This window comes from Candidatus Eremiobacterota bacterium, assembly GCA_031082125.1.
Lineage (GTDB): Bacteria > Vulcanimicrobiota > CADAWZ01 > CADAWZ01 > Ess09-12 > Ess09-12.
Genome location: JAVHLM010000004.1, coordinates 190965 through 248635, shown reverse-complemented (window position 1 = coordinate 248635; position 57671 = coordinate 190965). Strand labels below are relative to the sequence as shown.

Here is a 57671-nt window from a genome sequence, read left to right as displayed (position 1 = left end):
TACTCCCGCTTATAATCGAGAACTGACCTTCCGCAACGGGGAGGGTCAGTGACTGATCGGTCATTGATGCGACCGTGAGGGAGCCCTGGAAGCACTGTACCACTGTTCCCTTTGCGGGGTCCGTGCTGACGGCGAACACTCCTGTCGAGGCGCTTACCACGCCATCCTTGGTCATTATCTTGAGCTCCTTGAAGTTCTTCGAGTTGACCCACATCCTGCCATCAAGAGAGAACTCACCTATGAAATCATTCCCTGAGCCTTCGAGCCTGTTGACGGAGAGCACGGAAAAATCTGCCAGGCGGATGTTGCAGCCATCGCTTATGCTTACCACATTCTGCTTGGAAAGCATAGTGTTAAGCTGCATTCCTGATGCGATAACCATGTTGTCGGGAAGACTCTCCCAGCTCTTGGCTCCGGTCTTTTTCACTTTCACGTCACCCGCTTTATAGGAGAGCCTGCATTCATTGGAAGTGCCTCCTTCATGGGAGCCCGAGGACTTCTTGGAGAACTCCAGGTAGAGTCCCACTATGAGCGCCAGTCCAACCACTATGCCGAGAATGGTGATAATGAATTTCTTGGGATCTTTTTTCAGCTCAGGGGGGAGCTCTTCACTCATCATTTCATCCTCTTCCTGGGAAGGCGGTGTCATCTTTGAACGTGATGAGGAGGGAGCCGCTTCAAACTCTCTCACATAGTCACTTTCTTTTCTTGAGTCAGACTGGAAAGGTGCCCTGGAACGGCCGCCTACCGTCGAGAATGCCTGGGATTCATCTTCAGGTTCCTCCTGGGGATTGATATCCATCCGCCACCCGCTCCTGGAGCCCCCAGCCTTGCCGGGATCTTCTCCTCCCGGGCTGTCATCCTTTCTGTTCTTCTCTTCGTCCATAATGATATACCTCGCTCTCCAAGATTATAGAAAAGCTTCCCTTCGGTTGAATTGAATCCCTCCTTTGATTTTACCAGAGTCGCCATCCATGCGCAATAGGCATTCATGACCTTCCATGGGAATAATGTCGAAAAAAGAAAGAGATTATTCCCTCTTTCCCTGAAGGATGTTTTTCTCTTGTAATGAATTCAAAATTACATTATGGAAGCGCAGCAGACAAGAGAAGCGTCGAAGTGCAGCAGGAGAGTTCCCTGGTGGCCCTTCTTGCTCACCGCTGCAGCGATAGCCGCTGTTCTTGCTGGCCACGCATTCATACAGATCAGGAAGCAGCCCTTTTATCTTTATCAATCATTCACCTGGTCTCCAAGCGCCCTCTTCCTCTCCTACATAAGGATCCCCATGAACTCGATAGTGTCCGACGGTGATAAAAACCCTGTTTCCCATGAAATCTGGGTCGTAGAGCTGGTATCCCTGCAGGTCAAGAGAATCGCCCTTCTCAGCGGGGAAAGGGACTCGGTGAAGATCCTGGGATGGAGCAACGATGAAAACTTCATTTACACCGTGAGAGATCATGAAGGCAGGCCTGAGCTCTACCGGTTCCCTGCGGCAGACACCAGGGGCGCCATGAAATATAACCTTGAGCTTCCCTGCCTCAAGAAACTCTTTTATGACAGGGGATCGTTCTTCACCTTTCAGGATAACAGCGAGAGAGGCTGCAAGGTAATCGGCTCCATCCATGAGGATGATATGGCCTACCACGAAATAAAGATCTTCAGGACGAAGGCCAGCGAATCCCTGGATCTGGTCAATGCGAGGGTCTCGGCGAGCGGCGACTACTTTGCGCTTGGGATCTATTACTCCTGCGGCGAGCCTCCGGTGGGTAGCACCGTCCTGTGGCTTTACAATACCAGAAAGGGTGTGTTGAAAAAGACAGGCATAGAGTCTTATGGCAGGGATATGAGCATCGGGTGGGCTCCGCGCCAGGATCTCATTGCCTTGCGGGTCGTTGAGCCTACCGATGTTGACGAGTTTTCCTATCAGCTCTGCTTTTATTCCCTGGGCAAGGAGGAAAGGCTTGATAAGCTCAGCAACTCTGAGATCCGCAAGAGCTTCACGGTCTTCTGGAACTCACAGAACAGGCTTTTTCTTGTGATGAACGACTCAATCTACCTTATGCTGCTCAATAACGAAGGGCCCGTGGCAAAATCGCTTCTCAACTGGAGATCGTCAGGGCTGTCGCCCTTTGAGTTCGCCCTCTCGCCCGACGGGAGCAGGGTAGTCTTCAACTCCCGGAAGGCAAACGCCGAGATCAAGGATGATGTCTTTCTGATGAATATTGACGGCACCAACGTGAAAAGGGTCATAGAGCCGGAAGGGAGACGGGCTGTCGAGAGGAACCCCCTCTACCGGTTCGGCAGCCTCTGCGCAAGGGTGGTAAGCGATCTTTTCACACTGGTGACCCATGCCATAAAGAAAGGATAGACACCATGAGTATTCTTGAACAGCTTGACAAGGAATACAGGAAATTAATGCACTGGATGGTGAAGAACCCTGTCGAGGCCCTGGAGGCAAGGCGGGATTTCCAGGAGAGAGTGATAAAGAAAAGGTGTATCCATGGCGAGGAGCCCTTCAATCTCACTCTCATGCCCCTCTTCCTGAAAGAGAAATCCCATGGGCTTCTCAGGGATACCACCGAGCAGGCCGACAGGCTCATTGACAAGGTGGTGAAGCTTTATTTCAAAGATCCCTATGTCCATGACTATTTCCCTTACTGGAATATCCCCAAGGAATGGATTGACGCCGATCCTCTTTACCCGAAGCCCACTGTCATCAACCGCCACGATATCCTCTACGACGGGAAAAAGCTGAAATTCATCGAGTTCAATACCGACAATCCCGGCGGGATAGGCTGGACCGACCTCTACGAGGAGCTCTTCCGGGAGCACCCGCTTTATATGAAGCTGATAAAGGAATATGAAGTCAACAAGGAGAGAGCAATAGTCAAGGGCCTGATGGACGCAATTCTTGAGTGCTACCATGCCATGAACTTTTCAGAGCCTCCCCGTGTTGCCCTGGTGAATTTCAGGGGTCTGGCGGGAAATTATCCCGAATCAGAGATCGTGAGAGACTTTTTCACCGAGCACGGTATTGAGGCTACTATTACCGATGCGAGGGACTTCGAATTGAAGGAGGGAAGGCTCTTTGCCGGGAGTATAAAATACCCCATAATTATGAGGGCCCTGCGGGCCGAGTTTTACATGCGCTACCCCAGGGATCTCCGCGACTTCATCAAGGGCGTCACCGGCGGGGCCGCCTGCGTCATCAACTCCTTCAGGGCTCTCATAGGCTCCCACAAGACCATCCATTCATTTCTGTCAAACCCCCTGAATTCTCATTACTTCAGCGATAATGAGGTGAAGTTCATAAAAAAATATATCCCCTGGACGAGGAGACTCGATGAGACCGTGACCCTCTCCGTCGAAGGCGACGAGGTCATCCTGAGGTCCTATATGCTCGCCAACAGGGAGAAGCTTGTCATCAAGCCTTCCAGCGGGGCAGGCGGGTATAACGTGATGGTGGGCAAGAGCACCCCGGAGCTCAAGTGGAAGGAGACTGTCGAGGAGTACCAGGGCGACCCTTCATGGATTGTTCAGGAGTACATGGCCATACCCGAGATCAAAGTCCCTGTCATCAAGAAGAACAAGATAGTCATTGAAAGCAAGTTCTTCAACCTGAGCCCCTACTGCATCGGGGGAAAATACGTGGGAGTGCTGGGGAGGGTTTCCGCCAAGGATGTGATAAATATTTCGGCCGGCGGGGGAATCATCCCGGTGTTCCCGCTGAGAGGTAACGGGGAGTAGCCGAAAAGCCCCCTGTCAAATACAAGGATGGCGGCTACCTTGTTCTGCTGGTCATAATGAAAGGTTATTCCCTTCTCCACGTAAAGGGCCAGCTCGACGGACCTGGGATAGAAATCCTTTGTTCTGGCAGGCACTGTTTTCGCAGGCGCTCCCATGGCTTTCTCCACCTGGTCCCGCGGTGTGCCCACCTTGAAGCCGTCCTCAGTCTGATAGAGCTTCCCCTCAAAAGACGGCTTATCGGCCCCGATGAACTGAACAGCCCTGGTGAATGAGTTATACTGCACAATGATCCCGCGCTGCTCAAATTTTACCAGGACACCGTTCTGGACCTCCTTCTGCCGGTCAGGCACGCCGAGCACGGCCTGAACCTCGTCGTAGGACTGCCCTATCCGGAAGCTCCCAAAGGAAGTGCCGGGGACAAGAAGCCAGATTTTTTCGGCAGGGTACGCCCGGCCGGCAATGAGCAGGATGGCGATACCAGCGAGAATGAAGCTGCGAAACCTATTCAAAGTCATCGACTCCTCTGTCAAAAAATTGGGTGAGGAAGGTGCCAAAGCTTCTCGGAGTCTCCTGGGGCTCTTCAGGGGGAACCTTCTCCTCCGATTTCTCCGGGCCTTGCTCAGGCGGCTTCTCTTCAGGCTCCTTGGCCTTTTCTTCAGGTTCCTGAGGCTTTTCCTCGGGCTCAGGAGCTTTTTCCTCAGGCCCGGCCTCCCGGACTTTGCCCCTGCCCCTGGCTTTTCCGGTTTTCACCGTGGATGCTGCTGCCTCCCTGGGGACTTCTTCAGGTTTCTCCTCAATTTGTTCCTCTGGAGCTGGAGGAGGCTGTTCCTCCCGGGCGGGCTCCTGAGGCTCTTCCCTGGTAATCTCCTGTGCCGCGGGCTTTTCCTGCTCCAGATATTCCTGCGGCGCTTCAATCTCAGGAGTCACCTCTTCACCAGGCTTTTCCACGGGAGCCTTGCTGCTTGTTTCAGGCTCTCTGAAGCTTGAAAGCTTTACCTCTTTCTCATGCCGTGAGGCAATATGCTCCCTGGTTTTTTCCACCATTTCCTCTGCATGCTCAAGAGGCTCTATCCTGAGGCTCCTGATCCTTATATCGAGCGGGGAGTCTGATTCTGCTGTTTTTTTCTCGTTCTCATCGATGACCCTCTGCAGTATCGCCGTTGTCTCTTCACCCAGCACCTCCATGGAGGAATCCTGTTTCACCTTGTTAATCTCGCCCACAAAGAGGGCAATCGTATTTTCTGTATTGGCCCGGACTTCCTTGGAAGCGGCCTCGAAGCCTTTCCTTGATTCCTCGGCGACAATATCCCTCATCCGCTCGATCTCAGCCGATGCCCTCCTCAAAGCATTCTGGAATATGTTCTCCGAGATTGTGGAGAGGCGGCCGAAGATCTCTTCCAGATCTTTTGATGCCGCAGCGCGTGTGGAATCAAGTATATTCTGGGACTCAAGCTTAGCCTTATCAATGATGAGCGACTTCTCTTCCTCAACTTTCTGGAGTAACTTTTCTCTCTCCTTTTTAATTGTCGCTTTCACCTCGTTGACAATCTCCATGGACTCCGCTTCGGCAAGCCTGTGTATTCTCCCGCGCTCCTCCTCGGCCTTCTCGTATATCTTTTCCATAATAAGCCGCGCTTCTTCTTCAGCTGTCCGGATGATCTCTTCCTTCTTCTCCTCTGCCTCGAGGCAGAGGGCCTTTAATATATCATCGCCGTCATTCCGGGCTTTTTCGAGGATCTCTTCGCGCTCAGCCTTGGTTTTTTTCCTTATTTCCCTCTCGTATTCTTCGAGCTCAGCCTTCTTCTGCTTTGCCAGATCGTGAGCCTCTTCCTCGTATTTCAGTTTTTCTTCTTTCGCGGAAGCCATCATTGCCTCAAGGTTCTTCTTGGCATTTTTCTCTGCCTGCGCGATGATCGCTTCGGCCTGATTCTCCGCCTTGGAGATGAGGTCACGGGAGTGGAGCTCGGCTCTTCTGCGCTCGTTCTCAGCCCGGAGCTCGGCTTCCTTGACTATCCTGGCCTTGTCGCTCTCCGCTTCGTCGAGTGCCTTGAAGCGGAGCTGCTCAGCCTCGTCCTCGGCTATGCCTATTATGTTCTTATAGGCCACCTCCGCGTCGTTGCGTGCCTCTTCAACAATTTTGTCGGCCTCGAGAGAGGCGTTTTTAGTGGCCTCCTCCAGGATGAGCTCGGCTTCCCTCCTTTTCTGCGCGCACTCCTTTTCCAGCTCCTCGCGGACCTGTGTGGTAATCCTTTCCTTTTCTTTTGCCTCTGAAGCCCTGCTTTCAGCGATTATCCTCTCGGCTTCTTTATTGGCGTTGTCCCTGATCTCCTTGAGAATACGCTCCTGCTCCTTCTTCGCTTCAAAGAGCGCCTCGCTTCGTGCTTTCTTCAGAATAGTCTTCGCCTGTTCCTCTGCACCTGCAACAATCGATGATGACTTCGACTCAAGCTCCCTGACCGCATCCCTGGCCTTCTTCGCTTCGGCCTGCATGGCCTCGGCCTTGAGTAACAGGGCTTTCGCATCCTCCTCCGCCTTTTCAATGAGGGACTTTGCGTCGGAAGCCGCCTTCTCATGACGCTCCCTGTAATAGCTGTCAGCCTCATCCCTTTTCCTGCCTGACTCTTCTTCGGCACTGGAAAGAAGCTCCCTGGCCTGTTCCTCAATCTGGGAGGCGCTTTCCCTGACCAGGGCCATGGTAGCCGCTTCCTGCTCTTTTTCCCTGGCCTGCTCCATGATGGCCGAGGCGTCGGCCTTGAGGCTCTTTACCTCGTTCTCCGCTTTTTCCCTTATTCTTGCCGCTTCGGCCTTTGCTTTCTCAAGCTCTTCTTCAGCCTTTTTCTTTATCGACAGGATAATGCTCTCGGCCTTTGCCTTGGCCTCCTTGTATTCCTTTTCCTTGTCCTCCTGGGCTTTGCGGCGGATCTCCTGGGCTTCCTCGCTGAGCTTCCCGGCTTCTTCCCTGGCTTTTTCAAGTAAGCTCCCGGCTTCCTCTTCCGCACGGGTCCGCTCCTCAAGAGCCTGCTTTTTCAGTGCTTCGGCCTCTTCCCGCGCTTTCTTGAGAATATCGTGTGCCTCTTCAGAGGCTTCCGCCTTTTCCTGTGCTGCGGCAGATTCCTTTTGCGCGTCGGCAAGAGCCTTCTTGACAAGCTCTTCGCCCTGGTTCTTTGCGCCGTCTTCTATCTCTTCGGCTTTCTGGCGGGCCTTCCTGATTATCTCCTCAGCCTCGTGCTTGACCCGCTCAGCTTCATCAAAGATCTTCTGGACTTCCTCCTTGGCGCTTGCCTTTTCCTTTTCCGCGCTCTGCTTGAGTAATTTCAGCTCCTCCTTGGTCTTGTCCAGAAACTCCTGGGCTTTTTCCTTCGCTTTCTCAAGTATCGCCTGTGCTTTCTGCTTTGCTTTTTCAAGGTGCTTGTCTGATTCGGCGCCCTCTGCCTGGGCGCTTTCAGCGGCTTCTCTTTCCATTTCGGCAGCCTTCGCTTCAGCGGCAGCCTTCGCCTCAGCGGCAGCCTTCGCTTCAGCGGCAGCCTTCGCTTCTTCTGCAGCCTTCGCTTCTTCTGCAGCCTTCGCTCCCGAATCGGATTCTTCGATGAATTTCCTTGCCTTCTTTACCGCTTCTCCCTCTGAGGTCATCGTGAGAATCTTTTTGAACAGATCGAGGGCCTTATCTTTCTGGTTCCTTTCGGCAAGCAACTCTGCCTTTTCAAGATAAGCAGGGATGAAAAGAGGATTATCCTTGAGGACGGTATCGGCGCTCTTTTCCGCCTTATCCGCTTCACCGGCAGCTCTCCTGGCCTTGAGCAGCATGTAATGAATAAGGTAATGCTCGTTTATCTCGAGTGCTTTTTCAAAATCCGCTATGGCATCCTTATAGCTTCCCTTTGAGTGCTCAGCCTGCTGGTACAGTGCTTTTCCCCGGTAGTAGTAAGCCCAGGAAAAGCCTGAGTTTGCAGAGATCGCTTCAGTGAGTTCCTTGATTGCCTCTTTGTATTTCCCTTCCAGAAAAGCCTTCATGCCGTCAAGGTAATACTTGTACCATGCATCACGATTCTTAAGCTTCACATATATCTGTTTTACCAGCTTGTCGGTGACGGGTGAATCGGGAAAATTCCCGATGAAATCCTTGTAGCATTGAAGTGACTCTTCCTTGCTGCCGAGAGTCTGGTAGGATTTGCCAAGGGTAAGGAATATCTTCCGGGCCTTCTCCTCGTCATCCTCAAGCCTGAAGTCAATATCCAGGGCATGCTTGAGGTTGTTGATTGTTTCCTGCCAGTTCTGCTCCTTGAAATAATGAAAGCCAAGCTGAATATAGGGCTCGGTGTAACAGGGGTCGGCCTCAATGGCCTTTTTCATGAGGTCGAGATATTCTGATTTCTTGGAGGAACTTTCAATGGAAGAGGCTTGCTTGAGAAGTTCTTTTGCAGTTTCTCTCTGGCTCATCAGGTATTTTGGACCTTCTCTCTTGTTAGGATTGTCTTGATCTCTTTCTATACCTTCTTATTGTCCGGAAATGCCATAAAGACCTGGCAAGGACAGCGCAGATCATGTCGGCCTGCCATTCCCTGCCATCGGTCCTTTTTTCCACCACAGCATACCTGACAGCATCATCATAAACCTTTACTGAACACAAGGAACATTAGTTTAAAATGTGCATCAGTATAAATTTTCGACTTTCCGGGAGGAAAAACCTCTCGCGTTGAAACTCTCCGAATGCAGGGTTCCCTCAATATTAATAATTCCAGGCCTGGGTGATTTTCCACCCGTCGTTGAACCTTTTCAGCTGAAAGGTCCTTTTTACCCCTTCCCTGCCCCTCAGTGTGCCCTTCACTTTCAGCTTGGCCGAGTCACCTTGATCAATGACCTGGACGACAGCATAATTCTTATAACTGTCGTAATACTTGAGCTGCTTGAGCTCCTGCATGAGGCGAGACTGTGATGATCGTGCCGATTGCGGAAGTGAATATACCAGCTTCAGAAGCGACGTGTCTTCATCACGGAGTGCAATCTGATAAGACTGAAAAGCGTCGGAGGGGGTGTTGTTGTTGGCTCCTGCGAGGACAATACCGGCAGAGAGCACAAAGAACAGCGCAGTCATAAAGAAAACATGGTTCACTTTCAAGGTAATCTCCCCTTTCTTTCAGTGTGAATCTTATTCTATGCTCTGGAGCATAGCAGACGGCATCATTTTAAACCTGAACTGATTGCAGAGACTATGCTGGTAAAACTCCAGAACATGCCAGATAACGTCATCATCTCGAGAATATAATGTGCGTGACTATACGATTCTCTTTCTGATGGACTGATCCCTCCGGTGGGGCCTGCCGAAAAAATAGGGCAGGTGCCAGGAGTTTCTATGATTTATGAAGAAGGTTCATGGCAATAACTATAAAGATTTACAGGTAGCGAGCATGCAGATCTGTTCTCAATGTGGAGCCCAGTGCGATGAAAAGAGCACGAAATGCGGGAAGTGCGGGTTCCCGCTTGACAGCGGCCAGGGCCCCGTGACAGATGCGGAGGGGGGCGCAAATAACGATACTGATGACGAGTCTGCAGCAATTCCGCAGTATTCGGTGCCTCTCTCCATACTTGTATCCGATGCCCATACCCTGATTTACAGCTGGCTCGAGGCACAGCAACAGGACACCTATGAGCGTGAGAACTTCCATATTCTCAGGATGAACAAGAAATATTACGGGTGCTGGCTCTTCTGGTACATTGTATCAGAGAACGGTGACAAATGCACGGGCCTCTCAATGGAAAAGAGCGACCTGGAGGCTCCCCAGGAGACCCAGAAAAGAACAAAAATCATCCTCGTTCCGGGAAGTAATGAAATTCCCCAGGAAGTGGTAAAGCTTTCTGTCCATTATGATTTCATGGAGCTCTGCGAACTCGACGAGAAGGTGGTGGACTCGTCTGAGTTCGTAGTCCCGACCCTTGATGAGAGCGAGGCCCAGAAGAAAGCTCTTGAGAAGCTGAAGGCTGAGGAGCCCGCTCTTTTTGATTATCAGGGGAGGCTCCAGGAATCGGCAAAGCTCTCTCACAGCGTCTCGGTGTTTCTTCCCGTGTGGGAAGGCGCCTATGACTATCGGGGCGGCAGGGAATACACCTTCTTCATCAACGGGCAGAAAGGCCAGATAGAAGGCGAGGAGTTCACCAAGGACAGGAACAGTTACCTGGCAAAGGTGGCTCCCTATTCCTGGCACCTTGCCGCCCTTGTCACACTCCTTCTAATCGCTTTTCTCTTCATCACAAGGAACTACACCTTAAGGGATGACCATGGGCCTTCCCCCGGCATTTCCGTCACAGCGCCAGCCTCGCCTGCGGCAACAGTGTCAGTTTCTCCCGCCGCACAGACTCCCGGCACACTTTCGCCCTCCCCGGGGAGCTCTCTCCCTGTCATGGGCCTCTCACCGTCGCCGGGTGGTTCTCCCCCTGGCGATGAGGATTCCCGGAATGCTCTGAATGCTGTCCTGGAGAACATCAAAGCCATTGACAGCAAGGATTTCGCGAAGGTCCTGGCCCTCCGCTCCGACAGGATAAGGAAGGAAAAAGATGCCGCCTTTTACGAAAACCGTTATCTGGACAATATGTCCCTGAAAGTTGTTGAATACAAGGTGGAATCCTGCACTCCCGAAGAGGCTAGAATCACTGTGGTCACAGAAGCGGAAGACAGGTACGGGAGCAAAACCAGAAGAATAACCTCGGATATCAAGTTTATCCTTATCAGGGAAAGCGGTGATTGGCGCATTGATGATTCAACGGAGAGAACCGTGAAGATAATCGAGGAATAAAAGTCGAGCAGGCAGGGCGCTCAGGGCTTCACCACTTTTACCGTCACGTTCCGCACTCCCCACTGCATGCACTGCGAATAGGTAGGCATCCAGATATCTATCGAGCGGCCCACAATGGCTCCCCCCGTGTCCAGAGCCGTCCCCCAGCCGAATCCGGGGATATAAATCTTGGACCCGTATGGTATGATGCGGGGATCGACGGCAATAACTCCCATTCTCGTGTAGACTCCCCTTGAGGTGAAGCCCCTGAGGCAGTAGGAACGGGCTTCAACATTGAGGGAAAATGACTTTTTCTCAGCGCCGGGAGGGGCCTGGTATCCTTTTTTCTCTCTCTTTTTTCTGTACTCAAGCAGATTCTTTTTCATAGGGGCAACGTTTTCAGCGCTGCCGACCTGGACGGCTTCCTTGATTACTTCTCCTTCGACTGTCACTACTGCCTCATCGTCAGGCTGCTGTGCAAAGGTGACGGATACTCTGGCAGGAATTACAAGAAATAACGCCGAGAGGAGTATGCAGGCTAACAGAACACTGCTCTTTTTCATAGGGCTTCTCCTCCTTAGATTATTGCTCTTCAAGCGGGAGAAAGCTCGTAACAGCGAGGGAACTCTATATTTACTGAATGTTCCCTTAAGAGCTTTCACCCATGTTCTCCCCTTCCCCTCGATCTCCTTTTTCCTTGAAAAACATTCCATGAAAGCCATGGAGGAGAAGGCTCTTTCTCCCTGAATTTATCAAGTGTTGCGCCGGTTTCTGGATCAGGAGCAATGAGAGGATTTGTGATACCGTGACAAAAACCACGCCCCGCATCTGCCACATTGGAACAGACTTTCTTGATAACAGCGCCAGAGTCGCCGAAATGGCAGGAAAGATCTCCCGGTGGGCTGCCGATGGCAGGGAAGTCACCCTTGTGGTCTTTCCGGGCGCAGGAGACAGCTCCACCTCGAAAGCCCTTCCTGAACTGAAGGGCCGCCTGCTGGACAGGAGGGACTCCGATCTCCTTGATTTCTGCCACGGGATAAGGGATGCCGTTATCATGGCCCACATGCTGAGGGCCCGGGGGATCAGCGCCCGCGTGCTGTCAGGCCTGTCGCAGGAACCATTCACCGCTCGAAAGGCCAAAAGAGAAGTGCTTATTGTGGCCGGGTCATTCAGGATGAATGCTGAAGGGGAATTGACGCCCCTTCTCTCGACACCCCCCTGGGAAATCAATCACAAAGCCGCAGGCGGGAATGCTCCTCTTCCCGGGTTTTCGGGGAATGAGCGCTCCTTTGCGGAGAAAAACAGGGCGGTGAGTGGTGCGATTGTGGTGGTAAATGTTGTGGAATGCCATGTGGAATTAGATGGTGGCGAAGACCTCGATGAAAAACGTCTTGTGATGCTCTCAGAGCTGGCGGCAAGGGGAATAAGCCTTGATATGATCAATATATGCTATGAGGAGCTCTACTTCATCCTCCTTGAAAAATACCTTGACAAAGCGGAATGCATTCTGAAGAGCCAGGGAGTCTCCTTTTCGCTTCATAAGGGCTTCGCCAAAGTATCTGTGACAGGGATAGGTATGAAAGGCACGCCGGGGGTCATGGCAGAAATATACCGGGCCCTTGAGGAAGGACAGGTCAATGTGCTGAGAAACACGGACTCTCACATCACGATCTCTTGCCTGATAAGGGAGGAAGACCTGCCTACGGCCATAGAGGCCCTTATGGCAAGATTTCACCTGACCCATGAGGATATTGTCTATGAAAACAAGCTCCAATGACATGCTTCGGAAGGGAGCAGATCTGCAGGCATGCGAGTCGCTCACCGGGAGCCTGGACTTTGATCCCTCAAGTATTGAGCCCGCTGATATAAGGCGCTTCAGGGAGCTCATCATGGGTTATTACCGCAGCTTCGGGCGGAGCCTCCCATGGCGGACCGAAATAAATCCCTACAGGGTAACCGTTTCCGAAGTCATGCTCCAGCAGACGCAGGTTGAGCGGGTCAGGCAGAAATATGAGCCCTTTATTGCACGGTACCCCGGGTTTGCCTCACTGGCGGCGGCTCCTCTTTCTGATGTCCTTGAGGCATGGCAGGGGCTTGGTTACAACAGAAGAGCGCTGGCACTTAAAAAGATTGCCGCTCTAGTGATTAATACTTATGATGGCAGGCTTCCATCTGATCCTGAGATTCTCAGAACATTGCCAGGCATAGGCGATGCTACCGCCCGATCCATATGTGTCTTTGCATTCAATCTGCCCCTGGCCTTCATTGAGACCAATATCAGGGCCCTGTTCATCCATTTCTTCTATCGCCGGTGCACTTCTGTCCATGACAGGGACATCCTTCCCCTTGTGGAGAAGACCCTGGAAAGAGAGAATCCCCGGGAATGGTATCATGCCCTCATGGATTACGGCGTATTCCTCAAGAAGCAGCTGGCCAACCCGGGGAAGAAAAGCGCCCACCACCGCAGGCAGAGCCCTTTCCAGGGATCGCACCGGCAGGTGCGGGGGCTGCTGCTGCGGACCCTTCTTGCCTCTTATCCCCTTTCCAGGGAGGACCTTGCAGGGCACCTGGAAGTCCCCATTGAAGCCGTTGCAAGAGCCGCCGGCGAGCTTCTCGAGGAAGGGTTCATTGGCGAAGAGTGTGGACTGCTCAGCATACGCTGAAGCGAAAAGGGATTTATAAGGCTGTCATTGCATCGGGCCTGTCTCGTCGGCAGAAGGGCCATATATTGATGGCACAGGGATATTCTGCAGGCGGAGGTATACCGAGAGCTGTCCCCGGTGATGGAGAATATTCCCCGCAGCGGGGGTTACTCCTCTCCTGCTGCCTTCGTTTCTGGCCCGGGATCTGCGGGGAGGGGGGTGCGGGGATACTTCTAGTAGGTGCCGCCAAAGACTGCCATGCCCCGTTTCGCTTCTGCAGAGAGCGGATCAAGCGCCGCAGCCTTGGCAAAGCATTCCATGGCCTCATTGAATTTCCCAAGTGAGCCAAGGGAGTTGCCTTTGTTGGTCCAGGCTTCTGCAAAGAGGGGATTTATATCCACTGCCATGATAAAGCAGTTAAGAGCCTCGGCATGCCTTCTGAAGGCCATGAGAGCCACTCCTTTTCCGTTCCATGCCTTTTCAAGCCTCTGGTTTGACACAAGGGCCCTGTTAAAACAGTCAATCGCTTCAGAGTACCTGCTGAGCCTGTTCATGATCAGGCCCCTGTGGTTGAGTGCATCGGCATACCGGGGTGAAAGCTCGATGCTTCTCTCCAGGTATTTAAGGGCGGCATCATACTTCGAGAGGTTTTCCGCCGTGAGCGCGATGTTGAGCCAGAGCTCAGAGTCATCGTCATTGTCCTCAAGGGCTTTCTGAAAGCATTCAAGGGCGTCATCAAACCGGCCGAGGTGCCTGAGCGAGATGCCCTTCCTTTTCCAGGCGTCGGCGTTCTGCGGCGACCTGCGGATTATCTCATCAAAGGCGCATATCGCGTCACTGTGAGCTCCCAGCAGAGTCAGGGCCTCTCCCTTTTTCTTCCAGAGCTCAAGGTTATCGGGCTGCTCAGAGAGAACCCTGGAATAAAACTCCAGCGCATCAGCGTACCTGCCCAGTGCTGTTGAGGCATTCCCTGCCAGCTCATAAATATATTTCATCTCAGGGTTTATCTTCTGAGACTTGAGAAGGCTTTTTACCGCGTCAGTGTAGCGTCCGTCGAGCATGAGGGCAACGCCACGCCAGAACCAGAGCGCAGGTTTCGTTCTGTCTGCTTCAAGAGCTTTGTTATAACTTCTCATGGCGCTTCCATACTCGCCCCTGGTGAGGGTGATGAAGGCTTTTATGGCGTCGTTTCCATTATTGCCGCCGATGACGCCGGGAGGAGGCTCATATTCATGTCCCGCCATTTCAAGGTATATGGAGGCCAGATCGCTCCTGACATCAGCAAAGCTCTGGTACCGATCTTCTGGCAGTCTTGACAGACACCGCGACACGGCCTCTCCAATCCGCCGGGGAATTTTGTCAATCCCGGCGAAGAGGTCAGGGCTGCTCTCTTTTTTGCGGATTATCTCATAAAGACCCTTCATCTGCTCATTCCATTCCTTGGTAAGCGAGCGGTGAGGCACAGCTGTCATCTCATAGAGAATCATACCGAAGGAGAATATATCGCACAGTGTATGGGAATGGGCCCTGCTTGCCTCCTGCTCAGGTGCCATGTAGAGGGGAATGCCAAGCCAGTATCCCGTCTTGGAGAGGCGGTAGCAATATGAGGAGAGAGACTTCTCGCTCCGGAAGGAGTCCGGCACTTCGGTTCCATCGAAGATCCTGGAAAGGCCGAAATCAGTGACCTTGAGCACTTTCCCTGAAGTGATGAAAAGGCTCCCCGGCTTGAGATCCCTGTGGACCAGGCCGCCTGCCCTGGAGGCCTGGTCCATGGCATCGGCGCACTGGAGCGCGAAGTCAAGGGCCTGCCTGATGTCGAGCTCGGGAGTTCCTATCCACCCCGTGAGGTCGTTCCCCTCGAAATGCTCACGCACAAGAAGGGACTGCGGGTCGGTTTTCACCACGCCGAAGGCCTTCAGGATGTTCCCATGGCTCTCAAGTGCTGCCCATCGGGAGCCCTCATGCTCGAGGCGGTCAAAGACTTCTTCACTCCATTCAAAGTCGGGCCTGAAAGTCTTGAATACATAGCGTGTCCCCCTCTCCTCCTCGAGAACGGTGACTTCCAGAAAAAGCGCTCCCCAGCTTACGGACTCGACTTTGAACTGGTGGAACAGAAGTGATCCCTTTTTCCATTTCCCTGGATGGAGGGTGCTTTTCCACTGGAGAGCCGCTGGGATTATCTTTGCCTCTTTTGATGATTCCATCCGGTGCTGTGCCTTCGGAACTTTTTAACGTATATGGACACTCGTTGTGAGCGCAACGGGCAGAAATATCCTTCTTCATGTCTTTCCGTGAATCCTTTATGGAGAAATTGCTCTCCGTCGCACCATCTGGCGCTCCAGGGGCGTTGCAGGAAAAAAGGCAAAAAACAATAATATTGAGAGGTCACACAAAGTCCTGTCCCGGCAAGGTGATTGAAATGATCAACGACTCAGACAGCCGCCTCATTATTCTGAAAGCAATGAAGAAGGAGCAGAAGAGGGCTTTTTCCCGCATCACTCTTGAAAATTTCGAGAAGCCTTACTTCATAGGCTATGTAATAAAAGAGTATGATTCTTACAACATCTGGGGCCGGTACGGGGCTCTTTTTCTGAACTCCAGGGAGAAAACCCGCCATATGTATTGCGAGGTAAGGGTCGGCTCCCACGATTTCGACAACACGATAAACGGCGGAGTCCCCAGGAAGGTTCTCGAAAAGGCGGAATCCCACAAGTTTCTCCAGGGGCCCATTGAGAACAATATCAATGCGCTGAGACTGGCCCTGTGGAGGCTCACCGATCTGAAATACAAGGAGGCTCTGGCCCAGTATCTGGAAAAAAAGGGACGGATGCTCAACGAGGTCATTAAAAAGAAGAAAATCCCTGATTTTAGCAAGGAACATGCTTCTCATCACGTTGATCCCTGCAGGCCTTTGACCTTTGATGACGTACGCTTCCGTGAGAGCGTAAGAAAGATATCAGGCAACTTCAGGAACTGCAGGAAATTCATCAATACCTGGGTCCAGATGATGGGCAAAAAGGAGACCAAGTTCATTGTCAACACTGACGGCTCAGAGATTATCACGGAAAATTTCTACCATGTCTTCGGGCTCCATGCCTCGGCGCTGGCCGATGACGGGATGCCCCTGAACCTGACCAGGAATTTCTACTACCGTGATCACCTCGAAATACCCGGCGATGACTTCATGGAGCGCGAGCGCGAGAACCTTGTCCGCGATCTCTCGAACCTGATGAAGGCTCCCTTGCTTGATCCATACAGCGGCCCGGCAATTTTTGAGCCCGAAGCGGCAGGCGTTTTTTTCCACGAGGCCATCGGCCACAGGCTCGAGGGTGAGAGGCAGATATCAAGCGAGGAGGGCCATACCTTCAGCGGAAAGCTTGGGGAGAGGGTCCTGTCCCCTTCATTGACCATAGTAGATGACCCCTCGGTAAAATCCTTCGGCGGGAAATCTCTTCTCGGAAGTTACCTCTATGATGATGAAGGGATTCCGGGCCAGAAGGTCACCCTTGTGAAGGAAGGCATCCTCGAGGGATACCTTCTTTCAAGGACGCCTGTGGAGGGCTTTTCTCACTCCAACGGCCACGGAAGAAATGATTTTTACGAGTTCCCCCAGGCGCGGATGGCCAGCTTCTTTGTCCATACAAGCGACGGGAAGAGCAAGGCGGAGCTCAAAAGCCTCCTTCTCAAGGAGGCAAGGCGGCAGAAGAAGCCCCATGGCCTCATAATCAGGAATGTTGACAGCGGTGAGACTAACACTTCGCGCTACAGCTTCCAGGCTTTCAGCGGCAATCCCAAAATGGTGTACAAGGTCAATCTCTCAACCGGCAGGGAAACTCTTGTGCGGGGCGTCCAGTTTGTAGGGACTCCTTTGACGAGCATCAGCAAGATAATCGCTGCAGGCGACACTCCCGAGGTCCATAACGCGATATGCGGGGCGGAATCAGGATGGATACCTGTCTCAGCCATTGCACCGGCCGTGCTTGTCGAGGAGATTGAGCTTCAGAAAACCAAGGAGAAAAACAAGAAGCCGCCCATACTTCCCCCGCCCGCCATTGTATAGCATTTTACCGGGAGGTCATGGCCTTTTTCAGGTCATCGTAACGCTTTTTTGAAAGCTTGAGGAACGACCGCTCCGTATCGATACCGATAAATCTCCTGCCGAGCTGAGCGGCCATGATGCCCGTCGTGGAGCTTCCCGTGAAGGGATCAAGCACAAGGTCGCCTTCGCAGGTTGATGCGAGGAGTATCCTCCTGAGAAGGGCCAGAGGCTTCTGCGTGGGGTGTTTCCCGTGGACCTTCTCTGCTGTCTTGGGCGTGTAAATGGCCCAGAGGGAGCGCATCTGCCTGCCGGGTTTCTTGATGAGGTCATCGGGCCAGTCACCGCCTTTCATCACCTCGTAGTTGAAGGTGTGCTTCGCTTTTTCATCCTTCTTCGCCCAGAGCAGGGTCTCGTGGCTTGCCGTGAAATACCGGCAGCTCAGGTTGGGCGACGCATTGGGCTTGAACCAGGCAATATCGTTGAGGAGTTTGTAGCCTGCAAGCTGCAGGGCATAGCCGCAGGCATATATGGAGTGGTAAGTGCCGCTTATCCATATGGTGCCCGAGGGTTTCAGCACCCGCCTGCATGCCTTTATCCACTCCAGGTGGAAGGCAAAGTCTTCTTCCATGCCCCGGCTCATATCCCATTTGCCCTTGTTCACCGGCACCCTTCGCCCCGCGTGGCATGTAAAGCCCCCGTTTGACAGGTTGTAGGGCGGATCGGCAAAAATCATGTCAAGGGAATCGGCGGGCAGCGCAGCAAGGTATTCCCTGCAGTCGCCCTCGATGAGGGTGAAGTCCTTGTCCTCGTAATAAGGTTTCATCTCAGCTTCCAGGTCACCTTTGTTTTGCATATATTATAGCACATCTCATCAATAGTTCTCCAGGGAATACCCGGCATATCATGGTAATGGTGCTTGCTGCATTTTCAAGTATATACCTGCCCTCTGATCCATGGCTGTCGGTCCCATGAAGATTCCTTTCAATCTGAAGAAGAAGTGGCTGTGCAGGGAATTGGCAGGGTTGACGCCTCATTCTTTTTCATATACTATGTACTTGCCTTTTCCAGGTTCTCCTGGAGCTTTACAGAATGATTCGCCTGCGGAGGGAAGATGGCAAGCCAGGGCGGGCAGGCCAACGTATCAGGAAACCTGCTAGAGCACACGGTGAAAAATGTCTTTTCCAGCAAGGGCTTCCTGATAGTGAGGTCCCAGGACTGGCACAAGAGCCCTGATCTTTTCACGAAAGAGCTCCTCGTCACTAATGTGAGATATACCTCAGTGTACGGCCACCAGGGGACAACGGAGTTTCTTCTCATTTCCGATAAGCATCAGAAGAAGATAAGGATAGAATGCAAATGGCAGCAGGTGAGCGGCTCCGTTGATGAAAAGCTCCCTTACCTCTATCTCAACTGCATCGAGGCGATGCCTGAAGATCACATCATCATCATCATCGACGGCGGCGGATGGAAGCAGGGCGCCGTCGAGTGGCTTAGGAACGCGGTAAGGGAGAAAAAATATACGAGCGAGAGCAACCGCCATAAGGCCATAGAGGTGATGAGCCTCACGGAGTTCATCACCTGGGCCAACAGGGAATTTAAATGAAATGGGGCCACTGAACGCCGCAGAGCAAAGGAGTATCACATGAAAAAGAAATACCATGAAAGGCTTCAGGCTATTTACGGCCACCTGGACAGGGAGATCATGGCCGTGGGGATCGGGAGCGAAGATAATCACTGCGGTGACTGCACGCGCTGCTGCCATTTCCTTTACCGCTTCCCTGTAAGCTCATTGGAGCTTGAATACCTCTATGAATTTTATCCTGAAAGAGATCACCCTCGTTCATACATTGATTTCCTGAACAGCAGGCTGAAGAATCCGGACGGCTCAAAAGCCCGATGCCCTTACTGCCTCGAGTCGGGATGCTCAGTTTACCTCGCAAGGCCGATGTGCTGCAGGATATACGGCCTTTCACCCCACCGCCCTCTCCTGGAAGGGTGCGTCTTCAGGCAGGACCTGGAGAGCGCCCATGCACTCTGGAGAAAGCTCGTCCCCCTTTTCAAGGAGTTTATTGACCTGAGGTTCACTTACTACGAGGAGCAGCTCGAGTGGTTCACCCCGGTGACCATCACCGACTTCCTGGACATAAGCACCCTCTTTCTCGCAAGGGGAGCTCCTGACAGGGCTTTCCAGAACCTTATGGGCGCCTTCGAGATGAGCCCGGGCGACCCTGTGGTCCATTCATCTCTTGGCTGGTTCCATGAGCAGCAGGGGCAGTATGAGAAGGCGGTGCAAGAGTATGAGTGCTGCCTCGGGCTTGATCCCCTCGACTACTCGGCGCACCTCAAACTGGGCTTCCTCTCCCATGGCATTGGCGATATTGAGAAGGCCATGGCCCATTATGACAGCGCCCTTGCAATTGACTCCGTGAATGCCCAGGCCTGGGGGAACAAGGGCCTTGCCCACCTGACGATGGGACAGCATCAAGAGGCCAGAAGGTCATACCAGAAAGCCATTGAGCTTGAGCCCGACAATGCCATATACCATGCCTGCCTGGGAAATGTATGGTACTGCGAGGAAAATACTGCAGAGACCATAAAGGAGATGGAGCGCGCCCTGGCCATCAACCCCCATGAGGAGATTGCCCTCCTTTCCATGGCCTCGATCTATGAGAAAACAGGGAATATGGAGGAATCCATCAGGTCCTACGGGAGGTTCCTCGCACTCTGCAGCGACCCGGCCAAGAGAAGGATCATAGAGCAGAAGGTGGAGGCTCTCGCCGCGCTTGCAGGGAAGCCTTAAGGGCAGCTATTTCCCGACGTTTTTCATGGCTCTTGCCACAGCTTCTTTCACCTTGTCGGAGGGATCCTGCTCGGCTCTCTTGAGGATGTCCAGAACCTTTACGTCCTTGACCTGCCCCAGGGACTCCACTGCATAGCACCTCACAAGCTCCGAGCGGTCATTGAGGGCCGCTCCCAGAGACTCAATGACCTCGCCCTTCTTGAAAGCTCCCAGTGCCATTGCTGCACTTCCCCTCACGTATTCTTCCTCGTCCTTCAAAGCGTCAAGGAGGGGATAGATTGCCCTTTCATCGGCTATTCTTCCAAGCGATCTCGCTGCTGATCCTCTCATGGCAGTCTTTTCACTCCTGTCGCCCAGTATTTTCGAGAGGCTGTCGATGACTTTTGGAACCGAGAATTCGCCAAGATTGAGCACGACATGGCTTCTCACCTCTTCTGAGCTGTCGTTGAGCATATCGACGAGAGTATCGGCAGTATGAGCCTTCTTTATCTTGCCGAAGATCTTCACTACCGAGCGCCTCACGTTCTCATTTTCAGAGGAAGCGAGCACTACAAGGCGCGCGGCAAGATCGGGGTGGCCCATCTCGGCCAGGGACTCCTCAACGCGGGTGCGGAGGGCATCGTGATCGGTATCTAGCACTGCAAGGAGCGCATCGAGAGAGATATTGCCCTTGACCTTGCCGAGGGCCTTTGCAATATTCACTCTCAGCTCCGGGGCCTCATTGGGGTCTTTGAGGAGAGGTATGATGGCTTCCACGCATTTCTCAGTCCTCCTCTCGCAGAGGGCGTTGATACATGACTGCCTGATAGTGTGACTGAGTCTCCCCAGCCCTTCGATGTAAGTGTCTATGAGCTTGTCGCTCTTTATCCGGGAGAGGGCCGTGAAGACTGCAGAAACGTTCTCATCCTCATCCTTCTCAAGCCTTTCGCGGAGGGGCTCGATCACCGCTTCGCTGTCGAAAGCGCCAAGCGCCTGTATGGCCTTTTTTCTTACCCTGCTGTCAGGGTCTCTCGAGAAAGCGGCGATAATGTCAATGATCTTCCTGTTCTTTGTGGCGCCTATATCCCTCGCGGCTTTGAGCCTTGCCTGATCATTCTCATTGCACAGCGCATTGTAAAGGCACTGTGCGGCAGCCTCGTTGGCAATGCCCAGTGATGAGCCGGCGCTGTTCTTGATCCTTGCTGATTTGTCGCCGATGGCTATCACAAGGGCTTTTATGGATCCCGGTGTATTGAAGTCCGCCAGTGCCTGGAGAATGCCCGATCTCACCTCTTCCGATTCCTCGGTTTTCATTGCCTTGATGAGGACGATCTCAGCTTCCTCGTTCTTGAACTGTCCAAGGGCAAGGGCACAGGATGACCGAAGCTTCTCGGGCTCCGCCTTGTTTTCAAGAATGCTCACCAGGTGCGGAATGCCGTTTTCATCCCTTACCTTGGAGAGGGCAAAGGCTGCCTTCTGTCTTGTGGCATTGTCCTTGTGGGTGTTGAGCACTTTCACAAGGCCGGGGATGTCCTTCTTCTTTTCAAGATTATCGATATTGACGGGGAGAAACTGCATTATCTTATCCATTCACTTCGCTCCTGTATCAGAAATTTTCGATGGCCTCGGGCGGCACTTTACTTCTTTTCACTGCCGCATAAAGAGTTCCGGAGAGGTGTTTCTTTCCCCGTGAGCATCTTTCCTCCTCCCGCTTCATGGGGCAGCAATGCCCCATGCCTCTCTGCACCGAATGCTCCAGTCCATTACGGAATCTATTCCGGGCAGTGGTCCATGGAATTGTTAACATCTTGTTAACATGAAAATCTATTTACAAAGAGGGGCTGTCATGGGATAATCAGACATGGTCAGCCCTGCCTTTATTTATTGTGCCAGGAGGATTAGATGGATAATACGATAAGACCGCTTCAATTCAATGCTGTCCAAAAACAAGGCGACCTCTCGATGAAGCCTGAAAGCCACGAAAAAGAGGGCCCTTCTGAAGGCTCCAGGGATGACTCGGTGAGCATTTCCCGGCCTGACGCCACGCAGGAGCCACCCAGGAAGATAAAGGTAAACATCCTTCCCCAGAGCCCCGCGGTCACGACGGCAAAAACCGTGGACTTCCCTCAGGATCAGATAGGCTCCACGGTCTCCAACAACCGCATGCAGATGGTAGACAAGAGCAATCCCAAGGCCATTCCCGACCTCGAGGGCAATTACCTTTACGAGGTGGGCACGCCGCAGTTTGACCAGGTGAATGCCTTTGCCACGGCGGCACGGGGTATGGAAATGGCGGAAAAGTTCAGGGGCTCATCGATAAACTGGGCTTTCAGCTCCAAGCTCTCAATCCTCCCCCACAAGCAGGAGGGAAAGAACGCTTATTATTCAAGGCAGGACCGCTCGGCAAATTTCTTCTTCTTCAAATCCCCTCCCCTTGATAAGGTGGTGCAGACCTCCGAGGATCCCGACATTGTCATCCACGAGATAGTGGGCCATGGCGCCCTTGACGGCATAAGACCCCAGTACCTCGGCTGGGACTCCGAGACAATGGGCACCCATGAGGCTTACTCGGATATCGCCGCGATGAATTATGCCCTCCATGACGAGGGGAATATAAAGCTCCTCCTCGAGCAGAACGGCGGAAACTTCAGGAACGAGAGCCTTGTCTCAAGGCTTGGCGAGGAGTTCGGCAAAGCCATCCACCTTGAAGACCAGAAGCCTGAAAATGACAACCAGCTCTATCTGCGCTCAATGCTCAACAAATTTACTTATGCTGATCCCGATTCACTCCCTGATACCCATGATCCCGATCAGCTCTCGGGAGAGTCCCACAGCTTCTCAAGGGTTCTCTCGGGAGCCTGCTACGACCTGATAGACGGTCTTTACCAGAAGAACCTCCCTGGCTCCAAGGACCAGACCGAAGCCGTGGTGAAAGCCCGCGACACCTTCGGGGATCTCTTCTACAAGGCAATAGACCTTGCGCCGCAGACCAAGTGCAAGTATAAGGACGTGGCCCTCGGCATGATAAAGGCCGACAGGCTCAAGAACGGCGGGAGCAATGAGCAGGAGATCAGGAAGGCTTTCCTGGACCGCAAGATCATCACCGAGAGTGACATAAGCAAGCTGGATGCCCATATGGAGGCCCTTCCCTCGGTGCGCCTCAAGAAGAGCCCCTCAACAGCGCAGGACGTGCAGAAATTCCTGGAAGCCCATGGGGGAAGCCTGGGCGTTCCTGACGGCCTCACGCTGAAGCTCACGGAAATCGCCAGGGGCAAAAACGGGGACACCACGGTGAGCCTTCAGTTCACTGAGGAGATGCCTCTCTCGGGGAAGGAGTTCGGCAAGTACGAGGGCTACGTTGTGGACGTCAACGGCGGCCTCACCATTGCCTTCGATAAATCGGGAAATCTTGTGGACGCCACCTTTGACTCCATAGACGAAGAGAAGAAACAGGATGTGAGAAACGGAGTTCTCAATTGTATCAAGAAGGATCTCGTTACCGAGCAGAGCAAGTCTGACAGCATCTTCAAGACCGACACGGAGATCTACCAGGGCCTTGCCACCAGCACGCCCGACGGGAAGAAGAAGATCATGAGAATCCCTGTAGTCTCGTAAAGCACTGGCCCGATAAAAAGCCCTCTCCTGAGGGCTTTTTTTTCTTAAACTTCCTGGCAGGTCGTGGAGGCCCGGGATGCCCCTAACGATAGCAGAGCACTGTCCCTGACTGCGTGACAAGGAAAAGGGCTCCGTTCACAATGAGCGGCACCGAGATGACCTTCTCGTCCAGGACGACCTTGTCCAGAAGCTTGCCGGTGAATGAATCAAAGCAATAGAGCCTCTGCTCAGGCATAAGCACATAGATTTTATTGTGGGTCACCGCGTAATGATACTCAAAGACGCTGCCCAGGTTCACTTTCCAGAGAATCTCGCCGCTCTCGGCATTCACATGGTGCATGATCCCTTTCTGGGTGATGCAGATCACCATGTCTTCCACGGCTCTTATCGGATGGGTGATGGAGCCCTTCAGGTCATATTCCCACCTCAGGTCACCATTCTGGCGCTCGATGCAGAAGAGAAAACCCTCGTGGTTGCCTGCGATGACCAATTCAGGGAGGACCGCGCCGGGCGTGGAGATGCTTCCCTCGGTGTTGAACTGCCATAGAAAGTCCCTGTCTTCGAGGTTCACCGCGTATACAATCCCGTTGAGGGCTGTGAGGTAGAGCACTTCGTCGTAGAGGGCGGGGGCCGAGATGGTCCGAACCTCCAGGGGCTCCCTCCAGAATATCTCTCCCTCGGAAAGCTCGATGGCAACGATGGTTCCGTCGTAAGTCACCTGATAGAGAATATCCTCCTTGGCACACGGTGAGCACATGACCATGCCCTCGATGGCTGCCTCCCAGAACACTGACGATTTCCCCGCCTTGATTGCCACAAGATGAGGCGTAGAGGGCGAGCTCACATAGATCACCCTGTCATGGACCACCGGGGCGTTGATGGATTCCTTGAGTGAATAGCTCCATTCCGCCGAGCCTCTCTCCATGTCAAAAAGGAAGAAATGGCCGTCGTTGAAGCTCACGAGGAGCTTGTCACCGCAGGGTGCAAGGTGGGCAATCGTTGCATTTCTCGTACCGCAGCTCCATGCGCGTTTCATGGGGATCCGCGGCCCTGCGCCCACGCTCGAGGTCCTGCCCGTGTTTCCCAGGAAGTTGTCCCACTGCACGTCGGAGAGATCGATCCCCCGGTAGGTATAATAGAAGTCATAGGTTTTCAGGTTCCGGGGCCTGCATTTCTCCAGCAGCTCGTGCTTTAACGTTTTTACGCTCTCGTAATGGGACAGCTTTCTTCCGGGTGTTCCCAGCATCCTGTAAAGTATCTCCACGAAGCTCTTTGACAGGTCGGGCCGCAGGCTCTCAATCTTCTCAGGCTCGATGCTCCGGTACTTCTGCAGATCAACGCTGGAGATGAGAAAATAGAGAAATGCCCCCAGGCACCATATGTCCCTTGAAGCGGAGTTGAATTCCTCCTTGATCTCGAGCTTTTCCACGTACTCATCGCCTTCGCTCATTCCCACGGCGCTCAGAATGTGCGGGATTCCTATATTGATGTAGTAAATATGGGAAGCCTCCTCATCGATGACGAGAGATGAAGGCGGCATGTCAACGACGTAAACGGGCCGGGGGGAAAGGCCATGAAGATATTCGAGCATCTCGCTCAGAATGAGCCCCCAGGAGATAAGGAGGCCTTCAGGGATGGCATGACCCACCCGTGTGTGAAATTCCGGGAGAAACTGGGTGAAGTTCTTTCCCTCCATGAATTCATAGACAAGGTAGAGATAGTTCTCCTCGTTGAAATAGTCAAATATCTTGATAATCGAAGGATGGGAGAGATTCACGTAGCGCTCGGCGGCCTCTTCAAACCTTTCGACGATATCTTCCTTCTGAAGCAGGTCCTCGCCCTGGATGAGGAACTCCCTGAGGGAGTAAAAAGTGCCTGCGTCGGAGAGATCCTCAACTTTGTAGATCGCCCTGGAGCAGGTGAAATGATAAGGCTCTATGATGCTGTACCTGTTATCTATGAGGAGCCCCTCATCGCCCTCCCCGAGGAAATCGGGTTTCTCTGCTCTTGCCGGCCTTTCAGGCTCAGCGGAGGGCTCTTCTTCCTCCTCCCCCTCAGTGCCGTCCCCGTCATCATCTCCCTGTGCCTTGTCAAACTCGCTGAAGCAATAAGGACAGAAGAGCATATCCTCGTCAACCTGCTTTTTGCAGCTTGGGCAGTCTATTTTTCCCACAATTCCTCCAGGACCGCAGGGTAGCATAACAGGGCACCTGAGCCATGAGAGTGCCATAAAAACCAAGAACCTCTCAGCGCTGTGTGGCAGTCAAGAGAGGTTCTTTAAAGAAATCATCAGTCAAAAGTATGCAAAAATACCATCCTGACGGTTCTATTCAGGAAGACTTATGGCCTCACTCGGGCATTCGCTCACGCATGCACCGCACTCAAGGCACTCTTCCTCGTTGATTACGGCCACGTCATTGATCTTGATCGCCTCAACAGGGCACACTTCCCCGCAAGCTCCGCATGCGGTGCATTTTCCTTTGTCAACTATGGCTGCCATATTATCATCCTTTCTTAATAAATTGTGCACCATCGGGTGATGCATTGTCGGCGCTTTCCACTTGGGATGACCCCTGGTAATGGCTCCAGGTATATCCCCCAGATGGCCAAAATCACCTATTCGTCATATAATGATAAATTCCTCCAAATAAAATTACTGCCCCAGTTTTTCCAGGAATCTTCTGAACTGCTTCTGCTGCCGGGGGGTGCCTGCCTTTTTCAGTCCCTCTTCCAGGGTGAGGCGTGCAGACTGGAAGTCGCCCTGCTCATGATACACCACGGCGAGGTCGTGGTATGCGTCAGTAAAACCGGGGTCCAGAATGAGCGCTTTTTTCAGGGCTTCCACGCCCTCGGCGACCCTGCCGGTTTTTGCGAGGTGGAGCCCAAGGCCCTTATGCGCATAAGCATCGCCGGGGTAAAGACCGACGGTCTTCTGGCAGAGCGCCACGCCTTTTTCAAACTCTCCCGCGAAATAGTATATGAACCCAAGGCTGTTGAGAGCCCCGCGGTGGGTGTCATCGAGAGAGAGGGCTTTTTCAAGCAATTCCCTGGCCTCGTCAACGCGCTGCTCCCGCAGGAGGGAATATCCCTCCCTGGCGTAGTAACCGGCATCCTGTCCCTGCGGTTCCATCAGGAGTCCTTCATTATATCCCCGCTGTCGGGAGGGAGCTCAAAATGCTCTTCATTGATTCCGTCGGCAGCATCAATCCTCTCTGAAGTTCCCGCCAGGAATGCCTTCATGGCATCCACTTCCTGCTTGAGATACTGCAGGTATTTGAAGATATGCGAGACATGGGACACTATAAGATCTATCTTCTCTCTATCCTTCTGGAGCTCGGCCTCCTTTTCTGCGGAACTGCCCTCTTCATCGTGGGGCTGGCCTTTTTCAACCATGCGGGCAAGCTTGTCAATACGCCCGATGAGAATATCGAATTTCCCTGCCATGAACACCTTGAGGGATTTTAAAGTCTCGCTGTCGGAAGCCGCTGGCTCTCCCTTCTCAGCAGCCTTCACCGGTTCCTCCGCCGAGGGGGCGCCTGCCGGTTCCTTTTTCTGCTCCTCCGGCTCCTCCGCCGAGGGGGCGCCTGCCGGTTCCTTTTTCTGCTCCTCCGCCGGGGAGGGTTCTCCTTCGTCACTTTTATGGGCCTCAGCCTCTTCCAGGAAGGGAACCGGCTCCTGTAATACCGGAGACTCACTGATTTCTTCAAGCTGCCTTGCGATATCCCCTTCCACTTCATAGAGAATGCTGTCAACGTCAATACCGTCTGATGATTCTGCTGCCGGGAGGATCATCTCGCCGTCAGGTCTTGCTTCCAGGGGAGGCGTGCTCACCACCGGCAGGTCGGGAGCTGCGGCAGGCTCCTGGACCTTGCCCTGCGGCTCGTCAGGCCCGGGACCGGCAGGCCCGGGCTGTTGATGATCTTCAGGGTGCTTGTCATGATATTTCTGGAGAGGAGTCATGGCGTGTGCCGGCTTTTGAGAGGGCTCGGCATGGACGGCCTTCAACAGGCCCGGGAGGGTCCTGGATTTTTCCGCATGGTGGGCAGTGGGAAATTCTGTGCCCAGAGAAGCGAATATCCTTTCCATATTCAAGCAGAATACGGCGCCCTCCGCTGAGAGAATATAGAGGTTTTTCTCATAGGACTGCATGGTGACAATGACAATATTCTTCTTATCCAGCTCAGTCTGCCAGAGCACTTTCATCTTCTGCTCGTCGAAAAGGAAGAGGTTCCTGCGGCCGTCACAGAAAATCACATATCCCGGGAGCACTACAGGGTGCGGGATGGTGATAACCTTTTCATTATTGAGGGCCTTGTTGCACTTGAGCCTTCCATTCCCCGCACCGAGCCCGTAAAGTGAATCGCTTCTGAATATGAAGAGCGTGTCGTCGGCCAGAAGGGGATTCAGACGATACTCCCTGGGATTGAGGGGATTCACGGCAGTAATCTGGTATTTCCATATAAGGCTTCCCCGCTCGATGTTCAGGGAGTACACGAATCCGTCGCGGGCCAGGAAGAATATGGCATGGTCGTTATAGGCCAGCCCCCGGCAGACCTCGTTGTTGATCCTTATCTGCCAGGCAAGGGTTCCGTCCTTGAGCAGGAGTGCGTACACATGCTCATTTTCTATCACAAAGACCGCGTCATTGGAAAATGATGCCCCTATGCTGCTTGTGATCTCAAGCTTCTTATAGCGCCAGAGCGCTTCACCGCTGTGCAGATCAAGAAAATAGATGAAACCATCCAGGGAGTCTATCAGCACCCTGTCCTGGTGGGAGAGCGGCGCGGATGCGACTCCAAATGGCTTCTCCCAGAGCAGTGCGCCATCCTTGCATGAAAGGGCCGTTATGTGCCCCGCGGACTGCGTCTTTGAATCTTTCTCCCCGAACAGCAGCAGGACGTCATCCCATCCAAGGGGAGCCCTGTGGATCTGGGTCTCCACTTTTTTCTCCCACGCCACTTTCCGGTTCTCAAGGTCAAGGGCCTGCACATTTCCCTGTTTGGTTACCGTGACAAAATTGCTGCCATATGCATAGGCCGAAGGTGCATAATGGAGGCCTTTCTTTACGCTGTGCTTCCAGAGGGAGGCTCCATTCTGAGCGGCAAGGGTAAAAAGCTCCTTGTCGCCAACGGCGGTGAAAAGCAGGGTCCCGCCTGGATCGTGATAAAGGCTGCCGTCATGAAATACGTCATCAGGCAATGCCTTGTGGGCATAGTACCATCTGAGGATCTCCATCGACTGTTTCTCTTCCTTGTCAGAGTCATCGGTTTTTTTGAATATGTTCCACATAACAATCCCCCACTTGAGTAAACTTGCCGGTCGCTGGTGCTTATCTGAGGCAAACCGGGATCTGAGGGCGCCGGGTCATGGTCTAGACTTCGTTTTCGGCGGAAAAAAAACCTGCTCAAGGCAGGTTTTAGAGGTGCCAGTTGAAGAGGAAATCAGCAGGTGGCGAGGAGGACTTTCTCTATTGCATCCTCGCGCTTCTCATCGGCCGAGATGCCCAGCCTCTGCTCCGTGGCATGGAGGATAGCCTCCAGCGTCTCGGCATAAGACATGCCCGTCAACTTGCCCATCTTGACGAGGTGCCCATCCCAGCACCATCCCGGATTGGGATTTACTTCCAGAAGCTTATGGGAGCCTTCACCATCGAGCCTCCAGTCAAAGCGGGCATAGTCGCGGCATTCTAGACGCTCGAAAAGCAGAAGCGAGCACTCTATGATTGCCTTCTCCGTCGCTTCGGGGAGCACGGCAGGGATGGACCTGAGGTTCCAGTAAGGCGATTCCGGTGACCATTTTGCCTCATATGCGCATATCTTGGGGAGATCGTCAGGGAGCATCGAGTAGTCTTCCTCTATGAGGGGCAGGACCGTGTAGGCTCCGGGAGGGTTTCCGATAATCCCGCATGTGAGGTCTTTTCCCACGAGAAACTCTTCCACCAGGATGGGCTTGTCGTAGCCGAACCGCTCCCTGATCTCTATGATGGCGTTGAGGAGTGCCTCAAAGGTGCACACCACTGACCGCTGCGTGATTCCAAAGCTGCCGTCGCCGAAATTGGGCTTGACGATGACGGGAAATTCAAAGGGAAGCTCAAAGGTGCTGTCCTCAGGCTTGATGAAAAAGGCCTCGGGCACCCGTATGCCCATCTCCTTGGCAATTCCTCTCACGAGGGACTTGTCATAGCAGTGGGAGATGCACTGGGGGCCTGCACCGGTGTAAGGGATTCTGATCATGTCCAGGAGGGCCGGCACATGGAGCTCCTTGGTGGGATCATTGAGGAATCCCTCGTCGCAGAGGTTGAAAATAAAGCTCGTCTTGGAGCGCAGCTTGAGCAGATCCATGAAAAGCGATTCATGATGGGTGAGATAGGTGAAGCGGTAGTCTTTCAGCTGCCTCAGGGCGTCCTTGAGCTGATCGATTGTGTAGAAATCATCATCGTCAAAGATTCCAAGAGGCTTGAGTGGATCGGGCCGCGAAGGATCGCCGAGGAGCACCGCGACATCCTTTATGGTGGTGCCCCCCTTTCTCCTGTCAGGAGCCCACTCCTTGCGGCATAAGGCCGTGACAATGATTCTCCGCTCCATCATGCCAAGATCCTGATTCCTCTGGGAGTCCGTCAAGATGGTATCATGGACCGTCACGTCGGCAAAGCCCGCCTTTTTCAGGAGCTCGCTCAGGCTCTCCCTTGTGTAAAGCCTCTCAGCGTAAAACTGGTCTACAATGACGCCTTTGCTTATATGGGTGACCACTTCGCGGGAGATGAGGCGCTGCCTGTCATGGGACAGGGTGCGCTCCCTGCATACGAAATGCTGCTTGTCTATCCATTCCCATGACCGGGACAGAAAATTGTTCCTGATGTACTCACCGTCAGTGACGTCAATTATGATCTTGCCCCATGGCTTGAGCACTTTGAAGACTTCCTTGAGAACCCTTATGTCATCTTCCACGGTCTCGAAATACCCGTAGCTGTTTCCCAGAATCATGACCACCTCAAAGGTATCGTGGGGATAGGGCATTTTCCTTGCGTCGCCCTCCCTGAATCTCACCGGGAGGTTTTCCTTTTTGCAATGGGCTTTTGCCTTCTGAATGAGGTAATGGGACCGGTCAAGCCCGTCGGTGTTCTTGTAGCCGCGACTTGCGAGCTCAATGGTGTGGCGGCCCTGCCCGCAGCAGAGGTCCAGCATCCTTGAATCCTGGCCTGCGCCAAGGATGCCCAGGATGAGATCGACTTCAGAGCGCGTGATATTGCTGTCATCAACAACGTCGGCATCGGTCTTGAGGTAGATGGAGTTGAAGATCCGTTTCCACCAGTCGGGATTCACGTGCTCCTCAAGGTTATGAACGGGGCCCAGGGTCTTTCTGACAGGAGCAGAGCATGTTTTCATGGGCGCCGTCCCGTTTTTCTGGGGAGCTATACCATTTTTTTTCTGGGAAATCTTTTCTTTCGGGAAATCCTTCTCCATCGCCAGGCTCCTTTTCTCTGAACGTGCCTTGCTGCAATGCGGGGAATTTTTCAGTATTATAGCATACCTTCGCGAGAAAGCAAATTTCTTATGGCACCAGTGATCGGTCGTGACGGGCCTTGAGGGCGCAAAGACCTCTTTTTCGCGGATTTTCTCTTTATTCCCCTGTCGATTTCCCTCCTGGGAGAAATTGAAAGAGCGCGTCCCTGTCAAGCGAAAATAAATAGTCTCTCACGGAGATCGCCGTGGGAAAAGAAGCGGTGCAAAAACGATATGAGGCAGGCGCGTTTCTTTTCTCTCCCTGCATAGGGATCAAAGAGATGTGCGGCTCCTCGATAGGTTGATAATTGCGGAGCTTGTGGGCCTGGTATTATATCGTGGCCTCGAAATAAGTTCTTCTCGTTATCCTGTCGGGATCTTTTTTCATCGCCTTATAGACCGTGAGGTTCTTTTCATTGAACTTTGAGGACCCCTGCACGGGAGGAGCCGTTGAAGGCGCCACGGAGTTGATCTGATTCTCAATCTCTCCCAGGATTGAGATCCTGTCGCGCAGTTCCTGCGGTGAATAGGTGGTATCAAATCCCTCGGTCTGGTTGTATTCGGTCCTTGCCCACTGATGAAGGTTCTTGCAGGCCTGCATCACGTTATACTGACCGTCTGTCTGATCCTGGCTCTTATTGGCGGCGGGGAATCCATAATGAGGATTATTGTACTGGTAGTTGTTGTTATAGATGGGCGGGAGCATCGTATTGGACACAGGTCTGCTGCCTGATATTTTATTCTGGGGCGCTGACTCGCGCTGGCTGCCCATCCTGTTCTGTGCTTCGGGAGCATGGGAGAGTTTTGAGCTGATCTCTTCAAGAATCTTCCTGATGCTTCTGAGTTCCTCGTGGTTGCCGTCCTTCTGGGAAGAACTCGCTGAAGGCTCAAAAGTGTCTCTGATTGTGGGGGCGCTCTGGATGTTCCTGGATGAGGGTGACGGCGCTGCCACGGGCTCCATGGAGCCCTTCATCTCACCCTGGTTTATGCTCACCGTGCCAGAGTCATTTGTTTTGTATACGGTGTATCCAGACATTCCCCCGTAGTTCGAAATCACTTTTTTCACCTCCTCTTGCTTCACTGCCATTTCACGACGGGGGGTTAAAAATAGGTGAAAGGGTCTTGAAAAAAACCTTAAAATGTTACTGCGCTGTAACACTTTTCTCCAGTTATTTTGACAGATGGTGAACAAGATGTTAATATCTTGATCGGGGACTGACGCCTTTTCCTCATCGAAGCCCGGTATACTGTTTAAAAAGTGTCTGTCCCCTTATTCGTGTTCACGTCAAGATAGGAGTTGGGCCAGGAAAGGGAGAATATAGGATCAGCAGCTCACGCCGGGAAGAGCACAAAGAATGACCGGCAGGAAGGCCAGGCATCCACAGCAGCATTAAGGGGTGATGACAATGTCGTTTCTGGAGGATCTTCACAAGGCGCGGAGGGTGAAAGAGTCTGAGCAGATGGGGCTCGAGCAGCACCAGAAGATTGTCCGCATCAGAAGGGAACAGAAGTACAAGGAAATCCAGCCTATGGTGAATGAGATGCTGGATTCCCTGGGAATGGCTACATGGGGCTGCACGGACGGCGACAGAAATTACGAGGTTTTTGCCGATATCGCCCACTTTCAATGGAAGCTTTATTCCGGACCTTACGAGTATATTCTCCGCATTATCTTCGATGACGAGGGATATGACTATTACGAGGTGGGCTCCATGGGCAACATGGCGAGGACTCAGGATCTCTCGAGAAAATCACTTGAACATATGCTCAAGACAATTTACAAGCGCGGTCCCGATTATCTTGGAGAAGCAAATGATCCGGCATTCAGAAAGAAGAAAAAGAAGTAAGGAGTGATAGAAATGGCGGTAGTCAAACCTTTCCGTGCAGTGCGCCCCAGAAAAGACAATGTGATCAAAGTGGCATGCCCCCCCTATGATGTGATCAGCTCAGAGGAAGCGAGGGCAATGGCAGAAGGGAATGACATGTCGCTCCTTCACGTGACGAAGCCAGAGATAGACCTGGAGCCGAGGATTGATCACTATGATGAGCGCGTCTATGAGAAAGGAAAGGAGAATCTCCAGAAGTTTCTCAGGGAAAATATTCTCACCCAGGATTCCAATGACTGCTTTTATCTTTACCGCCAGATTATGCCTCTCGAAGGGAGAGAGCATACCCAGCTCGGTCTTGTGGCCTGCGCTTCCGTTGATGAATATCAGAGTGATCTTATAAAGAAGCATGAGCTCACGAGAAAAGACAAGGAAGATGACAGGACCAAGCACGTCTATATCACCCAGGCAAACACCGGACCCGTCTTTCTCACCTATAAATCGCGGGAGGCCCTTGACAGGCTCCTGGGTGAGCTGGAAAAAGGAAAACCCGAGTACGACTTTACCAGTGATGATGGTATACACCATATCGTGTGGGTCATTGACAGGGAGAAGGACATCAATGCGATAATCAGGCAATTTGAAAAAATCCCCGTGATGTACGTCGCCGACGGCCATCACAGGAGTGCCTCTGCCTGCAGGGTGAGGGAGATCATGAAGGTGGAGAATGCCTCCCATACAGGCAAGGAGGAATACAACTTCTTTCTCGTGGTCATTTTCCCCCATGATCAGATGAATATCATGGCTTATAACAGGGTGGTGAAAACTCTCAACAATCACAGCGCCGATGATTTTCTGAAGAAAATTACAGAGCTCTTTGAGGTCATGGAGATGGGTCCGGACCTGCCTTCTCCTGAGAAACGCCACCAGTTCGGCATGTACCTCAACGGCAAAGGATACCTCCTTACGGCCGGGCAGGTGGACGAGAGCGATCCCGTGCTGTCACTCGATGTCTCGATCCTGCAGAATACGGTTCTGTCGCCTCTGCTTGGCATCAAGGAGCCCCGGGAGGACAAGAACATTGATTTCATCGGCGGGATAAGGGGCACCGGCGAGCTGAAAAGACTGGTTGAATCAGGGAAATTCAAGGTGGCCTTTTCCCTTTACCCCACCTCCATAGAGGATCTCATAGGCGTCGCTGACTCGGGCAAGATAATGCCGCCGAAATCCACGTGGTTTGAGCCGAAGCTCAAGGACGGCATTGCTATCCATATGCTGAAGAATTGAGGGCTCATGGAGCGCATCTCCTGTTTCAAAGCTTATGATATAAGAGGTCAGGTTCCCCGGGATCTCAATGAGGACCTGGTCTACCGTCTGGGCAGGGGATTCGCCGCCCTTTTCAGTCCCGGAAGCGTCGCTCTGGGAAGAGACATAAGGCTTTCAAGCCCTGCGCTTGCCCTCGCTCTCTCAAGGGGCTTTCAGGACTCGGGCGTGGATGTCTGTGACATAGGCATCTGCGGCACCGAGATGGTCTATTTCGCCGTGCCCCACCTTGCCCTGGGCGGAGGGATCATGATAACGGCGAGCCATAACCCTCCTGAATACAACGGCATCAAGCTTGTGAGGGAGCACTCAATCCCTGTGAGCGGTGACAGCGGCCTGCGGGATCTCGAGAGCCTTGTGGCGGAAAATGCCTTCCCTCCCCCGCCGGAGAGAAGGGGCTCCCATGAACAGAGGGATATCACGGAAGCCTTCATTTCGCACCTCCTAGGCTTCATCGACGTGACAGCCATCAGGCCCCTCAAGGTGGTGGCCAACGGGGGCAACGGTTGTGCAGGCCCCCTGGTGGAGCGCCTTGCGGACCGTCTCCCCGTGGAGATGGTAAGGCTTCATTTCACTCCTGACGGGTCCTTCCCCCATGGCGTTCCCAACCCCCTGCTCCCTGAGAACAGGCTTGATACCTCCCGCGCGGTGCTGAGTGCCGGAGCTGACCTGGGAGTGGCCTGGGACGGCGACTATGACCGCTGCTTCTTCTTCGATGAAAAGGGTGAGTTTATCGAGGGGTATTATATCGTGGGCCTCCTGGCGAAAGCAATGCTCATGGCCCACCCCGGCGAGAAGATCATCCATGACCCCAGGCTCACCTGGAATACCGTCAGCATCGTGAAAGGCGCAGGAGGAACTCCCGTGCTCTCCAAGACAGGCCATGCCTTTATCAAAGAGCGGATGCGGAAAGAAAATGCCCTTTATGGCGGGGAGATGTCCGCCCACCATTATTTCCGGGATAATTTTTTCTGTGACAGCGGCATGATCCCCTTCCTGCTGGTCCTCTCGCTTCTCTCAAAAGAGGGGAAGCCCCTCTCATCGCTCATCCACGAGATGAAGGAGCAGTATCCCGTGTCAGGGGAGATTAATATGACAGTGGAAAATCCCGGAGATGCCCTCAGGCTCGTGGAGAGTCGCTTCATAGGGGGCATCCGCGATTACACGGACGGGCTGAGCATAGAATTTGACCGCTGGCGCTTCAATGTGCGCCCCTCAAATACCGAGCCGCTTCTGCGCCTCAACGTGGAGACAAGGGGCGACAGGACACTCCTCGCGGCAAAGACCACGGAGCTTCTGGCCCTTCTGGGAAAGGAAGATAAGACTGTTCAATAAGTCCAACAAAAAAAACTGCGCCAGATCAGGTCTGCCGCAGTTTTTTGCTTTTACCGTCTGCTGTGGGCTATTTCTTTATGTTAAGGAGCTCCACGTCAAAGAGCAGTGTGGCCTTGCCAGGTATGATCACCTTGCCCCCCGAGGTGATTCCCTTGTCACCGTAAGCGAGGCTGCTGGGGATGGTGAGCTTTCTCTTTCCCCCTACCTTCATCGAGGCCACACCCTCGTCCCATCCTTTTATCACGTTGCCCATGCCTATCCTGAACTCGAAAGGCTGTCCCCTGTCAACGCTGCTGTCAAATTTCTGTCCATCGGTGAGAGTCCCCGTGTAATGGACGACGACGAGATCGCCTGTCCTGGGAGAAGCTCCCTTCCCCACGACAACGTCCTCATACTGAAGGCCTGATGCTGTCTTGACCACTTTGTTTCCTCCCTCTGCTTCAATGTTTGCCAGGGCAACGAGAGAAGCTGCGACCAGAATAGTGACGATGATCACTGCAAGTTTTGTCTTCATATGATTCCTCCTTTCATCTTCTGAGAATAGATTCGTTTCGCCGGGTCAAATCCCTTCCGAGAAGGAATGAAGGAGCACCGCGATGAACAATGAATTGACCATCTCTTCAAGGACTGTCAATGAAAAAATATATTCTCTCTGTTGATATAGGGACTGGCGGCTGTAAATCTTTTCTCTTCGATGAGCATTACAAGACGGTGGCTTCCTCCTCCGTGGCATACCCCAGGAAAACCTTCGGTGCATGCCTTGGAGAGCAGGACCCCGATGAGCTCCTGTCAATCTTCCTGGAGAGCATCAAGCGGTGCGTCGCCCAGGCGCACCTGATGCAGGGGTCCATTGTGGGGATGGGCCTTGCGGCATCGCCCTATGCCTTTCTTGGCGTCCAGAGAGACGGTACGCCTCTCACGGCCATCTCCTGGTGGGGCGACAAAAAAGTTCTCACGCGCTCTGAAGCCCGCCCCCTGCTCGCCAAGCTCAAGGACACCTACCAGGAGAGCGGCTGTCCCTTCCATCCCTCCTTTCCCCTGAGCAGGATCCTGTGGCTCCGGGAGCGTGAAGCCCGCACTTTTACCGATGTGTATAAGTTTGTTTCGCTGAAAAGCTACCTGGTCTCACTTTTCTGCAATGAGTTCATTGAGGATATCTCGACAGCATCGGGCACAGGCCTTCTGGATATCAAGGAAAAGGCCTGGAGCAGGGAGGTGCTGCGTCTGCTGGAGATAAGCGAGGCCCGTCTTCCCCGCATTGTATCTCCCTACCAGGTAATTGGTGTGTTCCCCGAGGAATATGCGAAAAAATGCGGTATCTATAGCTCCATCCCGATGGTGATAGGTGCCAGTGATTCGGCACTCGCGAGCCTGGGGACCCTCAGCATGAAGATCCAGGACCTTTGCATCAATCTGGGCTTTACGGGTTCCCTGCAGGTCGTGTCAAGAGCCAATCCCATCTTTGATCCTGAGCAGAGAATGTGGTACCACCTTCTCGATGCTGACAACTATGTATGGGGAGGCACCACAAGCAACGGCAGCGGCGTGGTGCGCTGGTTCGTGCAGCAGTTCTTCCCCGGAGGCCTCGAGCCCGCCATCCTTGAAAAGGAGATGGCAAAACGCTTCAAGAAGCCCGGCGAGATCATATGCTTTCCCTTCTTCTGGGGGGAGAGGACGCCCTTCTGGAACCCCCACCTGTCGGGGACCTTCACAGGCCTCAACTTTACCCACTCACCCTTTGACATCCTCTATGCCCTGATGGAGGGCATCTCCTTTTCCATTTACAGTATTTTCGAGATCATGCAGGAGATTGCGAGCACAAGGGACAGGATACGGCTCACCGGCGGAGGGTTTCACTGGAACTTCTTCTCCCAGCATCTCTGCGATCTCTTCGAGAGGCCCCTGGAAGTTGCCACTATGCATGAGGGAACAGCTCTTGGCACGGCTGCCGTAGTAAAAAGGGCTCTGGGGCTCTCTCTCGGCGAGGAGCAGCTTTTGAAGGCTTCGGGCTTCAAGACCCTCACTCCCCAGAAAGCCCTCTCGGAGGTCATCAAGGAAAAGTATTGCCGTTGGAAGAGTGCTGTGGAAAAAACCCTTGAGTTTCTCAGCCAGACCGCCAGGAAGGATAGCGATTACCTTGATTTTTACAGGAAGCCTTCTCAGAGAATGGCTCAGTCCCTTGATGAAGAGGACAAGGTGAGCCTGCGCTTCCAGCCTCAGCAGGCTGCATGGCCTGTGATAGACACTCTTTCTCCAATGGAGAGGCTGCCTGTCGATTTAAGCCTTGCCGAAAGGATAAAGCTTGAGTCCCTTCCCGTGTACAAACTGCCTGACATCGCCCCGGAAAAGATTGTCGCGCCTCCTCCCCCACCCCCGCCGCCTCCCATGCCACCCACTTCCACGAAGCTCTCTCCCCAGGGGCCAGCTCCCCAGGCTCCGCCAGCAGGAGTTCCGCCGCCTGCAGGGCCTCAGGCTCAGGCTCAGCCGGCAGGGGCTCCTCCACCCCCGCCGCAGCAGACTGCCCCACCGCCCGCCGCCCCGCCGCCCCGGCCGGGAGTGCGCCCTGCTGCAGCTCCTCCTCCCTCGCCCGCTGCTGCTCCTCCTGCGAGACCCGCTGCCCCGCCTCCTCCTCCTGCGAGGCCTGCTGCTCCGCCTCCTCCTCCTGCAAGGCCTGCTGCTCCGCCTCCTCCTCCTGCAAGGCCTGCTGCTCCGCCTCCTCCTCCTGCGAGGCCTGCCCCACCTCCTCCTCCGCCGGCCAAGAAAACGCTTACCAATCCCGTGGAGCCTCCGCCATTCATCCAGTCACCGGCGTTTCCCCAGGCACAACCTTACAGCGAGGCACCTCCGCCGGAAGAGGAGAGCCAGCCTGCCGAAGACTATCAGACGCCCATGGAACAGAAGCCTCCTGTGCCCCGTGCCTATACGCCGCAAAAAAGAAGCGGCGGCGTCCCTCCTCCGCGGGCTAAGGGATTCCAGCCCCCTCCCCCCGCGAAGCCCGTGTAGCCCACCGCACCTGCCATCTCCTGTTGCTTATTTTAATTGACATTCTTCTCCATATTTCATACAATAAGGACAGTACAGCAGGAGACGCCCATGAAAGACACCTGTGAGAACTGCGGCAAAAAGGTTGACAGGGACTTCAAGTTCTGTCCTTTCTGCTTCCATGATTTCGCAGGCAAGGATGACGAGCTCAGCGAGATTGACAATATCGAGTCCCTTGATGAGGAAGAGGCAAAGGCTGCGGAACACAGGGAGGAAAGTGGTGAGGGCGAGGAAGAGCCTTCACCTGAGGAGGACCAGGAGGAAGGGGAAGGCCCCTTGGTAGCAAAGAGGTTTCACATCATTGAGCCTCTCTACAGCTCTCCTCATGGCACCGTCTGCATGGTCACCGACCGCAGGAACCCCGGCAGCCTCTTTGTGCTGAGGGATTTCATTCTCAGGGACCGCGACCCTTCCCAGAGTCTCAAGGAGGGACTCACCGAGCTCTCCGAGAGATTTTCAGCCCTCTCGCATCCGAACATGAATCCGCTCCTTGAGTATTTTATCGAAGATGAGTATCTCTATCTCATTTTTACCTGGGCTGATGCAAAGCTCATTGAGAAGATCATTCAGGATTTCCTCATAATAAAGGGCGAGCATATTCCAGAGAGCCAGATCATAAGGTGGGCCTATGATCTCAGCGATCTCCTCTCGCACCTTCACAGCCAGGAGCCCGAGCCAGTATACTGCGGTAACCTGAAACCCTATTCCCTGGTAGTCAAGAAAGATGATTTCTCAATCATTTACGTACACCTGGGGCTCCCCTACTTTTACCGGATGCTGGGCATTCCTGACCAGTTCGAGCCCGAGGCCACGGGGAAAATAAATGAGCGCCTCTCCTCCCCCCTTGACGATCTCTGCTCTCTCGGGGAATGCCTTTATTACCTTGCCACCGGCATCGATCTCACCGGCGGTGAGCCCTATGTGCCGCTCCATATAAAGAGAAATGACCTCAGCGAGGAGTTTTCGCAGATCATAGAGCAGCTTCTGAACATGAGGAAGGTTCCCTTTTACCAGACTGCCGAAGAGGTGAAGGCCGACCTGGAGAGACTGCTCCCCTCCGAGGAGCCTTCCGCAGCCTCAGATGAAGAAGAGGCCGAAGGCAGGGAGAGCGGATTTGCATGGCGCCATTTCCTGGGAAACAAGAGGAGAACCAACAGCTTCGGGAGAGGCCCTTCACCGCCTCTGGCCATAAAATGGAGCACGGCAGTTCCACCGAGCTCCCAGTATTTTCTTACCCCATGTGAGGATGAGCTCCTCCCCCTTTCTGACAAGGGCATCCTCTGCTCCCTTGACTATGGCACGGGCAGGGTGATAAGGAAAGAAAACCTCAACATCAACCCTGTCGCGCCCATCATTATCGATACGAGCCTCTATATATGTTCCTCATCGACACAGCTTGCCGTGAAGCTGCCCGAGCTTTCGAAGCGGTGGGAGTTCCGCACGAAAAGCATGGTGCTGAGCTCTCCGAACTATGTCAATGACGCCATATGCTCCATCTCATACGACGGGTTTCTCATGTTCATCAACCCTGATGACGGGAAGCCTATTTCAATGGAGAACGTGAATGCCAAGGTGATCTCCACCTGCGTCTTCGATGATGCTAATATTTATATTCCCACGCTCACAGGGTCAATGGTGGCCATCACCATTGAAGACAGGACCATCGCCTGGCAGCAGAACACCAAGGCCTCGATTACGGCGGCGCCCTCGATGTACGGGGGAGTCATCTTTTCAGGGAACACCAAGGGGAACCTCTTCGCCTTCAACGCCGAAGACGGGGAGATTCTGTGGGAGAGTATCCTGAAGGGCTCGATATCCCAGAGTCCCCGCGTCATCGGTGACCTGGTGATTGCTGCTTCCACGGGGGGTGACATTGCAGCCTTCCAGCGCGGCGACGGGACTCCTGTATGGAGTGTCACTTTCAAGCCCGGATTTGAAAGCCTTTTTACCGTCACCGACGAGCACGTCTATGCCGTTAACCCTGAGCACTCGGTCCTGACAATAGAGGTGGCGACGGGGGCTGTCCTGAACAGCTGTTACCTCGGCGAGAAGATAAACTGCGTCCCCCTTGTCTATAATGACTCGCTCTATGTGAGCCTGTCAAGCGGAAAAATCCTTGCTCTTGTGAAAGGAGGCTGATATGCACCAGGCGGCACCGAAGAGGCTCCTGCCTGTCGTCATCATTGTCCTTGTCTTTGTCCTCTGCGTGACGCCGGTCTCTGCCCAGTACGGCCAGCCGGGCGGAGACTATACCGAGCAATTCCTCAACTGGCAGGACCAGATGGTCCTGGCCCAGTTCGCCATGTATTATCCTGCCGACTACCGGTACAATACGCTCCTCGGCGCCATATCGACAAAATTCAATGAAAAGGGCCCCGAGATATTCCAGAATTACGGCAAGGAAGTTTATTTCACCGTCTTCGTGAGCTCCCTGGGCTTCAATGCCGTGTCTTTTCACCGTATCGTGGTATTTGACTCCCTGCTTCTTGACACCCTCAGGAAGCTCGCTGAGGGCATCGCCTTCTATGGCACCATTGACAACGAGTATTCCGTGCAGCTTGCCGCCACGGTGCTGCGCGTGGGAATGGCCCACCAGTTCGGCATGCTCGCCGGGAATTACCAGAATATCGAGAATCCCTTCGGCCTCCCTTCCTGCGGCGCCCTCACAGAGGAGCAGAAGAAGGAGGCCAACTCGCTCTTTGAAGAGATGGCGGCAGCCGTGATGGCCCACGAGGCAAGCCATGCCTTCCTTGATCATGTGAAGGAGAAGATCAAGACCCAGCAGATGCTCTGGATGTATAACCAGGGTAAGGTGGACCCCCGGGTCCTCAACAGCTATATCAACAACTACCTGAATTACAACCTGTCATACTCCAAGGAGCTTGAAGCTGACACTTATGCGGCGCGCCTTCTGAAAGCAGCAGGCTACAGCAGGAACGGCTTCACCCACTGGCTTCTTTTCGCAGGGCTTCTGGAGCGGATGACTGGAAGCGATACCCAGGCGAACAGGACTCATCCCACGTCGGTCACCAGGATAAGGAACGTGAAGAATATCTGGGATAATGTCCTGGAAAGCGAGCCCTGAGTATCAGCGCGCCCTGGTGAGGATTTCGTTGTATTCCTCGTTTGCAATGGAGAGGGCACGGTTTTTTGCGGCAAGGGCGCTCTGCCAGTCACCGTCACCTGAAGGAGCGCTGAAGTCATAGCTTTTCTTTACCGTTCTCTGGTCGGGGTAAAGGGCGAAAACCCTTGAAGAGTCCCTTCTGTAGAGATGTTTCATATAGGTGCCATCCTCGCGTACTATCTCCCTGCAGAAAAAATCATCGGGCGAGCTGCCGATGGAGCCGTCAAGATCCGCATCACAGTATGTTTCCTTGATGCAGGCGACATTAACGAAATCATGGGGGGCTCTCCATGTGACCACCACGAGGTTATGAGCAGGATCCGGGGCGAAAAAGATGTCCCGCTCCCCGTCCTCACCGGCTCCACATGGCGAGCAGCATGCGAGAAGTAATATCAGCAGGGCGGCAGTACTCCGGGCCGCCATCTAATGAAATCTCACAAGGTGATAGTTTTTCTTGCCGCTTCTGAGCACCATGGTGTGCTCCGAGGCAAGATCGCGGGTGTCAATGAGGCGATCGACAGAATCCTCCCTCCTGTTGTTCAGATAGGCACCGCCCTGCGAGATGAGCTTCCGCGCGGCGCCTTTTGACGGCGTGAGGCCTGTATCGCAGAGGAGCTCCACCAGCTTTATCCCTGCTTCAAGGCCGGCAAGGTTCTTCAAGGTTGAGGGCACTTCGGAAAAGATATCCTCAAGGTCTCTGTCGGAGAGGCCCCTGATTTCCTCTCCATAGAGTACCTGGGAGGCCTGAAGGGCTTTCTGCGCATCGCCGGGGCTGTGCACAAGGCTTGTGACCTCAAAAGCAAGCCTTTTCTGAGCCTCCCTCTTCTCCGGGTTGTCCCTGAGCGATTCCGCCATGGAGGCGATCTCCTCCCTGCCGAGATAGGTAAAGAGGCTGAGGTATTTTATCACGTCCCGGTCATCGCACCGTACCCAGTACTGGTAGAACTGGTAAGGCGACGTGCGGGAGGGATCGAGCCACACGGAGCCCTCCTCGGTTTTGCCAAGCTTCTGGCCTGTCGAGGTGGTCATCAGAGGAGCCGTGAGGCCGTAGGCCTGGGCGGCCCTGAGCCTCCTGATCAGCTCGATTCCTGCCGTGATGTTCCCCCACTGGTCATTACCTCCCACCTGGAGAAGGCACCCGTGGGAGTCGAAAAGGTGGAGAAAATCGTAGGCCTGCATTATCATGTAGCTGAACTCGGTGTAAGAAATCCCCTCCTCCCTGTCCATCCTGTTGCGGACGCTTTCCTTGGCGAGCATGTCGCCGATGCGGAAATGCTTGCCGATATCCCTCAGGAAGTGGATGAACCGGTACGGAATGAGCCAGTCCCCATTATTGACGAGGAGGGCGTCCCTGCCGCCACTGCCGAACTCAATGAAGCGGGCGAGCTGCCCCTTTATGCACGATGCGTTCTGTGCCACGTCCTCCTCGGTGAGAAGGTTGCGCTCCTTGGACTTTCCGCTTGGATCGCCGATCATGCCCGTGGCGCCGCCTATGAGGGCAATTGGCCGGTGGCCATGCCGCTGGAAATGGGAGAGAATCATGATGACCAGGAGATTGCCCACGTGGAGGCTTGATGCCGAAGGATCAAAGCCCGCATAGCAGGTAAGCTTTTCCGAGGCAAGGAGCCTCTCAAGCTCTTCGCTTGATACCTGCTCTATGAAGCCTCTCCACCTCAGTTCTTCGATGATATGTTCCATTCTCGCACCTCATTTCTTTCCTACTTTGGCCTCACTTTTTTCCTGTAAAATAGGCTTCCATGATTTTTCTTGCCACGGGACCGCACCATTCACCGCCAAATCCCCCTGATTTCTCAATAAAGACCGTCACCACAATCTCAGGCTTCCCATAGGGCGCAAAGGAAGTGAACCACACGTGGTTTCTCCCGCGGGGGTTGTCCTGGGTGGGAAAGTTTTCGGCGGTCCCTGTCTTCCCTGATATCTCGACAACGGGAGAGTTTGCCGAAGTGGCAGTTCCATAGCGCACGGCTCCTCTCATCCCTTCCCTGATCACGGCGAGATGGGCCTGGGAAACAGGGACTTTTCGCACTGCTGAGGGACTCTCCTCTTTTTCAAGCTTTCCTCCGGAGGTGATAATGCGCTTCACGAGATAGGGCCTGAATATCGTCCCCCCGTTGGCAACTGCTGCCGTCACTACCGCAATCTGAAGGGGAGTTACCCCGACATATCCTTGGCCTATGGAGAGATTAATCGTGTCACCGGCATACCACTCCTCGTGGAAAACCCTTTTCTTCCATTCAGGCGACGGGAGAAGGCCCGGGTTCTCTCCGGGGAGATCAACTCCCGTAAGGGAGCCTATGCCGAACTCCCTTGAATAGGCCAGGAATTTTTCAATCTTCATGCGATCTGCCAGCATATAGAAGACCACGTCGCAGGAATGGGCTATGGCGTCCACGAAGCCAATGCTGCCGTGGCCGCTTCTCACGAAGCAGTTGAATATGGAGCCGCTCACATCATATGAGCCGCGGCAGGAGAATCCTGAGTGCGCCGTCGCCAGGCCCTCCTCGAGCGCCGCCGAACCCGTTATCATTTTATAGGTGGAGGCACAGGGATAGGCGCTGTGGACAGGCCTGTTGAGGAGGGGGCATGAGCGGTCCTCCATCAGCAGCGAATACTCCTTCTGCGTGAGCCCCCGGGCAAAAAGGTTGGGATCATAGCCCGGGAAGCTTGCCATGCTCAGCACTTCCCCTGTTGTTGCAGAGAGCACCACGACAGCACCGCCCGACGGCTCGCCGTTTTTTCTCTGCACTGCCAGGACGGCATCACTGAGGGCCTTTTCGCTTACCTTCTGCAGATCACGGTCCAGGGTGAGGACCAGGGAGCTTCCCGTAACGGGCACTATCTCCCCCACAGTTCTCACCATTCTGCCTTCCACGTTTACCAGGACCCGGCGGGCGCCCTTGATACCTCTCAAGGTCCTGTCATACTGCTTTTCGAGGCCGTCCTTCCCGATGGTGTCGCCTATCTGGTAGCCCATGGGCTCTAGCTCCTCAAGCTCTCCGGTGCTTATTTCACCTATGTGGCCGATGATATGGCCTGCCAGGAGCTTTCCCGGATAATTTCGGAGAGGCTTCATTTCCATTGAGAGGCCCGGGCAGTCGCCCTGGATCTCGGCAAGTCTTGAAAAAGTGCGGTAATTTACTGCCTCCTTGACCATGATGGGTTCAAGGGGGGTTATCTGCACTTTTTTGAGGATTTCCCTTATTTCATCTTTCGAGAGAGAGATTTTTTCAGAGATTTTCTGAAGCACTGCCGAAGGATTCTGGAGCTCAAAGCAGAGGAGCGTCACGTTGAAGTGCATGCTGTTCTGCGCCAGTATGGCTCCCTTACGGTCCAATATGGTGCCCCGGTCGGCGGGTATGGGTATGGAGCGGACCATGTTCTCCTCGGCCCTCTGATCATAAAGGGCTCCCTTGTGGACCTGCATGTAGATGAGGCGCGCCAGGATGATAAGCAATCCCGCCACTACAAAGAGCCGCAGGAAAAGAAATTTTTTTCTGTCAATCTGGCTTTCCATGGTCTTCCCGTTCCATTCTCTTCAATATAAGCATCATGCCGCGGGGAAACCGGGCCGCAGGCACTTTTTTCTATTCAAAGGACGCTCTTGTCGAGATCGCGCGGGTGCGCACAAGAAAGCCCATGGGAATCGAGAGCACTACGTTCATGACAATGAGCGGCACAATGATTTCTTTGATATGATCAATGTTTTTCCCATGCCTCAGCAGGGCTCCCGACGTCACAAAGAGCACTGTGGAGAGCACCGTGGCCCCTGCAGCCACTGCGGCCGGCACAAAGTAATAGTCAGGATGAATCTTCTCCTTTACCAGCGCTGAAAGATAGGCCGTGAGGCTGTAGGCAAGGCAGAAAACGCCGGCAGTGCCTGTTGATACGAGGCTCATAATGAAGCCAGCCGCGAGGCCGAAAGCCACCCCGTCCGCGAGGCCGTTGAAGAGGCCGAGCATGGCGACCAGGATAAGCACCAGGTCAGGCCTGACGCCCCAGAGGGGAAAATAATGGAGAAATGAAGCCTGGAACAGGGAGAAAAAAAGCACGATGGCAAGGATCAGGTAAGTGCGCCTTCTGGTCATGATTTCCCCCGCACTACCAGGACCTGCCTGATTGAATCGGTGTTCACAAAAGGCTTCACCTTGGCAAAATTGGAGAGCCCGTCAACGGAGCCTTGTACCTTGGTTGTTTTCCCCACAAGAACTCCTTCGGGGTAGATATCTCCAAGCCCCGAGGTCATGACAAGGTTCCCCTCCCCGGTGAAAGTGATGTTTCTGATGTACTTGACTGTACAGTACTCAGACCCGTCTCCATAGAGCACGCCAAATGCCCCTGACTCCACTACATACACAGGTACGGCGCTTCTTGGATTGAGAATGGTCCGGATCGTGGCCGATCCTTCAAAAACAGCCGTCACCTGCCCTGCCAGGCCTTCAGGCACAATTACCATCATGTTCTTGGCGATGCCGTCCTTCTTTCCCTTGTTAATCTCGCAGCGATCAAACCAGTTTGTAGCATCTCTTCCCGTGATCTCTGCAGGGATTCCTCCGTCTTTCCATTCCTTCCTGAGGTCCAGAAGCTGGCGGAGCTCCACGTTTTCCTCCCTGAAAGCCTTCACCTGCTCAAGCTCGGCCTTCATCTGTATGGCGGACTCCTTGAGGGCCTCGTTCTCCTTTTTAAGGGTGGATATATGGGAGATGGTCTCAAAAAAATCATGGATGCCGCTCCCTGAAGCGTTCATCACCCCGTCAAGGGGCTTCGTCACCACTGCGGCAAAGCGGCGTGGAAAAGCCTCCTCGCCGCCGATAATAAACTGGAGTGCCATAAGCACGAGGGAGAATATGACGGCAAAGAGCAGAAGCCTGATGTTCCTGGAATGATTGTTCATAGCTTTCTTCCGGGACCGGTGATCTTATCTGTTCATGGCGCACTGACCGTGCATGCTATCCCTGGCGGCTGATCTTGCCTTTCTTTTGCTTGAATATGGCATTCATCAGACGCTGATCCTTGAAAATCCTCTCTATCCCGCGGGCAACGCAGAAGGCAGGTTCAGGCGGCACGCGGCACTTCAATTTCAGTGCATGAGTCAGCAGGACATCAAGGCCCTGCAGCATCGCTCCTCCCCCTGTCATCACCACGCCTTTGTCTATGATGTCACCCATGAGCTCGGGTGGTGTGAACTCGATGCAGTTCTTGACGAGATCCACGATGCTCCTGATGGATTCTATCAGGCACTCGTTTATATCGTCACTGTTGATGTAGATTGCCCGCGGAAGGCCGCTGGTAAGGTCGCGGCCCTTGACAGTGACCTTGATTGGCTCGTCAAGCTGAAGGGCGGCGCCAATATTCACTTTCAGGTCCTCAGAGGTATTGTCCCCGATGAGGAGATTGAATTTTTTCCTCACCATGGTCTGGATGGCTTCGTCCATCTTCTCGCTGGCAAAGGGCGTGGACCTGCTCATCACTATCCCGCCAAGGGATATGACAGAGACTTTCGACGAGGCGGCGCCAAGGTCAAGGACCACGCACCCGTAAGATTCCATGATCGGCACATCAGCCCCGATGGCAGCGGCGATAGGCTGCTCTACGAGGTACACCGTTCTTGCGCCTGCGATGCGGATTGCCTCCTGGACGGCCCGGCGCTCCACTTCAGAGATGTCGGCAGGCACTCCCAGCATCACGCGGGGCCTCAGGAAGCCGTAGTTCTTTATACGCCTCATCAGAAACTCTATGAAGAGCGAGGCCATCTCAAAGTTCCCTATGACGCCGTCCTTGATTGGGCGGATGATCTGTATGTTGCCGTGGTGGCGGCCGAACATTACCTTCGCGTCGCGGCCTATGGCGATAATCTTTTTCTTCTTGATATCATAGGCCACGTATGAGGGCTCGCAGAGCTTCACCCCCGTCCCCCTCGCTACCACGCAGGTCGTGGCGGTGCCGAGATCGATTCCCACGTCGGCAGAAAACCGGCTCATTATGGTATCCATGGTGATATTATTCATCAATGCCCCCCCTCCAGCCTTCCCCCTCCAGGCTGAAATGAAAGCCTGACGCTCTCATAAGCCTGACCATCCTCACAAGGGGAAGGCCCACGACGTTAAAATAGCATCCCTTGACCCTTTGCACAAGAAGGGCGCCCTTTCCCTGGATGCCGTATGCCCCTGCCTTATCCAGCGGCTCCCCGCTGGCAACATATCCCTCAATCTCCTTTGCCGAGAGCCTTCTGAAGGTGACGTCCGTCTCTTCGGAGCCCAGTACCTCTTTCCCTGTGTGGGTGTTGAGAACAGCCACGCCGGTGATCACCTTGTGGGTCTTCCCTGAAAGCCTTGTGAGCATCTGGCAGGCCTCCCTGCAGCTCCGGGGCTTGCCAAGCAGCTCTCCCTGCAGCACCACGATGGTGTCGGCGCCTACTATCACGGCATCGCCATTGACCATGGGCGACACTTTTCTTGCTTTCAGCAGCGCATTGGTCTTGGCAATCTCCTTCGGCGAGAGCGAAAGAGGAGCGCTGCCGGGAGCATCGCCCACTTCACGGGCATTGGGCTCCAGGACCTTGAAAGAGAGGCCTATCGTGGCGAGAAGCTCACTTCTGCGCGGAGATGAAGAGGCAAGCACAATATTCATCGCGTCCCCTGCCGCGGTCAATTTTTTGTAATTATAGCACAGACCCTTCACTTTGCCAAGAAGGAAGTCACGCTGCCGTTCAGAACTCTCTATAGGAATGATTCAGGGCAATGGAATGAGAAATCGTGGAGGATCAGTTGAAGGCACCATCCCTCTGTAAGAGGATTTTATCGGCTTGTATCCTTGTCCTCATCGCGGTGAGCTTCTGTGCCGCAGGGGAGCAGGGAACACCCCTTCCTCCCCCGGGAAAAGAGCTCTCCAGCGAGTGCCTTGCATGCTTTCTGGAATCATTTCAGCTCCTGAAAGAGTTCGGAGACAATATCTGGAAGGGTTTCGGGGGCATCTCGCCCCGCGTCAATATCATCACTCCCCATTACGAGTTCTTTTTTGGTGATCAGGCGGCCCCCCAGGGCTACCAGCTCTTTTCCGGGGACAGGTGCGCAGGGAAACCAATATATTACAAGAAAAGGGACTTTCCCCAGGAGTTTACCCTCACGGTGAACAGGATTGAAGGTAAACCAGCCCTCTATATCTCGTCAAAAGAGATTTTTGAAAAGACTTACCTGAAATCCCCTCTTTACAAAATTGCTGAAGATTACCTTTTTACCATTCTGCAGCAGTATTTTCACCTTTTCCTGGCGGCGGGATCTCTTGAAGGCAAGGTGCCTGACAGCCAGTTCGATCCCCAGGCCTTCCGGAAAATATATCCCTATCTTGACTTCACCAACTCCAGGCTCATGGAGATCGAAGGCGACGAGCTCCGCCAGGCCTACCTCGCCAGGGATGCCGCCGCAGCCAGGGAGCATCTCGTGAATTTCTTCAAGATAAGGGCCCTGAGGCAGAAAGAGCTCCACGAGGACACGGGCACAGACTTCTGCCTCTTTGAGAACTGGTCGGAATGGTATGAAGGCCTTGCAAAGTATACCGAAGTGGAATTCGCCAGGGCTCTCTCCCTCGCGCCCTATAAGCCCCTGCCTTCAATGAGGAAAGTGAAGAATTTTCGAGACTACCGCTTCGTGAGGAACAAGACATCCTTTGAGCTCTCGAGGCTGAAATCGACGCGCACCTCACTGGTCCACGCGGCGACAGGATTCACCGAGGCCCTTCTGCTGGACAGGCAGGAGATAAAGTGGAAGGAGAAGATTCTTGAGCCCGGTGTGTTTCCTGCAGACCTGCTGAAGCAGGCATTGAAAAAGCAGAAAGACTATTACGAGTAAGACTACATCCAGTCTTTTCTCTCCAGGAGCTTCCTCAGCTTCTTTATGGCATCGTCCTCTTTCTGGCGTACCCGCTCCTTGCTGATGCCGAACTCCTGGCTTATCTCCTGGAGGGTCCTCGCCACGCCGTCAGCAAAGCCGTAACGGAGGGCCAGGATCTTTCTCTCCCTTGAGGAGATCTTGCTGAAAATCTCCCCCACTTCCCTGTTGGTGAATTCCGGCGCCTTGCAGGCCTGGGCCGGGAGAAGGTCGCCTATGCATGTCTCCTCGTCGCCGACAGGCGCCTCAAGGGAGATGGGCTCATGGGCAATGCTTATGATTTCCATGAGCTTCTGGCATGACTCCTTTTCATGCTCCTTGACCTTGGCCCTGACCCTCCTGTCATTGAGGGGGAGGCAGGTGCCCAGGGACCTTGAGAGCTTTTTCCTTATATTCTCTGGAAAGACAGGGAAGAGCACCAGGCTCACCTCTTCAATGGTGGGGGCTTCGCCTCTCTCCTTGATGCTCTCGTTCACGATCTTCTGGTACTTTCTGTAGATTTCAAGAATGTGGACGGGGAGCCTGATGAGGCGCGACTGGTTTGCAATGGCCCTCAGTATGGACTGGCGGATCCACCAGGTGGCATAGGTGGCGAAACGGCAGCCTTTCCTGTAGTCGAACTTTTCCGCTGCCTCCATAAGCCCTATGTTTCCCTCCTGGATGAGGTCCTGGAAGCTCATGCCGGAATTGATGTATTTCTTTGCAATGTTGATGACAAGCCTGAGGTTGGATTGGACCATGGCCTCCTTGGCTCTTTCGTCGCCTTCGGCGATACGGCGGGCCAGCATTTCCTCTCTCTCTTTTGTGAGGAGATTGTGCTGATAGACATCCTTGAGATAGGAAGTGAGGGTGTTTACCTCTCCAGTAAAGCCCTTCCCTTTCTTTTGCAGGGGGGGAGGCGCCTGCACTTCGGCCGGAGCGCTTCTCAGGAGGTCAGGCTTGGCCTTGGGTGCATATAAGAGGGGGATATCAAAATCTTTTTCTTGAACTGTCTCAAGTGCAAACACCTGCATCACCTCACCTTCATCATACCCTCTGGCAAGGGAAAGTGCATCAGACCGTGGTATGATCCTCCCGGAACAAAAATCAACTTCCGGATGAGAGGAAGGAGAACTCCCCTTTCTTGGGGAAGAGCCCGAATATTCCCCCGCTGTGCAGGAAAAGGATCGATGAGCCCCTGGTGAACCTCCCTTTCTGAGCTTCCTTCAGGAGCCCGTAGAAAGACTTCCCGTTATAGACAGGGTCGAGAAGCAATCCGGTGGAGCGGGCCACGTCTCCTATCAGATCGAGCTCCTCGCCTGTGTTGATTGCATAGCCTCTCCCCACGTAGCCATCTATGATGGAGATATCCTCCGGCCTTACGTTGAAGGGGACACCATAAAGGCTTTCTGTCTCGCTTATGAGGGAAGTGATCCTGTTCTGGAAGTATTCCGCGTCATCGCAGACATTGAAGCCCACGACGCCCGTGCGGGGGAGGTAGAGCCTGCAGCCCATTATGAGGCCTGCCTGAGTGCCGCCCGACCCTGTGGCGCAGACAATATAATCAAATTCCTTCTGCTCGCCGGCACATTGCCGGGAGATTTCCCTTGCAGCCTCGATATAGCCGACGGATCCCAGCGCGTTTGAGGCCCCTTCAGGGATGATGAAGGCCTTCCGGCCCTTTCTGGCAAGTGAAGCGCCGATCTCTTCCATCAGTGACATCCGTTCGCTCCACTGGCTGCGGCTGATATAGATGATCGAGGCGCCAAGGAGCCTGTCCAGCAGGAGGTTGCCGTCAATTTCAGCAGGCTCCTCGCCGCGCAGGACAAGCACGCACTTGAGGCCGAGCCTTGCCGCGAAGAAGGCTGTGGCCCTTGCATGATTCGACTGGACTCCGCCGCACGTGACGAGGGTGTCGGCCTTTTCCTTCAGGGCAGCGGCAGCGAGGTACTCAAGCTTCCTGGCCTTGTTCCCCGTAGCGGCGCACTCGGTGAGATCATCGCGCTTCACGTAAAGCTTGAGGTGCTCCCCCGGGAGCACCGGGTACTTGAACTCCTCTATGGGGGTGGGAGTCCTTGCGAGAGTGATTTTTTCAGGGAAAGGAAAATCCATGGTGCACCTCTTCTCATTGATCAATAGTGATGACCAGGGGAGGAAAGCCCTCGATAAAGAGCTCTCCCCTGTCGGTTCCCGGGGGGATATCGAAAGTGAAGGTGAGGGGGAAGGCTCCCCGGGCCTCCTTCTCATTTTTCCCATAGGCCACCCGCAGGGCTCCTCCCCTCACCAGAAGGCTCTCGCCCATTACGTGCTGGGGTATCCCGCATGGATAGTATCTTTTTCCCTCCGCCACCAGGGATATGTCGCTTGATGCATCGGGAGCGATGGTGGCAGACATCTGGAAGGGCCCGGGCACCTCGTTTTCTATGATGGCCTTGAACTCTGCAAAGACCCCCGAGGGCCTGGTGCCGCTATACTGGTCAATTTTCTTTGCCGCCGTGATGGTGAGGATCTTCCCCCCATGCCGCAGGGAGCTTCCTGTGCGATAATGGCGCTGGTTTCCCGGGAGGTAGCGGTCAAACCATTCAAGGCTGCGCTCAAAGGCATCAATGAGGTGGTTGGGCTCCTCGAAGCCGTGGCCTTCACGGGGGTAGTGGACAAACTCCACTGTTCTTCCAAGCTTCTTGAGGGCTGTATAAAGCTCCTTGGAGTTTGAGATGAACGTGTTGGTATCATCATCGCCATGGAGTATCAGGAGAGGGGCCCTGATATTCTGCACATAGGAGATGGGGGAGCATTTCAGATAGGGCTCCATTGACTCCCAGTACCACTTGCCGATATAATCATGCTCAAAGGAGGGGATGCTGGAGTTGCTCATGTCACCGATGAGGCTGAATATTCCGTAGAGCGACACGCCCGCCTTGAACCGCGGGCTCTGCGAGAGCGCCCAGTTTGTCATGTAGCCGCCGTAGCTCCCGCCCGTTATCCCTATTCTTTCGCCGTCAGCCAGTCCCGCCGCCACGAGGGCATCGATACCGCTCAAGACGTCGTCAAATTCCAGGGCCATGAGATTTCCCCTTATCTCGGTGGCAAATTCCTTGCCGTAGCCGGCGCTGCCCCGGTAATTGGGGGCGAAGACCATGTAGCCCGCCTCGGCGAAAGGCTGGTATTCCCTGTCCCTGAGGGTATTGACGGCTCTCCCGTAAGGGCCGCCGTGAACCATCACTATGAGGGGGCAGGCCTTCCCCTTATCATAGGCGAGAGGCTTGACAAGGACGCCTTCTATCTCCCTGCCGTCCCTGCTCTTCCAGCGGAAAGGCTCCTGGGCGGCGAAGCGGGCCTTCATCAGCTCACCATTAAGGGAAGTGAGGGCCTTCTCCCCTTTGCCGTCCTTTTGATAAAGCTCGGGCAGACGGCTTGAATCCTCTTTCCCATACACTAGAAAAGATCCATCGCTGCTCACGGCAAAGGGGCCGTATTCAGCTCCTTGTTCCGTAAGCATGGTCAAGGCGCCTGTGGAGGCATCAATGCGGTAAAGTGGTGATGAGAGCCCCCGGTCTCCTGTGAAATAGAGCGCAGTGCCGCCTGCGGGCCAGCAGAAGGAGTTAACGCCGATGTCATGGGGCCCGCTTATATTTTTCACGGCGCCGTCGGCAAGGGCGGCGGTGAAGATGTCGTTCCTGGAATAGTCATGGTCAGGATCGCTGTAGCCAATGAAGGCGATGGCCCTGCTGTCAGGAGACCAGCATATTCCGAATTCCCTGCCCTGGCGCTCCGCGACTTTTCTCGGAGCCCCGCCTCTCCGGGAGATCACGAAAATATCTCTTCTGGCCTCGTCGTCGGGATCGCCCGTCCCATTGTCGGTGAATGCTATCAAGGATCCGTCAGGCGAGAAGGCCACCTCTTCCAGGCCGGCACCGCCATGGTAAAGCACCTTGGCTTCCCCCCCCTTCACGTCCTGCAGGCAGAGGGATATTCCCGGGCGGTTCTTGTCCACCTCGACGCCGTCATATTTCTCATCGGTCCGGTCTTTCCTGTACAGCTCCCTCGCCGGCGAGGGGGGAGTCTCGGCAAGATAGGCTATCGACGAGCCTTCAGGGGACCAGTCAAAGGACTTGACACCGCAGGACTCGCTTGTGAGCTTTTCTGCCCGCCAGCCTTCCCGCCTGAGGAGCCATACCTGGTCCACCACTTCACCATCATCGCCATCGGCTTCGGAGAGGCAGGCAAGCCGGTCTCCCCGGGACGACCACAGGGGCCTGGAGGCTGAGGACTCCGGGGGCAGCACCTCGATGACCCGGCCATTTTCAATGACATGGACTGTCGATCGGTACTCACTTTTTGAGAAGTCAGCCGTCTCGACAGAGAAGGCGACTGAGACGCCCTGCCTGGGAAGGGCCACTTCCCTTATGGATCTCACCGAGAGAAGGTCCCTGATGGTAAAGCCCCTGACTTTCCCGGAGGCCCCTGCGGATCCATGGACTGAGAGCGCCAGCAAAAGGATCAGAACAAGCTTTCTTGCCATATATCTCTCCTTTTATTTAAGTGGATCGTGATGATCCATATCTTCTCATTTCTCCGCCCCGGGGCAAAACCCTGTGCGGAGAGAACTGGGAGCAGCCTGTCAAGAGGCTTTTTCCCCGGCCTGTAGAATTATACCCAGAAGCAAGGAGGCCTGAGATAAAAGAAAGAAACGGGAGGAGAGCATGGCGATAAAGGTGGCAGTCACCGGCGCAGGCGGCAGGATGGGCCAGGAGACGGTGCGCTGGATATTGAAGCAGCAGGACATGGAGCTTGTAGGAGCCATTGAGAAGGGCCATCTTCCTGGCACCGATATCGGCAAGGTCGTCTCGGGTGAGGAATGCGGCATCATCGTTTCACACGATCTCAGGTCCATGCTCCAGAAGGAGAAGCCTGAATGTCTGGTGGACTTCACCAATGGGAGCGAAGCGCCTTCCAACGTGCTTGTCGCCATATCACACGGCGTTCCCTCAGTGGTGGGGACTACAGGGATCAAGGAGAGCGATATGGAGGAGATGAAAAGGAATGCCGAATCCAGCGGCATTCCTGTCCTGGTGGCGCCAAACTTTTCCATGGGAGCAGTGCTGATGATGCAATTCGCGTTGATGGCGTCAAGATACTTCCACCATGCGGAGATTCTGGAGCTCCACCACGACAGGAAGGTGGACGCGCCGTCAGGCACCGCACTCAGGACCGCACAGATGATGGCCGACAGCGGCCATGAGTTTTTCCCATGCAGGGCAAGCGATGAGAAGCTCCAGGGGGTGCGCGGCGGCGAGCACAGGGGAATCGCCATTCACTCCGTAAGGCTTCCCGGCCTTCTGGCGCACCAGGAGGTGATCTTCGGCGGCGAGGGAGAGGTCCTTACGATACGCCATGATTCCATGGCGCGGAGCAGTTTCATGCCTGGCGTGATGCTCGCCATCCGCAGGATCAGAACTCTCAGCGGGCTCACAGTAGGCCTGGAGCACCTGCTTGAGCTCTCCGGGTAAAGCCGATGGAACAGCGCCGATTTGAGCATTACATAGCCCAGGCCCTCCGGCAGCTCCCCGAGGAGTTTTCCCGTGCCCTTGACAATGTGGAGATCACGTGGGATGATAAGCCTTCCCCCTCCCTGGTAAGGAAAATGGGCGGAGGGTTCATCTTCGGCCTTTACGAGGGCGTGCCCCTTACGAGGCGGGACCAGGGATACAGCCTGGCCCTGCCCGACAAGATTACCATATACAAGAATCCAATCGAGCAGGTATACCGCAGCGAGAAAGAGATCATCGAGGAAATAAGGAGAACGGTCATCCATGAGCTGGGACACCATTTCGGCCTCTCGGAGCAGGAGATAAGGGAAGCCATGGGTGGCTGAGAGGAGAGATTTTATGAAGGATTATGAAGTTGCAGTGATAGGTGCCACGGGGCTCGTGGGCCAGGAGATGATAAAGGTGCTTGAAGAGAGGCGCTTTCCTGTAGGGAAGCTTCGGGCTTTCGCCACCGCGCGCTCGGCGGGGAGCACGGTGCTCTTCAGGGGAGAAGCTGTGGCAGTGGAAAACATAGAAGGCGCCTCATTCAAAGGTATAGAATTCGCCTTATTCTCGGGAGGCGAGATTGCAAGCACTGTCTATGCACCAGCGGCCGTGAAGGACGGGGCCGTGGTAATTGACAACAGCGCGTCATTCAGGATGGACCCGGAAGTCCCTCTCGTGGTGCCCGAGGTGAATGCCGGCGCGATGGCGCACCACAGGGGGATCATCGCCAATCCCAACTGCTCGACAATCCAGATGGTGGTGGCCCTCAAGCCTATTTACGATGCCGCAGGCATCACAAGGATAGTGGTCACCACCTATCAGGCTGTGGCGGGCACAGGCAAGGCCGCTGTCGAGGAGCTCGAGGAGCAGGTGAAAGCCGTCATTGAGAAGAGGCCCGTACAGCCTCAGGTCTATCCCCACCAGATCGCCTTCAACGTGATCCCCCAGATTGGGGACTTTGAGGCCGACGGCTATTCAAAGGAAGAATGGAAGATGATACTGGAGACAAAAAAGATCTTCGGTGACGACACAATAAGAGTGACTGCCACCACGGTGAGGGTCCCGGTGAAACAGGGACATTGCGAGGCCGTCAATATCGAGACCAAAAGGAAGATCACCGCCGATGAGGCAAGGCGGCTCCTCGAGAAGGCTCCGGGGGTAAAAGTCATCGACAGCCCCGGGCAGCACCTCTACCCGATGCCCCTGGACTGTGCAGGTGGCGATGACGTGCTCGTGGGAAGAGTGAGAAACGATCCCTCCATTGAAAAGGGCATAGACATGTGGATTGCCGCCGATAACCTCCGCAAGGGCGCGGCCCTCAACGCCGTGCAGATCGCAGAAGCGCTCATAGAAAGGGACCTGTTGAGAGCATGTCCATAATCATTCAGAAATATGGCGGCTCATCGCTGGCCACGGAGGAGATGCGCGAGGCTGTCGCGGAGAAGATTGTCCACGCAAAGCGCTATGGCTCCAAAATAGTGGCAGTCCTCTCGGCGATAGGACGCTACCCTGATCCTTACGCCACTGACACCCTCATAAGGAGGATAGAGGAGCATGGTGAGCCTGATCCAAGGGAAAAGGATCTTATCATGGCCACAGGGGAGATATTTTCCTGCATCACGATGAAGTCGATCATCCAGGCCATGGGAGAAGAAGCCGTCGTGCTCACGGGGTTCCAGGCCGGCATTGTCACCGACGGCACCCATGGGGATGCGAAAATACTTTCGGTAGATCCTTCCAGGATCCTGGGATTTCTTGAAAGAAACTGCATTGTGCTTGTGGCAGGATTCCAGGGCATTTCCAGGGACAAGGAGATCACCACCCTGGGAAGAGGCGGGAGCGATACGACCGCAACGGCCCTGGGGGCCGCCCTTGGCGCAGAGCGTGTCGAGATCTACACCGACGTGAGCGGCGTGATGAGCGCCGACCCTCGCATATACGGCGGCTCGCAGATTATAAGGGAGCTCACTTACCAGGAGATGGGAGAGATGGCAAACGAGGGGGCCAAGGTGCTCCACAGCAGGAGCGTTGACATCTCGTGGCAGTACCACGTGCCCCTCTGGGTGAAAGGAACGTTCTCCAAGGACACGGGGAGCTTCATTTCCTCGAGGAAAGGGGCCGCTATGGAGAAGAGCCTCATCTCGGGTCTCATCCACCGCACTGAGATAGACGAGTTCATCCTCATGCTTCCTCCCCTTGAGGCCAGCGGCACCCTGAGGCGCAGGCTTCTTGAGGAGCTTGCCGGGAAGAGGATAAGCCTCGATCTCATCAACTTCTGCTATGAAAAATTTTACTTTGTGACAGCACGAACGGACTCGGCTGCCGTGGAAGAATGCCTCCGGGCTTTCGGCATCTGCTTCAGCAAAAAGACCGGGATGGCCAAAATATCCTGCGTGGGAATGGGCATGAAAGGGACGCCGGGAGTGATGGCCGCCATCCAGAGAGCTCTCCACGCCGCGCACATAAGAATCTGGAGAAGCGTTGACTCATACATCACCCTCTCATGTCTCATT

Annotated in this window: 44 protein-coding genes and 1 pseudogene (2 of these 45 cut by a window edge); 20 read left to right on the top strand and 25 right to left on the bottom strand. The window is 54.1% G+C overall.

Annotated features, from left to right (window positions below; genetic code table 11):
- Positions 1-886: part of a hypothetical protein coding region (locus RDV48_06700; GenBank protein MDQ7822468.1), annotated on the bottom strand (this coding region is incomplete at its 3' end). 306 nt of the annotated region lie to the left of the window's left edge; the window shows 886 of its 1192 annotated nt.
- Positions 887-1285: 399 nt separating this feature from the next.
- Here RDV48_06700 and RDV48_06695 point away from each other — a divergent pair.
- Both RDV48_06695 and RDV48_06690 read left to right on the top strand, forming a co-directional pair.
- On the top strand, positions 1286-2368 hold the full coding sequence (locus RDV48_06695) for a hypothetical protein (GenBank protein MDQ7822467.1): 1083 nt from the start codon (positions 1286-1288) through the stop codon (positions 2366-2368).
- 5 nt (positions 2369-2373) lie between these two features.
- Entirely contained in the window at positions 2374-3747 is a 1374-nt protein-coding gene (locus RDV48_06690; protein ID MDQ7822466.1) for a glutathionylspermidine synthase family protein, read from the top strand.
- A gap of 501 nt (positions 3748-4248) precedes the next feature.
- Here RDV48_06690 and RDV48_06685 read toward each other — a convergent pair.
- Together RDV48_06685 and RDV48_06680 are read right to left on the bottom strand one after the other, a co-directional pair.
- Positions 4249-8184, bottom strand: a complete 3936-nt coding sequence (locus tag RDV48_06685) for a hypothetical protein (GenBank protein MDQ7822465.1) — start codon at positions 8182-8184, stop codon at positions 4249-4251.
- Positions 8185-8473: 289 nt separating this feature from the next.
- Positions 8474-8863 carry a hypothetical protein gene (locus RDV48_06680; GenBank protein ID MDQ7822464.1) on the bottom strand — a complete coding sequence of 130 codons (390 nt, stop codon included), beginning with the start codon at positions 8861-8863 and terminating at the stop codon, positions 8474-8476.
- A gap of 241 nt (positions 8864-9104) precedes the next feature.
- Between RDV48_06680 and RDV48_06675 the strand changes: the two genes are divergently transcribed.
- Complete coding sequence (locus RDV48_06675) at positions 9105-10535, top strand: zinc ribbon domain-containing protein (GenBank protein ID MDQ7822463.1); 1431 nt, start codon at positions 9105-9107, stop codon at positions 10533-10535.
- Between the two features lie 20 nt (positions 10536-10555).
- Here the strand turns inward: RDV48_06675 and RDV48_06670 are convergent, their stop codons facing one another.
- Entirely contained in the window at positions 10556-11077 is a 522-nt protein-coding gene (locus RDV48_06670) for a 3D domain-containing protein (GenBank protein MDQ7822462.1), read from the bottom strand.
- 242 nt (positions 11078-11319) lie between these two features.
- Here RDV48_06670 and RDV48_06665 point away from each other — a divergent pair, with 242 nt between their 5' ends.
- On the top strand, positions 11320-12291 hold the full coding sequence (locus RDV48_06665; GenBank protein MDQ7822461.1) for an ACT domain-containing protein: 972 nt from the start codon (positions 11320-11322) through the stop codon (positions 12289-12291).
- On the top strand, positions 12272-13177 hold the full coding sequence (locus tag RDV48_06660) for an A/G-specific adenine glycosylase (GenBank protein ID MDQ7822460.1): 906 nt from the start codon (positions 12272-12274) through the stop codon (positions 13175-13177). Before RDV48_06665 ends, RDV48_06660 begins: the two co-directional genes overlap by 20 nt.
- Positions 13178-13201: 24 nt before the next feature.
- On the opposite strand, the pseudogene RDV48_06655 reads toward RDV48_06660, so the two are convergent.
- Together RDV48_06655 and RDV48_06650 are read right to left on the bottom strand one after the other, a co-directional pair.
- Positions 13202-13309 (bottom strand): annotated as a pseudogene (locus RDV48_06655) (DinB family protein).
- Between the two features lie 80 nt (positions 13310-13389).
- A complete protein-coding gene (locus tag RDV48_06650; GenBank protein MDQ7822459.1) occupies positions 13390-15360 on the bottom strand; it encodes a tetratricopeptide repeat protein in 1971 nt (656 codons plus the stop codon).
- A 215-nt stretch (positions 15361-15575) separates the two neighbouring features.
- On the opposite strand from RDV48_06650, the gene RDV48_06645 reads away from it, so the two are divergent.
- A complete protein-coding gene (locus tag RDV48_06645) occupies positions 15576-17216 on the top strand; it encodes a metallopeptidase TldD-related protein (GenBank protein MDQ7822458.1) in 1641 nt (546 codons plus the stop codon).
- A 4-nt stretch (positions 17217-17220) separates the two neighbouring features.
- Here RDV48_06645 and RDV48_06640 read toward each other — a convergent pair whose 3' ends face one another.
- On the bottom strand, positions 17221-18018 hold the full coding sequence (locus RDV48_06640; GenBank protein MDQ7822457.1) for a site-specific DNA-methyltransferase: 798 nt from the start codon (positions 18016-18018) through the stop codon (positions 17221-17223).
- A 288-nt stretch (positions 18019-18306) separates the two neighbouring features.
- Here RDV48_06640 and RDV48_06635 point away from each other — a divergent pair, with 288 nt between their 5' ends.
- Positions 18307-18798: a 4-diphosphocytidyl-2C-methyl-D-erythritol kinase gene (locus RDV48_06635; protein ID MDQ7822456.1), complete on the top strand. Its 492-nt coding sequence runs from the start codon at positions 18307-18309 to the stop codon at positions 18796-18798.
- A gap of 39 nt (positions 18799-18837) precedes the next feature.
- Positions 18838-19995 (top strand): tetratricopeptide repeat protein, encoded by a 1158-nt coding sequence (locus tag RDV48_06630; protein ID MDQ7822455.1) that lies wholly within the window; start codon positions 18838-18840, stop codon positions 19993-19995.
- A 6-nt stretch (positions 19996-20001) separates the two neighbouring features.
- Here RDV48_06630 and RDV48_06625 read toward each other — a convergent pair whose 3' ends face one another.
- Complete coding sequence (locus RDV48_06625) at positions 20002-21564, bottom strand: HEAT repeat domain-containing protein (GenBank protein ID MDQ7822454.1); 1563 nt, start codon at positions 21562-21564, stop codon at positions 20002-20004.
- A 312-nt stretch (positions 21565-21876) separates the two neighbouring features.
- On the opposite strand from RDV48_06625, the gene RDV48_06620 reads away from it, so the two are divergent.
- The gene (locus RDV48_06620; protein ID MDQ7822453.1) at positions 21877-23589 is read left to right on the top strand and encodes a hypothetical protein; all 1713 of its coding nucleotides are present in this window, start codon (positions 21877-21879) and stop codon (positions 23587-23589) included.
- An 82-nt stretch (positions 23590-23671) separates the two neighbouring features.
- Here the strand turns inward: RDV48_06620 and RDV48_06615 are convergent, their stop codons facing one another.
- From RDV48_06615 to RDV48_06590, 6 genes are all read right to left on the bottom strand, one after another.
- Positions 23672-25762: a PQQ-binding-like beta-propeller repeat protein gene (locus tag RDV48_06615; protein ID MDQ7822452.1), complete on the bottom strand. Its 2091-nt coding sequence runs from the start codon at positions 25760-25762 to the stop codon at positions 23672-23674.
- 153 nt (positions 25763-25915) lie between these two features.
- The gene (locus tag RDV48_06610; protein MDQ7822451.1) at positions 25916-26089 is read right to left on the bottom strand and encodes a 4Fe-4S binding protein; all 174 of its coding nucleotides are present in this window, start codon (positions 26087-26089) and stop codon (positions 25916-25918) included.
- 153 nt (positions 26090-26242) lie between these two features.
- Entirely contained in the window at positions 26243-26719 is a 477-nt protein-coding gene (locus tag RDV48_06605) for a tetratricopeptide repeat protein (GenBank protein ID MDQ7822450.1), read from the bottom strand.
- Entirely contained in the window at positions 26719-28878 is a 2160-nt protein-coding gene (locus RDV48_06600; GenBank protein ID MDQ7822449.1) for a PQQ-binding-like beta-propeller repeat protein, read from the bottom strand. The genes RDV48_06605 and RDV48_06600 overlap by 1 nt, the downstream gene beginning before the upstream one ends.
- Positions 28879-29030: 152 nt before the next feature.
- Positions 29031-30974: a methyltransferase domain-containing protein gene (locus RDV48_06595; GenBank protein ID MDQ7822448.1), complete on the bottom strand. Its 1944-nt coding sequence runs from the start codon at positions 30972-30974 to the stop codon at positions 29031-29033.
- 448 nt (positions 30975-31422) lie between these two features.
- Positions 31423-32157, bottom strand: a complete 735-nt coding sequence (locus RDV48_06590; protein ID MDQ7822447.1) for a hypothetical protein — start codon at positions 32155-32157, stop codon at positions 31423-31425.
- A gap of 340 nt (positions 32158-32497) precedes the next feature.
- Between RDV48_06590 and RDV48_06585 the strand changes: the two genes are divergently transcribed.
- Genes RDV48_06585 through RDV48_06575 form a run of 3 tightly spaced genes read left to right on the top strand, consistent with a single transcriptional unit; the run spans position 32498 to position 35575 of the window.
- Positions 32498-32938, top strand: a complete 441-nt coding sequence (locus RDV48_06585; protein MDQ7822446.1) for a hypothetical protein — start codon at positions 32498-32500, stop codon at positions 32936-32938.
- A gap of 12 nt (positions 32939-32950) precedes the next feature.
- The gene (locus RDV48_06580; protein MDQ7822445.1) at positions 32951-34204 is read left to right on the top strand and encodes a DUF1015 family protein; all 1254 of its coding nucleotides are present in this window, start codon (positions 32951-32953) and stop codon (positions 34202-34204) included.
- 6 nt (positions 34205-34210) lie between these two features.
- Positions 34211-35575 (top strand): phosphomannomutase, encoded by a 1365-nt coding sequence (locus RDV48_06575; protein ID MDQ7822444.1) that lies wholly within the window; start codon positions 34211-34213, stop codon positions 35573-35575.
- Between the two features lie 67 nt (positions 35576-35642).
- Here RDV48_06575 and RDV48_06570 read toward each other — a convergent pair whose 3' ends face one another.
- Entirely contained in the window at positions 35643-36089 is a 447-nt protein-coding gene (locus RDV48_06570) for an FKBP-type peptidyl-prolyl cis-trans isomerase (GenBank protein ID MDQ7822443.1), read from the bottom strand.
- 119 nt (positions 36090-36208) lie between these two features.
- On the opposite strand from RDV48_06570, the gene RDV48_06565 reads away from it, so the two are divergent.
- The 3 genes from RDV48_06565 to RDV48_06555 all read left to right on the top strand — a co-directional run bounded on the left by RDV48_06565 (position 36209) and on the right by RDV48_06555 (position 41702).
- Entirely contained in the window at positions 36209-38578 is a 2370-nt protein-coding gene (locus RDV48_06565) for an FGGY family carbohydrate kinase (GenBank protein ID MDQ7822442.1), read from the top strand.
- 90 nt (positions 38579-38668) lie between these two features.
- Positions 38669-40756, top strand: coding sequence for a PQQ-binding-like beta-propeller repeat protein (locus RDV48_06560; GenBank protein ID MDQ7822441.1), 2088 nt, complete (start codon positions 38669-38671; stop codon positions 40754-40756).
- A 1-nt stretch (position 40757) separates the two neighbouring features.
- Positions 40758-41702 (top strand): M48 family metalloprotease, encoded by a 945-nt coding sequence (locus tag RDV48_06555; GenBank protein MDQ7822440.1) that lies wholly within the window; start codon positions 40758-40760, stop codon positions 41700-41702.
- Between the two features lie 3 nt (positions 41703-41705).
- Here RDV48_06555 and RDV48_06550 read toward each other — a convergent pair whose 3' ends face one another.
- The 7 genes from RDV48_06550 to RDV48_06520 all read right to left on the bottom strand — a co-directional run bounded on the left by RDV48_06550 (position 41706) and on the right by RDV48_06520 (position 48389).
- A complete protein-coding gene (locus RDV48_06550; protein ID MDQ7822439.1) occupies positions 41706-42164 on the bottom strand; it encodes a hypothetical protein in 459 nt (152 codons plus the stop codon).
- Positions 42165-43439 carry a tyrosine--tRNA ligase gene (gene tyrS / locus RDV48_06545; protein MDQ7822438.1) on the bottom strand — a complete coding sequence of 425 codons (1275 nt, stop codon included), beginning with the start codon at positions 43437-43439 and terminating at the stop codon, positions 42165-42167.
- Positions 43440-43470: 31 nt separating this feature from the next.
- The gene (gene mrdA, locus RDV48_06540) at positions 43471-45276 is read right to left on the bottom strand and encodes a penicillin-binding protein 2 (GenBank protein MDQ7822437.1); all 1806 of its coding nucleotides are present in this window, start codon (positions 45274-45276) and stop codon (positions 43471-43473) included.
- Positions 45277-45346: 70 nt separating this feature from the next.
- Entirely contained in the window at positions 45347-45847 is a 501-nt protein-coding gene (gene mreD, locus RDV48_06535) for a rod shape-determining protein MreD (protein ID MDQ7822436.1), read from the bottom strand.
- A complete protein-coding gene (gene mreC / locus RDV48_06530; GenBank protein ID MDQ7822435.1) occupies positions 45844-46653 on the bottom strand; it encodes a rod shape-determining protein MreC in 810 nt (269 codons plus the stop codon). The genes mreD and mreC overlap by 4 nt, the downstream gene beginning before the upstream one ends.
- Before the next feature lie 55 nt (positions 46654-46708).
- Positions 46709-47767: a rod shape-determining protein gene (locus tag RDV48_06525; GenBank protein ID MDQ7822434.1), complete on the bottom strand. Its 1059-nt coding sequence runs from the start codon at positions 47765-47767 to the stop codon at positions 46709-46711.
- Positions 47760-48389, bottom strand: coding sequence for a Maf family protein (locus RDV48_06520; protein MDQ7822433.1), 630 nt, complete (start codon positions 48387-48389; stop codon positions 47760-47762). The genes RDV48_06525 and RDV48_06520 overlap by 8 nt, the downstream gene beginning before the upstream one ends.
- A 125-nt stretch (positions 48390-48514) precedes the next feature.
- Between RDV48_06520 and RDV48_06515 the strand changes: the two genes are divergently transcribed.
- On the top strand, positions 48515-49606 hold the full coding sequence (locus RDV48_06515; GenBank protein MDQ7822432.1) for a hypothetical protein: 1092 nt from the start codon (positions 48515-48517) through the stop codon (positions 49604-49606).
- A 2-nt stretch (positions 49607-49608) separates the two neighbouring features.
- Here RDV48_06515 and RDV48_06510 read toward each other — a convergent pair whose 3' ends face one another.
- From RDV48_06510 to RDV48_06500, 3 genes are all read right to left on the bottom strand, one after another.
- Positions 49609-50658, bottom strand: a complete 1050-nt coding sequence (locus RDV48_06510; protein ID MDQ7822431.1) for an RNA polymerase sigma factor RpoD/SigA — start codon at positions 50656-50658, stop codon at positions 49609-49611.
- Positions 50659-50731: 73 nt separating this feature from the next.
- Positions 50732-51736, bottom strand: coding sequence for a D-cysteine desulfhydrase family protein (locus RDV48_06505; protein MDQ7822430.1), 1005 nt, complete (start codon positions 51734-51736; stop codon positions 50732-50734).
- 13 nt (positions 51737-51749) lie between these two features.
- On the bottom strand, positions 51750-54146 hold the full coding sequence (locus tag RDV48_06500) for a S9 family peptidase (protein MDQ7822429.1): 2397 nt from the start codon (positions 54144-54146) through the stop codon (positions 51750-51752).
- A gap of 187 nt (positions 54147-54333) precedes the next feature.
- On the opposite strand from RDV48_06500, the gene dapB reads away from it, so the two are divergent.
- The 4 genes in view from dapB to RDV48_06480 are tightly spaced (at most 13 nt apart) and all read left to right on the top strand, a layout consistent with a single transcriptional unit that may run on beyond the window.
- Positions 54334-55134, top strand: a complete 801-nt coding sequence (gene dapB, locus RDV48_06495) for a 4-hydroxy-tetrahydrodipicolinate reductase (GenBank protein MDQ7822428.1) — start codon at positions 54334-54336, stop codon at positions 55132-55134.
- Positions 55135-55139: 5 nt separating this feature from the next.
- Positions 55140-55499, top strand: a complete 360-nt coding sequence (locus tag RDV48_06490; protein ID MDQ7822427.1) for a metallopeptidase family protein — start codon at positions 55140-55142, stop codon at positions 55497-55499.
- Between the two features lie 13 nt (positions 55500-55512).
- Positions 55513-56538, top strand: a complete 1026-nt coding sequence (locus RDV48_06485; protein ID MDQ7822426.1) for an aspartate-semialdehyde dehydrogenase — start codon at positions 55513-55515, stop codon at positions 56536-56538.
- Positions 56529-57671, top strand: the 5' portion of a protein-coding gene (locus RDV48_06480; GenBank protein ID MDQ7822425.1) for an aspartate kinase. 87 nt of this gene lie beyond the right edge of the window; 1143 of the gene's 1230 nt are visible here — the first part of the coding sequence; it begins with the start codon at positions 56529-56531; its stop codon lies off the right edge, out of view. The genes RDV48_06485 and RDV48_06480 overlap by 10 nt, the downstream gene beginning before the upstream one ends.

Coding starts and splice junctions, on each gene's coding strand:
- RDV48_06490 (MDQ7822427.1), top strand. CDS start 55,140: ATGGAACAGCGCCGATTTGAGCATTACATAGCCCAGGCCCTCCGGCAG.
- RDV48_06670 (MDQ7822462.1), bottom strand. CDS start 11,077: ATGAAAAAGAGCAGTGTTCTGTTAGCCTGCATACTCCTCTCGGCGTTA.
- RDV48_06580 (MDQ7822445.1), top strand. CDS start 32,951: ATGGCGGTAGTCAAACCTTTCCGTGCAGTGCGCCCCAGAAAAGACAAT.
- RDV48_06605 (MDQ7822450.1), bottom strand. CDS start 26,719: ATGGAACCGCAGGGACAGGATGCCGGTTACTACGCCAGGGAGGGATAT.
- RDV48_06550 (MDQ7822439.1), bottom strand. CDS start 42,164: ATGGCGGCCCGGAGTACTGCCGCCCTGCTGATATTACTTCTCGCATGC.
- RDV48_06555 (MDQ7822440.1), top strand. CDS start 40,758: ATGCACCAGGCGGCACCGAAGAGGCTCCTGCCTGTCGTCATCATTGTC.
- RDV48_06685 (MDQ7822465.1), bottom strand. CDS start 8,184: ATGAGCCAGAGAGAAACTGCAAAAGAACTTCTCAAGCAAGCCTCTTCC.
- RDV48_06595 (MDQ7822448.1), bottom strand. CDS start 30,974: ATGAAAACATGCTCTGCTCCTGTCAGAAAGACCCTGGGCCCCGTTCAT.
- mreC (MDQ7822435.1), bottom strand. CDS start 46,653: ATGAACAATCATTCCAGGAACATCAGGCTTCTGCTCTTTGCCGTCATA.
- RDV48_06675 (MDQ7822463.1), top strand. CDS start 9,105: ATGAAGAAGGTTCATGGCAATAACTATAAAGATTTACAGGTAGCGAGC.
- RDV48_06525 (MDQ7822434.1), bottom strand. CDS start 47,767: ATGAATAATATCACCATGGATACCATAATGAGCCGGTTTTCTGCCGAC.
- RDV48_06575 (MDQ7822444.1), top strand. CDS start 34,211: ATGGAGCGCATCTCCTGTTTCAAAGCTTATGATATAAGAGGTCAGGTT.
- RDV48_06635 (MDQ7822456.1), top strand. CDS start 18,307: ATGGCAAGCCAGGGCGGGCAGGCCAACGTATCAGGAAACCTGCTAGAG.
- RDV48_06690 (MDQ7822466.1), top strand. CDS start 2,374: ATGAGTATTCTTGAACAGCTTGACAAGGAATACAGGAAATTAATGCAC.
- RDV48_06500 (MDQ7822429.1), bottom strand. CDS start 54,146: ATGGCAAGAAAGCTTGTTCTGATCCTTTTGCTGGCGCTCTCAGTCCAT.
- RDV48_06645 (MDQ7822458.1), top strand. CDS start 15,576: ATGATCAACGACTCAGACAGCCGCCTCATTATTCTGAAAGCAATGAAG.
- RDV48_06660 (MDQ7822460.1), top strand. CDS start 12,272: ATGAAAACAAGCTCCAATGACATGCTTCGGAAGGGAGCAGATCTGCAG.
- tyrS (MDQ7822438.1), bottom strand. CDS start 43,439: ATGGAACATATCATCGAAGAACTGAGGTGGAGAGGCTTCATAGAGCAG.
- RDV48_06510 (MDQ7822431.1), bottom strand. CDS start 50,658: ATGCAGGTGTTTGCACTTGAGACAGTTCAAGAAAAAGATTTTGATATC.
- RDV48_06505 (MDQ7822430.1), bottom strand. CDS start 51,736: ATGGATTTTCCTTTCCCTGAAAAAATCACTCTCGCAAGGACTCCCACC.
- RDV48_06485 (MDQ7822426.1), top strand. CDS start 55,513: ATGAAGGATTATGAAGTTGCAGTGATAGGTGCCACGGGGCTCGTGGGC.
- RDV48_06520 (MDQ7822433.1), bottom strand. CDS start 48,389: ATGAATATTGTGCTTGCCTCTTCATCTCCGCGCAGAAGTGAGCTTCTC.
- RDV48_06695 (MDQ7822467.1), top strand. CDS start 1,286: ATGAACTCGATAGTGTCCGACGGTGATAAAAACCCTGTTTCCCATGAA.
- RDV48_06625 (MDQ7822454.1), bottom strand. CDS start 21,564: ATGGATAAGATAATGCAGTTTCTCCCCGTCAATATCGATAATCTTGAA.
- RDV48_06565 (MDQ7822442.1), top strand. CDS start 36,209: ATGAAAAAATATATTCTCTCTGTTGATATAGGGACTGGCGGCTGTAAA.
- RDV48_06570 (MDQ7822443.1), bottom strand. CDS start 36,089: ATGAAGACAAAACTTGCAGTGATCATCGTCACTATTCTGGTCGCAGCT.
- RDV48_06640 (MDQ7822457.1), bottom strand. CDS start 18,018: ATGAAACCTTATTACGAGGACAAGGACTTCACCCTCATCGAGGGCGAC.
- RDV48_06585 (MDQ7822446.1), top strand. CDS start 32,498: ATGTCGTTTCTGGAGGATCTTCACAAGGCGCGGAGGGTGAAAGAGTCT.
- RDV48_06600 (MDQ7822449.1), bottom strand. CDS start 28,878: ATGTGGAACATATTCAAAAAAACCGATGACTCTGACAAGGAAGAGAAA.
- RDV48_06610 (MDQ7822451.1), bottom strand. CDS start 26,089: ATGGCAGCCATAGTTGACAAAGGAAAATGCACCGCATGCGGAGCTTGC.
- mreD (MDQ7822436.1), bottom strand. CDS start 45,847: ATGACCAGAAGGCGCACTTACCTGATCCTTGCCATCGTGCTTTTTTTC.
- RDV48_06620 (MDQ7822453.1), top strand. CDS start 21,877: ATGGATAATACGATAAGACCGCTTCAATTCAATGCTGTCCAAAAACAA.
- RDV48_06630 (MDQ7822455.1), top strand. CDS start 18,838: ATGAAAAAGAAATACCATGAAAGGCTTCAGGCTATTTACGGCCACCTG.
- RDV48_06560 (MDQ7822441.1), top strand. CDS start 38,669: ATGAAAGACACCTGTGAGAACTGCGGCAAAAAGGTTGACAGGGACTTC.
- mrdA (MDQ7822437.1), bottom strand. CDS start 45,276: ATGGAAAGCCAGATTGACAGAAAAAAATTTCTTTTCCTGCGGCTCTTT.
- RDV48_06650 (MDQ7822459.1), bottom strand. CDS start 15,360: ATGGAATCATCAAAAGAGGCAAAGATAATCCCAGCGGCTCTCCAGTGG.